Annotated in this window: 41 protein-coding genes, 1 tRNA gene and 1 pseudogene (2 of these 43 cut by a window edge); 16 read left to right on the top strand and 27 right to left on the bottom strand. The window is 61.8% G+C overall.

Going from position 1 to position 57,671, the window contains the following annotated elements; translation table 11 throughout:
• The 5 genes from HU806_RS00690 to HU806_RS00670 all read right to left on the bottom strand — a co-directional run.
• Positions 1–405 carry the beginning of an ABC transporter permease gene (locus HU806_RS00690; RefSeq protein WP_186609087.1) on the bottom strand. It extends 618 nt beyond the left edge of the window, so 405 of the gene's 1,023 nt are visible here — the first part of the coding sequence; the start codon lies at positions 403–405; its stop codon lies off the left edge, out of view.
• Positions 405–1,463, bottom strand: a complete 1,059-nt coding sequence (locus HU806_RS00685; RefSeq protein WP_186609085.1) for a microcin C ABC transporter permease YejB — start codon at positions 1,461–1,463, stop codon at positions 405–407. The genes HU806_RS00690 and HU806_RS00685 overlap by 1 nt, the downstream gene beginning before the upstream one ends.
• Complete coding sequence (locus tag HU806_RS00680) at positions 1,463–3,331, bottom strand: extracellular solute-binding protein (protein WP_186609619.1); 1,869 nt, start codon at positions 3,329–3,331, stop codon at positions 1,463–1,465. The genes HU806_RS00685 and HU806_RS00680 overlap by 1 nt, the downstream gene beginning before the upstream one ends.
• A 127-nt stretch (positions 3,332–3,458) precedes the next feature.
• Positions 3,459–3,776, bottom strand: a complete 318-nt coding sequence (locus HU806_RS00675; RefSeq protein ID WP_527251129.1) for a peptidylprolyl isomerase — start codon at positions 3,774–3,776, stop codon at positions 3,459–3,461.
• A gap of 38 nt (positions 3,777–3,814) precedes the next feature.
• Positions 3,815–4,699, bottom strand: a complete 885-nt coding sequence (locus tag HU806_RS00670) for an esterase/lipase family protein (RefSeq protein ID WP_186609081.1) — start codon at positions 4,697–4,699, stop codon at positions 3,815–3,817.
• A gap of 326 nt (positions 4,700–5,025) precedes the next feature.
• On the opposite strand from HU806_RS00670, the gene HU806_RS00665 reads away from it, so the two are divergent.
• On the top strand, positions 5,026–6,069 hold the full coding sequence (locus HU806_RS00665; RefSeq protein WP_238350091.1) for a hypothetical protein: 1,044 nt from the start codon (positions 5,026–5,028) through the stop codon (positions 6,067–6,069).
• A gap of 39 nt (positions 6,070–6,108) precedes the next feature.
• On the opposite strand, the gene HU806_RS00660 is transcribed toward HU806_RS00665, so the two are convergent.
• Complete coding sequence (locus tag HU806_RS00660; protein WP_186609079.1) at positions 6,109–7,179, bottom strand: 3-deoxy-7-phosphoheptulonate synthase; 1,071 nt, start codon at positions 7,177–7,179, stop codon at positions 6,109–6,111.
• 611 nt (positions 7,180–7,790) lie between these two features.
• Between HU806_RS00660 and HU806_RS00655 the strand changes: the two genes are divergently transcribed.
• From HU806_RS00655 to HU806_RS00625, 7 genes and pseudogenes are all read left to right on the top strand, one after another.
• Complete coding sequence (locus HU806_RS00655; protein WP_186609077.1) at positions 7,791–8,549, top strand: carbon-nitrogen hydrolase family protein; 759 nt, start codon at positions 7,791–7,793, stop codon at positions 8,547–8,549.
• A gap of 10 nt (positions 8,550–8,559) precedes the next feature.
• The gene (locus HU806_RS00650; RefSeq protein ID WP_186609075.1) at positions 8,560–8,994 is read left to right on the top strand and encodes a GNAT family N-acetyltransferase; all 435 of its coding nucleotides are present in this window, start codon (positions 8,560–8,562) and stop codon (positions 8,992–8,994) included.
• A 125-nt stretch (positions 8,995–9,119) separates the two neighbouring features.
• Positions 9,120–9,761 (top strand): response regulator transcription factor GacA, encoded by a 642-nt coding sequence (gacA, locus tag HU806_RS00645; RefSeq protein WP_003200277.1) that lies wholly within the window; start codon positions 9,120–9,122, stop codon positions 9,759–9,761.
• A 2-nt stretch (positions 9,762–9,763) separates the two neighbouring features.
• Positions 9,764–11,587 carry an excinuclease ABC subunit UvrC gene (gene uvrC / locus HU806_RS00640; protein ID WP_186609074.1) on the top strand — a complete coding sequence of 608 codons (1,824 nt, stop codon included), beginning with the start codon at positions 9,764–9,766 and terminating at the stop codon, positions 11,585–11,587.
• A 32-nt stretch (positions 11,588–11,619) separates the two neighbouring features.
• Positions 11,620–12,180, top strand: a complete 561-nt coding sequence (pgsA, locus tag HU806_RS00635; RefSeq protein ID WP_039589536.1) for a CDP-diacylglycerol--glycerol-3-phosphate 3-phosphatidyltransferase — start codon at positions 11,620–11,622, stop codon at positions 12,178–12,180.
• Positions 12,181–12,243: 63 nt separating this feature from the next.
• Positions 12,244–12,319: transfer RNA gene (locus tag HU806_RS00630), tRNA-Gly, on the top strand.
• A gap of 224 nt (positions 12,320–12,543) precedes the next feature.
• Positions 12,544–12,777 (top strand): annotated as a pseudogene (locus HU806_RS00625) (integrase arm-type DNA-binding domain-containing protein); the annotation flags it as partial.
• A gap of 226 nt (positions 12,778–13,003) precedes the next feature.
• Here HU806_RS00625 and HU806_RS00620 read toward each other — a convergent pair.
• The 3 genes from HU806_RS00620 to HU806_RS00610 all read right to left on the bottom strand — a co-directional run bounded on the left by HU806_RS00620 (position 13,004) and on the right by HU806_RS00610 (position 15,197).
• Complete coding sequence (locus tag HU806_RS00620; protein WP_186609070.1) at positions 13,004–13,360, bottom strand: type II toxin-antitoxin system RelE/ParE family toxin; 357 nt, start codon at positions 13,358–13,360, stop codon at positions 13,004–13,006.
• Between the two features lie 2 nt (positions 13,361–13,362).
• Positions 13,363–13,653: a type II toxin-antitoxin system ParD family antitoxin gene (locus HU806_RS00615; protein ID WP_186609068.1), complete on the bottom strand. Its 291-nt coding sequence runs from the start codon at positions 13,651–13,653 to the stop codon at positions 13,363–13,365.
• Positions 13,654–14,369: 716 nt separating this feature from the next.
• Positions 14,370–15,197 carry a DUF6216 family protein gene (locus HU806_RS00610; RefSeq protein ID WP_186609066.1) on the bottom strand — a complete coding sequence of 276 codons (828 nt, stop codon included), beginning with the start codon at positions 15,195–15,197 and terminating at the stop codon, positions 14,370–14,372.
• A 363-nt stretch (positions 15,198–15,560) separates the two neighbouring features.
• Here HU806_RS00610 and proA point away from each other — a divergent pair, with 363 nt between their 5' ends.
• Both proA and HU806_RS26410 read left to right on the top strand, forming a co-directional pair.
• The gene (gene proA, locus HU806_RS00605; protein ID WP_186609064.1) at positions 15,561–21,398 is read left to right on the top strand and encodes an anti-phage protein ProA; all 5,838 of its coding nucleotides are present in this window, start codon (positions 15,561–15,563) and stop codon (positions 21,396–21,398) included.
• Between the two features lie 143 nt (positions 21,399–21,541).
• Positions 21,542–22,015 carry a hypothetical protein gene (locus HU806_RS26410; protein WP_238350090.1) on the top strand — a complete coding sequence of 158 codons (474 nt, stop codon included), beginning with the start codon at positions 21,542–21,544 and terminating at the stop codon, positions 22,013–22,015.
• Between the two features lie 128 nt (positions 22,016–22,143).
• Here the strand turns inward: HU806_RS26410 and HU806_RS00595 are convergent, their stop codons facing one another.
• Positions 22,144–22,755, bottom strand: coding sequence for an LbetaH domain-containing protein (locus HU806_RS00595; RefSeq protein WP_186609063.1), 612 nt, complete (start codon positions 22,753–22,755; stop codon positions 22,144–22,146).
• Between the two features lie 128 nt (positions 22,756–22,883).
• Positions 22,884–23,786: a bestrophin family protein gene (locus HU806_RS00590; RefSeq protein WP_186609061.1), complete on the bottom strand. Its 903-nt coding sequence runs from the start codon at positions 23,784–23,786 to the stop codon at positions 22,884–22,886.
• 355 nt (positions 23,787–24,141) lie between these two features.
• Here HU806_RS00590 and HU806_RS26755 point away from each other — a divergent pair, with 355 nt between their 5' ends.
• Positions 24,142–24,360, top strand: coding sequence for a hypothetical protein (locus HU806_RS26755; protein WP_527251128.1), 219 nt, complete (start codon positions 24,142–24,144; stop codon positions 24,358–24,360).
• Positions 24,361–24,390: 30 nt separating this feature from the next.
• Positions 24,391–24,579 (top strand): polysaccharide lyase family 7 protein, encoded by a 189-nt coding sequence (locus HU806_RS26750; protein WP_527251127.1) that lies wholly within the window; start codon positions 24,391–24,393, stop codon positions 24,577–24,579.
• Between the two features lie 577 nt (positions 24,580–25,156).
• Here the strand turns inward: HU806_RS26750 and HU806_RS00580 are convergent.
• From HU806_RS00580 to HU806_RS00570, 3 genes are read right to left on the bottom strand one after another with little or no spacing between them, the layout of a single operon-like run.
• Entirely contained in the window at positions 25,157–25,795 is a 639-nt protein-coding gene (locus tag HU806_RS00580) for a transmembrane anchor protein (protein ID WP_186609059.1), read from the bottom strand.
• 12 nt (positions 25,796–25,807) lie between these two features.
• Complete coding sequence (locus HU806_RS00575; protein WP_186609057.1) at positions 25,808–26,545, bottom strand: HupE/UreJ family protein; 738 nt, start codon at positions 26,543–26,545, stop codon at positions 25,808–25,810.
• 47 nt (positions 26,546–26,592) lie between these two features.
• Positions 26,593–26,904 carry a hypothetical protein gene (locus tag HU806_RS00570; RefSeq protein WP_238350089.1) on the bottom strand — a complete coding sequence of 104 codons (312 nt, stop codon included), beginning with the start codon at positions 26,902–26,904 and terminating at the stop codon, positions 26,593–26,595.
• Between the two features lie 147 nt (positions 26,905–27,051).
• On the opposite strand from HU806_RS00570, the gene HU806_RS00565 reads away from it, so the two are divergent.
• Together HU806_RS00565 and HU806_RS00560 are read left to right on the top strand one after the other, a co-directional pair.
• Entirely contained in the window at positions 27,052–27,354 is a 303-nt protein-coding gene (locus HU806_RS00565; RefSeq protein ID WP_186609053.1) for a metal-sensing transcriptional repressor, read from the top strand.
• Positions 27,355–27,361: 7 nt separating this feature from the next.
• On the top strand, positions 27,362–28,498 hold the full coding sequence (locus HU806_RS00560; protein ID WP_186609044.1) for a nickel/cobalt efflux transporter: 1,137 nt from the start codon (positions 27,362–27,364) through the stop codon (positions 28,496–28,498).
• Positions 28,499–28,732: 234 nt separating this feature from the next.
• Here HU806_RS00560 and HU806_RS00555 read toward each other — a convergent pair whose 3' ends face one another.
• Genes HU806_RS00555 through HU806_RS00495 form a run of 13 tightly spaced genes read right to left on the bottom strand, consistent with a single transcriptional unit; the run spans position 28,733 to position 53,874 of the window.
• Positions 28,733–30,094, bottom strand: a complete 1,362-nt coding sequence (locus HU806_RS00555) for an isochorismate synthase (protein WP_186609042.1) — start codon at positions 30,092–30,094, stop codon at positions 28,733–28,735.
• Complete coding sequence (locus tag HU806_RS00550; protein ID WP_186609040.1) at positions 30,091–30,399, bottom strand: isochorismate lyase; 309 nt, start codon at positions 30,397–30,399, stop codon at positions 30,091–30,093. Before HU806_RS00550 ends, HU806_RS00555 begins: the two co-directional genes overlap by 4 nt.
• Positions 30,396–31,154, bottom strand: a complete 759-nt coding sequence (locus tag HU806_RS00545; RefSeq protein ID WP_186609038.1) for a thioesterase II family protein — start codon at positions 31,152–31,154, stop codon at positions 30,396–30,398. Before HU806_RS00545 ends, HU806_RS00550 begins: the two co-directional genes overlap by 4 nt.
• Complete coding sequence (locus HU806_RS00540) at positions 31,151–32,749, bottom strand: (2,3-dihydroxybenzoyl)adenylate synthase (protein ID WP_186609036.1); 1,599 nt, start codon at positions 32,747–32,749, stop codon at positions 31,151–31,153. The genes HU806_RS00545 and HU806_RS00540 overlap by 4 nt, the downstream gene beginning before the upstream one ends.
• Positions 32,742–33,461 (bottom strand): VOC family protein, encoded by a 720-nt coding sequence (locus HU806_RS00535; protein WP_186609034.1) that lies wholly within the window; start codon positions 33,459–33,461, stop codon positions 32,742–32,744. The genes HU806_RS00540 and HU806_RS00535 overlap by 8 nt, the downstream gene beginning before the upstream one ends.
• Complete coding sequence (locus tag HU806_RS00530; protein ID WP_186609032.1) at positions 33,458–34,603, bottom strand: Gfo/Idh/MocA family oxidoreductase; 1,146 nt, start codon at positions 34,601–34,603, stop codon at positions 33,458–33,460. The genes HU806_RS00535 and HU806_RS00530 overlap by 4 nt, the downstream gene beginning before the upstream one ends.
• A complete protein-coding gene (locus HU806_RS00525; RefSeq protein WP_238350088.1) occupies positions 34,600–36,312 on the bottom strand; it encodes a methyltransferase in 1,713 nt (570 codons plus the stop codon). Before HU806_RS00525 ends, HU806_RS00530 begins: the two co-directional genes overlap by 4 nt.
• Complete coding sequence (locus HU806_RS00520) at positions 36,312–37,343, bottom strand: class I SAM-dependent methyltransferase (RefSeq protein ID WP_186609030.1); 1,032 nt, start codon at positions 37,341–37,343, stop codon at positions 36,312–36,314. Before HU806_RS00520 ends, HU806_RS00525 begins: the two co-directional genes overlap by 1 nt.
• Positions 37,340–38,443, bottom strand: a complete 1,104-nt coding sequence (locus HU806_RS00515; protein ID WP_186609028.1) for a saccharopine dehydrogenase NADP-binding domain-containing protein — start codon at positions 38,441–38,443, stop codon at positions 37,340–37,342. The genes HU806_RS00520 and HU806_RS00515 overlap by 4 nt, the downstream gene beginning before the upstream one ends.
• Positions 38,437–40,182 (bottom strand): ATP-binding cassette domain-containing protein, encoded by a 1,746-nt coding sequence (locus HU806_RS00510; RefSeq protein WP_186609019.1) that lies wholly within the window; start codon positions 40,180–40,182, stop codon positions 38,437–38,439. Before HU806_RS00510 ends, HU806_RS00515 begins: the two co-directional genes overlap by 7 nt.
• Entirely contained in the window at positions 40,179–41,918 is a 1,740-nt protein-coding gene (locus HU806_RS00505; RefSeq protein WP_186609017.1) for an ABC transporter ATP-binding protein, read from the bottom strand. Before HU806_RS00505 ends, HU806_RS00510 begins: the two co-directional genes overlap by 4 nt.
• Positions 41,915–47,398, bottom strand: a complete 5,484-nt coding sequence (locus HU806_RS00500) for a non-ribosomal peptide synthetase (RefSeq protein WP_186609015.1) — start codon at positions 47,396–47,398, stop codon at positions 41,915–41,917. Before HU806_RS00500 ends, HU806_RS00505 begins: the two co-directional genes overlap by 4 nt.
• Positions 47,399–47,436: 38 nt before the next feature.
• Entirely contained in the window at positions 47,437–53,874 is a 6,438-nt protein-coding gene (locus tag HU806_RS00495; RefSeq protein WP_186609006.1) for a non-ribosomal peptide synthetase, read from the bottom strand.
• A gap of 304 nt (positions 53,875–54,178) precedes the next feature.
• Here HU806_RS00495 and HU806_RS00490 point away from each other — a divergent pair, with 304 nt between their 5' ends.
• Complete coding sequence (locus tag HU806_RS00490; RefSeq protein ID WP_186609004.1) at positions 54,179–55,063, top strand: ABC transporter ATP-binding protein; 885 nt, start codon at positions 54,179–54,181, stop codon at positions 55,061–55,063.
• Positions 55,060–57,671, top strand: the 5' portion of a protein-coding gene (locus HU806_RS00485; protein WP_186609002.1) for a hypothetical protein. The gene runs 484 nt beyond the window's last position; 2,612 of the gene's 3,096 nt are visible here — the first part of the coding sequence; the start codon lies at positions 55,060–55,062; its stop codon lies beyond the right edge, outside the window. Before HU806_RS00490 ends, HU806_RS00485 begins: the two co-directional genes overlap by 4 nt.

Raw genomic sequence — 57,671 nt, 5'->3', positions numbered from 1 at the left:
CGCCAGTACGTCCCGGGCCTGGTCATCGGTGCCCAGCCAGTTGACGGTCGAAGGCGGGCTGGGGGCCGGTTGATTGAGATCGTAGTTGGGCGTGTCATCGCTGAACGGGATGGGCGGGAAGAGCAGCCAGCCGCCGTCCTTGTGAATCAGCTCCTGCACGTAGTTGCTGCGGTAGTCGGCCTGGAACGGCAACTGGCCGCCGAATTGCTGTTCGGTGTAACGCTTGAACACCGGGAAATACAGCGAGCCCTGGTGGCTCACCACCAGCGGCCTGTCGTTGGCGATCAGTTCACCGCCCAGGGTCAGGACAAACAAACCGATGAACAGCCACAGCGACCGCCAGCCGCGACGGTTTTTCTTGAAACGCTCGAAACGCCGCCGGCCCAACGGGGAAAGCTTGAACATCAGGCGTTCCTCGCAGCGAAGTCGATGCGTGGGTCCACCAGGGTGTAGCAGAGGTCGCCGATGAGTTTGATCAGCAAGCCGAACAACGTGAAGATGAACAGCGAGCCGAACACCACCGGATAGTCCCTTGACACGGCCGCCTCGTAGCTCATGCGCCCTAGGCCGTCGAGGGAGAAGATCACCTCGATCAGCAACGAGCCGGCGAAGAACACGCTGATGAACGCCTGGGGAATTCCCGACACCACCAGCAACATCGCATTGCGGAACACGTGGCCGTATAGCACCCGGCGTTCGCTCATGCCCTTGGCCCGCGCGGTGACCACGTACTGGCGGGTAATTTCGTTGAGAAAGGAGTTTTTGGTCAGGATGGTCAGGGTGGCAAAGCCGCCGATGACCAGCGACGTGACCGGCAATACCAGATGCCAGAAGTAATCGGCGATCTTGCCCAAGGTCGACAGCGATTCAAAGTTGTCCGACACCAGCCCGCGCACCGGGAACCAGTTGAGCGAGGTGCCGCCGGCGAACATGACGATCAGGAACATGGCGAAGAGGAACGCTGGCATGGCGTAGCCGATGATGATCGCGGTGCTGCTCCAGACATCGAATGCCGAGCCGTGGCGCACGGCCTTGCGAATGCCCAGGGGAATCGACACCAGGTAAGTGATCAGTGTCGCCCAGAGCCCGAGGGAGATGGTCACGGGCATTTTTTCCAGGATCAGGTCGGTGACCGAGGCACCGCGAAAAAAGCTCTTGCCGAAGTCCAGGCGGGCGTAATTGGTGAGCATCAGCCACAGGCGTTCGTGGGCCGGCTTGTCGAAACCGTATTGTTTTTCGATGTCCTTGATCAGTTGTGGGTCCAGGCCACGGCTGGCGCGGGAGCTGCCGGTCATGGCGCTGCCCGAGCTGCCGACACTGGCGCCACCGACGCCTTGCAGGTGGGCGATAGCCTGTTCCACCGGCCCGCCCGGTGCGGCCTGGACGATGACGAAGTTCACCAGCAGGATGATCACCAGCGTAGGGATGATCAGCAGCAGGCGCCGCGCAATATAACCCCACATCAATGATGCCCTCCCGGTGTGCCACGCTTGATCCGTTCGGCGGTCATCTGCTCGTTGGTCAGCGGTGTGGTGCTGACTTCCCACCAGCTTTCGATGGCCTCGTCATTGCTCGCCTGGATTTTCGGCATGCCAAAGCGGTTCCACCACACGGTCGAACTGCCCGGCGGATAATAGTTGGGGATCCAGTAGTAATTCCATTGCAGCACCCGGTCCAGGGCGTGGGCATGGCGGAGCATATCGCTTTGGGTGGTGGCCTTGACCAGGCCGTCAATCAGGGCGTCGACGGCGGGGTTCTGCAGCACCATGTAGTTGTTCGCGCCCGGGTCGTTGGCCGCCGCCGAGCCAAAGTAATTGTAGAGCTCCATACCCGGCGAAGTGCTCACGGGGTAGCCGGTGATGATCATGTCGTAGTCGCGGCTCATCAGGCGATTGACGTACTGGGACGAGTCGATGCGTCGGATGCTCATGTCGATGCCGATCTGCGCCAGGGTTCGCTTGTACGGCAGCAGCAAGCGATCGATACCGTTCTGAGTGACCAGGAAGGTGAAGCTCAGGGCCTCGCCTTCAGCATTCACCAAGCGGTCGCCGTCGGGTTTCCAACCCGCCTGCTCCAGCAGCGTCAAGGCTTGCAGTTGCTTGTCACGGATGACGCCGCTGCCGTCGGTCTTCGGTGCCTGGAATACCTGGCTAAACACCTCATCGGGTATTTTGCCGCGCAACGGTTCGAGGATCGCCAGCTCACCCGCATCGGGCAGTTGCCGGGCGGCGAGGTCGGTGTTGGAAAAGTAGCTTTGTTGACGCACGTAGAGGTTGCGCATCATCTGGCGGTTGCTCCACTCGAAATCCCAGAGCATCGCCAGCGCCTGGCGTACGCGACGGTCCTGGAATTGTGGACGCTGCAGATTGAACACGAAGCCTTGGGCCGGCTGGGGCGCTTGGGTGGCGAGGTGGCCTTTCTGCAAGCGGCCGTCGTGCAAGGCCGGGCCGTCATAACCGATGGAGAAACCGGTGGCGGAAAACTCACGGTTATAGTCGTAGGCGCCGCCGCGCAGGACCTGCCGGGCGACATCGGTGTCGCCGAAGTATTCAATACTGAAGCGGTCGAAATTGTAGAGCCCGCGGCTGACCGGCAGGTCCTTGCCCCACCAGTCGGCATTGCGCTCGAAGGTAATGCTGCGCCCTGAGTCGACTTTGCTTACGCGGTACGGGCCGCTGCCCAAAGGCGCTTCGTAGCCGCCTCCGTTGGCAAAATCACGGGTCTTCCACCAATGTTCGGGAAAGACCGGCAGGGTGGCGATGTCCAGGGGCAGGGTGCGATTTTCGTTGTTCTTGAAGTCGAAGCGAACGGTGCGTTCGGACTCAACTTCAACGCCTTTGACGGCGGCAAATTGTGTGCGATAGCGCAGGCTGCCCTGGGTCATCAGCAGCTCGAAGCTGTAGCGCACGTCTTGCGCAGTGATGGGCTTGCCATCGGCAAAACGGGCCTTGCTATTGAGGTAGAAGCGCAGGGACAGACCATCCTCGGCGCGTTCCATCTTCTCGGCGACCAGCCCGTAGACGGTGTAGGGCTCGTCCAATGAGCGCTGGGCCAGCGGCGAATAAAGCATTCCGTCGACCTGGCTGACACCGATACCTTTGTCGATATACGGCAGCACATGGTCGAAGTGGCCGATTTCCATGGCTGAGCGGCGCATCGTGCCGCCCTTGGGCGCCTGGGGGTTGGCATAGGCGAAGTGGCTGAAGCCTTCGGCGTACTTGGCCGGCTCGCCATAAACCGTCAGGGCATGTTCGGGGGCGGCATTCACGCTGGCAGCGCCTGTCAGCAGGACCACCGCAGTGAATAGCCAGGAGGGAAACGCCAGTCGCATTGTCAGCCTTAAAGCCGGGTGATCGATGACCACGATTTGTACGCGAGCGGCGTGCTGATCGCCAGCCCCTCGAGCCATAAACATAACGGCCCACCGTAAGGCGGGCCGTTATGTAGATCAATCGGGATCAGTCCTGGCGGCTGGTTACTTCCAGCAAGTGGTAGCCGAACTGAGTCTTGACCGGGCCCTGGACCACGTTGATCGGGGCGCTGAACACCACGGTGTCGAATTCCTTGACCATCTGGCCAGGACCGAACGAACCCAGGTCGCCGCCCTGACGGCTGGACGGGCACGAGGAGTTGGCCTTGGCAACTTCGGCGAAATCAGCGCCGTCTTCGATCTGAGCCTTGAGTTCGTTGCACTTTTCTTCGGTGGAAACCAGGATGTGGCGGGCAGTGGCTTTGGCCATGGGAAACTTCCTTTCAGTGTCTTTAAAAGTGCTCAGCCTACCGGAATCAGTACGGGCTTGTTGTCAAAATTGCGTCAAAGCCCGACGATTCGCAGGCGTTCGGCGTGCTTGATGTAGAGCTCCGTGGAGTTGGTTAGCTGTTGCCGGCCCGCGCTGGCCGTCTGGTTGATGGCGCCTAGGTGGTCCATTGGATAGTCGGAGCGAATGACCTTGCCCAAATGCGAGCTGAACCGTCCGACGATGCCGTCGTTCTGCCCGGCCTCAGTGATGAAGTATTCGGAAAAGGCCCGGCAGAAAGCATGCAAGGTGTCTGGCGCGTCAGCGCAGGTTGGGTCAGCAGCGTCCTGCACCGTGCCGCTCCAGGAATAATAGCGAACGCCGTTGACCAACTGCGGTCCATTGCCCCCCCAAGTCTTGGGCAGACCCTGTGGGTATTTATCATTGAAGGCGCCTACGCCTTCGGTGGTGAGCGCTGCCAGTGCCGCGATGGCGTTCAGCGGGAGCTGCGCCTGGCCGCCGATCAATGAGATGAAATCGGCGAAAAGGGTGGCGACCCGATTAGCCACATGCTCCGGCAGGCGCCCAGGCGTGAGGGCCTTGCGCAAGTAATCCGCCAGTTCGGATCCGTGGTTGGGCCCGCTGACCGAGGTCACCGAGGCGACGCTTTCAGGCGCTAGCGCGGCAGCATAGCGGGCGGCCAGCGCACCCTGGCCGTGGCCGATCAGGTTGACCCTGGCCGCGCCGGTTCCGTCCAGGACCCGCTCAATCTGTGCGAGCAGCTGTGCGCCGCGTGCCTCATTGGAATGGGTGGCCGACAGGTACGGGATGAACACTCGGGCGCCGGCGGTAAGCAATGCCTGTCTGATGTCGTGGAAGAGTTCGGACGTACCGATCCTGTCGAACCCGAACAAACCATGTACCAATAGGATGGGAAAGCGGGTGGTTGCATTCCGTTGCATGTTCGTACCTTTTTCGAAGAGGTTCACGTGGAGTTACCGCGCCACTCTAATCCAGGCCATCACTGGGCGGTGTAGGACGAAACCGCTGCTAGCTGCGGAAAGTGGAGTAAATAACGCGGGATATTTTCCTTAGAAGTCGGACCTCTCCTACGATCGCTAGATACTTCCGATGGCCTTTGCCCTTTGAGGCGACAGGTACTGGCGCAGGAGGCCACGCCCGGTGTCGTCTTGTCTGACTGTATGTTTGGGCACAAGAGTTCTTAATGGTCCTTCCGGTGCTGTCCCAGGAGACGGCGCCTTTATCCAAAGGACTGGAGTCTGGAAAAATGACCATTGAATTGCCTGTTGGCAAAAGCAGGCCTCCATCGCGCCGGCTATCGGCGCCCGTATTTGCGAAGGCCAGAGAAGGCGTGATAGATCCCGCCTGGCGCAAGGCTGTCATCACGGTCAAGGCGTACCCGATGATGACGTGTGGCGATGAGCTGCTGCTGTATTGGCATGGGCTCAATAACGAAGGTGAGCCTTACCAGCACCAGGTTCGCCGGTTTGTCACGGAACGACAGGTTGGACACGACATCGTTTTTGTAGTGCGGGGACGCCATATCGCTGAGTTGGAAGGAGGCTCGCTGGAAATTTCCTATCAGGTAACCGGCAGACAAATTCCTGCTGCATGGGTGTCACAGTCTCTTCAATTGGAAATTGGCGATGTGTCACCGCACTTGTTGCCACCCATCGCGGATGATGCGGTCGGCGGCAGTCTTGACCCAGGACGGGTACCGGAGGGGACGTCGTTGACAGTGCGGCCCTATTCGAAGATGGCGGCAGGAGATCGGTTGATCCTCATTGCCAGTCGGGATTCCAAGCCGTTATGGCGGGATGTGCTGGATATCGAGGCCCATGCGGTGGGCCGTACGGTATCGTTCTGGATCGATCGCTCGCTGATTGCTCCTCACCTAGGGCACTCGCTGACCCTGAGCTATGTCGTCAGGCACGGGCATTCGGTGCGCCGTGCCGAACCGTTGTCTATCCGGATAGGTCCTCTGGTGCGACCCGCCTTGCAAGCGCCCCGTGTACAGGAGCTAGGCGAGGGCTGGCTGGATGTCGACGCGCTCCCGGACGTGGCGACGGTCGTCCTCGATGGTGTTGGGCTGGAGGCGGGCGAATGGGTCTGGTTTCAGTGTAACGGAGCCGGTTTCACTGTCTACGAGCGGGAAATCACCGAGGCGACAGCAGGCCAGCCGGTGGTCTTTACTGTACCGATTGCCTTTTGGCAGGCGCAACGCAACAGATCAGTGAGCGTGTTCTATCAGGTTGAGCGTCTGGATGATGTCAGTCAGCGATCCCCGGATCTTACTTTTCAGGTTCGTTGAGCAAAGCCCTGCCTTTCAGGGAGGGCTTGCCACGCAAGATCAGATCGCCAGTCGCAATCTGCGATGCGCCTGGCGCAGCAGTTGCTCGGTGGACTCCCAGCCCAGGCACCCGTCGGTTACCGATACGCCGTAGCGCATCGCCGGGCCTAGTGGCTGGCAACCTTCGAACAGGTGGCTCTCCAGCATCATGCCGATCAGGGCGCGGTTGCCTTGCAGTCGTTGTTCCAGCACATCATCAAACACCTGGGGTTGGCGCAACGGATTCTTGCCGCTGTTGGCGTGGCTGCAATCGACCATGATGCGAGCCGGGATCATGAGGCGCGTGAGGTCCTTGTGTATTTGGGCCACGCTCTGGTGATCGTAGTTGGGACCGCTATGGCCGCCGCGCAGTACCAAGTGGGTGTCGGGATTGCCTTGGGTCTGGATGACTGCCGGATGTCCCTGGCTGTCGACGCCGAAATGCCGGTGGGGATGGGCAGCCGAACGCATGGCGTCGCAGGCGATGCCGACCCCGCCGTCCGTGCCGTTCTTGAAACCGACCGGCATGCCCAGGCCGCTGGCCATTTCCCGGTGAATCTGTGATTCGGTGGTGCGGGCGCCGATGGCGACCCAACTGAGCAAATCGTCGAAGTAGCCGGCGGCCATGGGTTGCAACAGTTCGGTGGCGACGGACAAGCCCAACTGCAGCATTTCGCGCATCAGTTCTCGGGACACGGCCAGGCCGGTGGCCATGTCGTCGCTGCCATCCAGGCCAGGATCGTAGGCCAGGCCTTTCCAGCCCACGGTGGTGCGGGGCTTTTCCACGTAGGCGCGCATGACCAGCAGCATGCTGTCGCTCACTTCGCGGGCCAGGCGGGCCAGGTTGGCGGCGTATTCAAGGGCGGATTTCGGGTCGTGGATCGAGCAGGGGCCGACGATGACCAGCAAGCGGGAGTCCTCACCGTCGAGGATCGCGCGGATGGCCTGGCGATGGACGCTCACTTGATGGCTCAACGCGGCACTGAGCGGTAATTGGTGCTTGAGTTGCAACGAGCTTGGCAGACGCAGCGTCAGGGCTTCGTTGGCAGGGTTGAGCGTAGACAGCGGCAAAGCGGCGATGGACGAATTCATGATCTGGCTTCCTGGGCGAGCAGCGGGTTCGTTCCCGCGCCGGCCCTATTGGGGTGTTCGACAATTGGCCGTAATGGCCGGCAATGTTGGTTTGCCACCGGTAGGTGACCGATCGGAGGCGGCAGGCTGTCCCGAGCGGTGGCTGGTAAATCGCCAGGCGGAAAAACTGTCGTAACGGTAATAAGTGGCGTAGTTCATGGCTCGATCCTCAAGTTGTCTGGTGTCGCAAATGTCAGGGGCCGGAAAAACAAAACCCCCGGTCGGGAGGCCGACCGGGGGTTTGGAAAACTCTGGTAGGCGACCCGTTTAAAATGGCCGCCGGTTGGGTATCAGGCGCGCCAGTGGCTAAACCAATACCCAAAATAAAAGCTGACTGGAGTCTGCACGCTGTTCACCCAGGCAGCCGCAACCGAGCGCGGGGCGCTGGCGGTTTGAAGCGGTGCAAGGGCGTTGGACATGATTTGTCTCCGATGAATGGACCTGAGCTTACCCGAGCGTGGTGCGGGCGTTCAATAACAAAGTTCTATCGACTGGCGAAAGCTTTCGCCACGCTTGAGTCCGACTGGCTTTATGACAGACTCCATCTTCGCGCTGACATTTTCGGACCCGCCATGAACACCTCAGTCTTTGCTGTTGCCCAATCGACCTCTATTGCAGGAGACGTTAGCGCCAACCTCATGCGCCATCAGCGCTTCATGCAAGCTGCCGCTGAACAGCGCGTGCAATTGCTGATATTCCCTGAGCTGTCGCTGACCGGTTACGAGCGTGGCCTAGCGGCGGATTTGGCGATACTGCCGAAGGATGCCGTGCTGCAACCGCTGCGTGACTTGGCGCAAACGCTGGGCCTGACCGCCGTGGTGGGCATGCCCATTCGTTTATCGGCCACCGATCCGGTGATGATCGGCGCGTTGGTATTGGGCGCGGACGGTTCCCTTGGTGTGTACAGCAAGCAGCATCTGCATCCAGGGGAAGAAGTTGCCTTCGCCCCGGGTCGAGGCGGTTCGACGCTGACGATGGGGCAAGACTGCATCGCGTTGGCGGTGTGTGCCGATTTCTCCCATGCCAGCCATGCGGCCGCGGCAGCCGGGCGAGGCGCTACGCTGTATGCCGCAGGGGTGTTGATTACCGAAGGTGGCTACGTGTCCGATACGAGGTTGTTGCAAGGATATGCCAGGCAGCATGGGATGGCCGTGTTGATGGCCAATCACGGCGGCGCCACCGGAGGCTGGGAATCCGCTGGTCGCAGTGCCATTTGGGGGCCGGACGGTTCGCTGATCACAGCAGCGCCGGGCCCGGGCGAATTATTAGTGATTGCGCGCCGCGACGCTACCGGCTGGGCGGGGCAAGTCCTGCCAGTGCCAGCACTGTGACGAGGTTTCCATGAGCTTTGAATGGCGTGCGGCCGAGGTCAGTGACATCGAATACGCCCGGCAACTGACTTGCGACAATATGCTTCCCTATTATCTGCGCCATGATTTGCTGTGGCAGGACGAAGCGTTCGATCTGGCCTGGGTCATTCGCCAGAACTGGATTATCCAGCGTGACGGCCAGGCGCTGGGTTTCGTCAGCCTCAGCCGTGACGCTCGTGCCCTGTATATCCGGGAGCTGCAGATCGATAAGGCGTTTCGTCGGCAGGGTGCCGGAACCTGGGCGATCGGACAGGTTTGGGACCTGGTGGAGCTAGAGCGGCGACCGGCGTTGCGCCTGACGGTTTTCAATGACAATCCAGCCAGGGCTCTCTATGAGCGCATGAAACTGCGCGTTGTCGGTGAGGATGAGTGTTTCCTGAGAATGCAGCGAGACGTCGATGCTTGAATCTACGGCAATCACGCCAGCGAAGATGTGTTGTAACTTTTATCTGCCTGTTTGCGCTAGGTCTGCCGAACGCTTTTTGCTAAGGTGTGGGCAACCCATATAAGACCAAATCGTGAGGTGTCTGCTTGATTAGGGTGTTAGTGGTCGACGACCATGATCTCGTCCGTACGGGCATTACACGAATGCTGGCTGACATCGATGGCCTGCAGGTAGTTGGCCAAGCCGAATCCGGGGAAGAATCCCTGATCAAGGCACGTGAATTGAAACCCGACGTGGTGCTGATGGACGTCAAGATGCCGGGCATCGGCGGTCTCGAGGCCACGCGTAAACTGCTGCGCAGCCATCCGGATATCAAGGTCGTTGCGGTGACCGTCTGCGAAGAAGATCCGTTCCCTACCCGGTTGTTGCAGGCGGGCGCCGCAGGTTATCTCACCAAGGGCGCCGGTTTGAACGAGATGGTCCAGGCCATCCGACTGGTATTTGCCGGGCAGCGCTACATCAGCCCGCAGATCGCCCAGCAGTTGGCAATCAAGTCTTTCCAGCCGACCAACGATTCGCCCTTTGATGCGTTGTCCGAACGAGAAATCCAGATTGCGCTGATGATCGTCGGCTGCCAAAAGGTCCAAATCATCTCCGACAAGCTGTGCCTGTCGCCCAAGACCGTCAATACCTACCGTTACCGTATCTTCGAGAAGCTTTCGATCAGCAGTGACGTCGAGTTGACGCTGCTGGCGGTGCGCCATGGCATGGTCGACGCCAGCGCCTGAAAATGACTGAACTGTTTGATCCAAGTGCCTTCCTGTCCACCTGCAGCGGCCGTCCCGGCGTGTACCGCATGTTCGACAGCGAGGCGCGCCTGCTTTACGTCGGCAAGGCCAAGAACCTCAAGAAGCGCCTGGCCAGTTATTTCCGCAAGACCGGCCTGGCGCCGAAGACTGCCGCCCTGGTAGGGCGTATCGCGCAAATCGAAACCACCATCACCGCCAATGAAACCGAGGCGTTGCTGCTGGAACAGACGCTGATCAAGGAATGGCGTCCGCCGTACAACATCCTGCTGCGCGATGACAAATCCTACCCGTACGTGTTCCTGTCCGACGGGGCGTTTCCGCGCCTGAGCATTCATCGTGGTGCCAAGAAGGCCAAGGGACGCTATTTCGGTCCTTATCCCAGCGCCGGGGCGATTCGCGAAAGCCTGAGCCTGCTGCAGAAAACCTTCTTCGTCCGCCAGTGCGAGGACAGCTATTACAAGAACCGCACCCGGCCGTGCCTGCAATACCAGATCAAGCGCTGCAAGGCACCTTGTGTCGGGCTGGTCGAACCCGACGTCTACGCCGAAGACGTGCGCCATTCGGTCATGTTCCTGGAAGGTCGCAGCAATGCGCTGACCGACGAACTGTCGGCGGCCATGGAGGAGGCTTCGGTCAACCTCGAGTTCGAGCGCGCCGCGGAACTGCGTGACCAGATCGGCCTGCTGCGCCGCGTGCAGGATCAGCAAAGCATGGAAGGCGGCAGCGGCGATGTCGATGTCGTAGCCGCATTCATCAACCCGGGCGGCGCCTGCGTCCACCTGATCAGCGTGCGGGGCGGCCGAGTGCTGGGCAGCAAGAACTTCTTTCCCCAGGTGGGGATCGAGGAAGACGTGTCCGAGGTGATGGCGGCGTTCCTGGGCCAGTACTACATCAGCAGCCCGGAGCGCGACTTGCCCAGCGAGTTGATCGTCAACGTCGTCCACGAAGATTTCCCCGCGCTGATCGAAGGCATTGATAAGCTCCGTGGTCGCGAGCTGACCATCAGTCATCGCGTACGTGGTACTCGTGCGCGCTGGCAACAACTGGCCGTGACCAATGCCGAACAAGCCCTCGGCGCGCGGTTGGCTAATCGCCAGCACGTTGCCGCGCGATTCGAGGCGTTGGCTGACGTTCTCAATCTGGATGAACCGCCACAGCGACTGGAGTGCTACGACATCAGCCACTCCAGCGGCGAGGCGACCGTCGCCTCCTGCGTGGTGTTCGGTCCCGAAGGCCCAATCAAGTCGGATTACCGCCGCTATAACATCGAGGGCGTTACTCCGGGAGATGACTACGCGGCCATGCACCAGGCGCTGATGCGGCGCTTCGGCAAGCTGAAGGACGGGGAGGGCAAGCTGCCGGACATCCTGTTGGTGGACGGTGGCAAAGGGCAACTGTCCATGGCCCGCGACGTGCTCAATGAGTTGTCGGTCCCGGACCTGATCTTGCTCGGCGTGGCCAAGGGTGCGACGCGCAAGGCCGGATTCGAGACGCTGTACCTGAACGACGCGGCCCATGAGTTCACCCTGAAAGGGGATTCGCCGGCGCTGCACCTCATTCAGCAGATCCGCGACGAAGCTCACCGCTTCGCCATTACCGGACACCGCGCACGTCGTGGCAAAACCCGTCGTACCTCAACGCTGGAGGGCGTGGCAGGGGTTGGCCCGACGCGCCGACGCGATTTGTTGAAACATTTTGGTGGATTGCAGGAACTGTCTCGTGCCAGCATCGAGGAGATAGCCAAAGCACCCGGTATCAGTAAAAAGCTCGCTGAGTCGATTTATGCAAACCTGCATAGCGAGTAGAATGCCCGTCAACCTCGTAGCCAGTTGTGCCGATGAATATCCCAAACCTGATTACCGTTCTACGCGTCCTGCTCATCCCGATCTTCATATTGCTGTTCTATTTACCGTATCACTGGAGCTACGTGGCCTCCGCCTCGGTCTTCGCCTTTGCAGCCGCGACCGACTGGCTCGACGGCTACCTGGCCCGACGCCTGGAACAGAGCACGCCATTCGGCGCGTTCCTCGACCCGGTGGCGGACAAGCTGATGGTCGCGGTGGCCCTGGTGCTGCTGGTGCAGGAACACGGCAACCTCTGGCTGACCCTGCCGGCGGCAGTGATCATCGGGCGGGAAATCGTCGTATCGGCCCTGCGCGAATGGATGGCCGAGCTGGGCGCACGCGCCCAGGTCGCGGTGTCGAACCTCGGCAAGTGGAAAACCGCCGCACAGATGCTGGCCCTGGTGATCCTGCTGGCCAACCCGTCTGACTTCACCTTCTGGGTGCTGTTGGGTTACGGATTGCTGCTGGTGTCCGCTGGCCTGACGCTGTGGTCGATGGTCCAATACCTGCGCGCCGCCTGGCCGCACCTGCGGACTGACGTCGATCCGAAATAAACTTTTTTTGAATCAAAGGGTTGACGGCGTGTTTCGATTCTATAGAATGCGCCACACCAAGACGCGGGAATAGCTCAGTTGGTAGAGCACGACCTTGCCAAGGTCGGGGTCGCGAGTTCGAGTCTCGTTTCCCGCTCCAATTATTTTTCTATAGGCTTCCATTGAAGTATGTAGAAACCAAAAAAAGAGGCTTAGGCCTCTTTTTTCGTTCCAGTAAAATCCATTCTGATACATCAACATCCACGATTTTTCAGTATATTTTTTAGTACATCAATTCGACGCTTGGTAAGTCAGTTTTTAGAGCTGCTTGGGACTCTGAATACTTTACAACACTCCTTCATTCATATGAGTGGAGTTAGTACGATGGTCCTTACCGTTACGGCGGTCCGACACGCCAAGCCTCGCGCCAAAAACTACACCCTTCCTGACTTTGATGGCCTTGCGCTTTTCGTGAATACGAAAGGCACCAAGAGCTGGCACTTCCGCTTTTCTTGGGCGAATAAGCAGCCTCGTATTTCTCCCGGTACCTATACTGAAGTTAGCCTACGAGATGCTCGCGTTCTACGTGATGTTGCGAGGGCACTGGTCGCTAGGGGCCACGGAAAACGCCTAAGAAACGGTTGTTCAGCACTGAAAAGGGGACGCAACGTTGAGCATCGTGTTTCTGGTTGTGGGTCTCGATAGTCCGGTCGGGTCCAGAAAACCCGCCGCTTCAATTGGTCACCGAGTCGGCTGACAGCGAGGGCGCTCAGGTTGCGATGTAGAGGGGGCCGTCTTACCTTCGCTGTTCATGGCCAGTTAAGCCTTTGGGCCAGGTCGGTGATCAGTCATTAGGCAAGTGCAACTGCACTTCCATGGAGTCATGCAGGAGTCGGACGACCTCGATCACGTCGTCGTTTGCCAAGCGATAGAACACGACATGGCGCGGGCTTTTGACCGTTCCATGGGGGTGTTTAGCCTGCTGGCGTGAATAGATGAGGTGATAGCTGCGAAGGCCCGGTGCAAGCTCATCGCGGTCGTGGCTGCCAATGCGATAAGGCGTGTCGGCAAGCGCTTGCAGCGCCGCGAGGATCAGCGCCTGGTAGCGCTGGCGTGCTTGCTCGCCGAACTGCGTCTGGGAGAGCCTAAGGATGTCGACAATGTCGGCGCGCGCCGCGTTGGAAATCCGATACGGCGGCATACTCAGTGTTTCTCGCTCGCGGGAATAGTTGCCTCCTGGCTCAAGCCCTCGAGGTAGTGCTCCAGCTCCCCTTCGTTCAACTGAGTGAAGCGCCCGTGCTCAAGATCCATAATGCCGATCGAGGTAGCCTGACGCAGAGCCTCAATTTTGGCAGCGTCTTCGGCGACGCGCTGTTCTAATAGGCGCAAACCTTCTCGCATCACTTCGCTGGCATTCTGATAACGGCCGGACTGCACCAGGTCCTGGATAACCTGTTCCTGGTGAGGGGTGAGCACAACGTTTCGCGTTGCCATAATTAGCTCCAGCTTTGGGCAAACAGGTTTTTCGACCATTGGCATAATATGCCATTTTTACCGAGGAGCACATATCTTAAGAGCTGTATCTGATGAACTGAGTCGTACAGGTTCACCCGCCGCGCACTGATGTGTGGCAGGCTTGTTCAGGATTTGGCCAAAGCCAAGCGTATTCCAAAGCTAACCTGAAAGACATAAACGGAGCCGCTGCACTTGGTCGATCTGTCCACTGTCCCCCCTCCGTAAATGGGGAATCACACTGAGAAGGATCAATACCCCCGCAACGCACAAATGGGCTGAGGCGATCCACCGCCAATGCCCAGATGCGCGAGGGCTGTCTTGGGTGTCGTGACAAGACGATTCGGCACGTGCGGTGGTGCTCTTCGGTGACCGGATTCCTGACGGTGCGCTCCGCCCGCAGGGGGGGCGCTACGCAGCTTGACCAAGGATTCGAGTATATTCGACACGGTGCTATTTCTGGCAGACCGGATTGGTGTTGCCATTATTGCCGAGAAAAGGTTTATCAAATGACCGAGCAGCGCCTTGAAGTTACCCTCCTTGCGCGCCTCAAGAGGGAATTATTTTCATGCTTCGTTTTGTGAGTGACTGCATTTGGATTTATCATTAGGCCATAATCAAGTCTGTTATTAGCTTCTAGTAAATGGGTTGTCCATAGTTAATGAGTCCGGTTGCTGTCTTTCGTAAAATATATACGACTAAAGTGTAGGCTCTGTATTGTTTTTGTCCACCTTTTGCAGCAGTGCTTTAGCGTTGCGCTCACGGTCAACGATGAATAGCAAGAATATAAACCAAGCCGCTCCCAGAATGCCGGCACTTACAGCGATAAATCTTTGAGACTTAATGGCTTCTTCTATTTGTGGATTTTGGTTTCCCAACACTAGATCGCAGATAACCTCTTTGTCCCATTCATTGGCGAGCGGGGCGGTATCTGTGGAAAATAGGCAATATTCTGTATCGATTATCCAAGATTCTGAGAGCCAATCCAAAGCTTTTCCGGTAGAACTCCTGGCTTGGTTCTCTTCAACCCAGAAACTAGTCTTGGTTTTGTTCACGGTGTAAAAAGCCAGTCTGGCATCGACAAATACCGCCCAGACCGCAGTCAGTATTGCGATACCTGCCAAGATGCTGGCGCGCATCGTCCACCGGTGCCACGGTGTAGGAATCGCAAATTCGAGTTTGTTTGCGTTGAAGTAGCGTCGCGCACGGCAGAGTTCCTCGATAGTTAATTCATGGTGATCTAACCAAGACAAGAATTTTGTCATATTACGTGAGGTTCGGAGGTTCATGCCGAACCACAGGTTAAATCGTTGGAAATCTTCATGCGCTTTCCAATGACGTTGGGCGGACTTGCTATGAAAGTCTTTTGCTCCCCCTAAAATTTGATGGCCACGGTATACGATATAGAAAAGCGCATTCGTTCTTCCTAGAACGTATATCGCCAAGATGAGCGCTCCGAAGTATGGAGATATTTTAATTCCAGCATCGATTAGTTGAAATGGAGAAATTGCGAGCGGTTCTGACAATGCGCTGCTTCCTGTATGGCAATGTAGGTTTGTCGAAAAGCATAAACTATTTTTTTGGTGCTTGGACATGCCGGCGTTGAAATCTATATCAACAACAAAATGATAAGGCCAGTAGTCACTGCTACGGCAGCCCCAAGGATCATTGTTGCGTTGGAATTACCGTGCGACGTGATCCTGGGGTAGTGTCTTGCCGATATTGTAACGTGCATGCAGGTCGTTGCCTCCAGTACCAGCCGCTCCCGCTTCAAATCCGGTTTGCGTTCGCTTTCGGTGCGAATGCTTTTCAGGCAATGTATCCTCGGCGCTATATCCAGCCGCCCTCCCTTTGCCAGGAATGCAGGCGTATCGCTCAAGGAGACGTTGATGAGCATGAAGATCGAGGCGGTTGTCGCCCGAAAAGTCGGCTTTGCCTCGCACCAGAACGCTGTTCCACTGCTGCGTGAGCTTAGTATCAGCAACGAAGGAGACGTGCCTGAGCAGGGCTTAGTACTTACGCTCACCACTGATCCTGAGTTTGTTGAAACCCGTACTTGGCACATCGACCGGGTCAGTCCTGGTGATCGACTCACCGTTAGCGATCGCGATATCAGGCTAAATGCGAATTACCTGGCTGGTTTGAGCGAAAGCTTGGCCGCAGAAGTAATATTGCGATTATTCCAGGGCGATGAGCTGCTTGCTGATGAACGCTTGCCGACTGAGCTCTTGGCGCGGGCAGAGTGGGGTGGCCTCAATGCTATGCCAGAGCTACTGCCGGCCTTCTGTATGCCTAACGATCCAGCCGTCGATCGGTTGTTGAAGGCGGCGTCAGACGTACTACGCGGTGCAGGAAAAAAAGATGGCATTGATGGCTATGAAGGAAAATCTCGCACGCGGACCTGGGAGCTTGCGTCTGCTATCTGGTCAGGTGTGTGCAGCTTTAAGCTGAGCTATGCGCTGCCTCCGGCGAGTTTTGAGCAGCAGGGGCAGAAAATCCGCACGCCCAGTCAGGTTCTGGAAAACGGTGTTGCCACGTGCTTGGACAGCGCACTGTTGTTTGCCGCGGCATTAGAGCAAGCCGGGCTTAACCCTCTAGTAATCATGACCAAGGGGCACGCATTCACCGGAGTCTGGCTACAGCCTCAGGAATTCTCACAATTGTTGACCGATGAAGCGTCGGCCGTTCGTAAACGTCTCGATCTTAAGGAACTCGTGGTTTTTGAAACCACATTAGCTACGCAATCTCCGTTTCCGAGTTTTAGCCATGCCGTTTCTGCTGCCGAGCGCCAACTGAGCGATGACGACTTCGTCATGGCAATTGATGTACATCGCGCGCGCATGCAAAAGATCCGTCCACTTTCGGCGAGCGTAGCGGCTTACGATGTTCCCGTAGAATCGGGACAACAGCCACAGCAACGTGAAGTGTTAGAAGAGGCTCCGTCGTTGCCAGGCTTCGACGTTGAGATCGTTGTGGAGACCAATGGTGCCGCAGGTAAGCTCATCTTGTGGCAGCGTAAGTTGCTGGATCTCACTACGCGCAATCGCTTGTTACACCTTCCGGACAGCGCGAAAGGTGTTCGTTTGATGTGCCCGGACCCTGCGGGGCTTGAGGATTTACTAGCTAGCGGCAAGCGTATCCGGGTAGTCCCGGTGCCTGACCTCAGGAGTGGCGGTCGTGACCCAGCGTTGTATGAGCAGCAAAACAGAGAAAACCTCTTGGAAGAGGTGGCCCGGCAAGCGCTGGATCGTGGTGAGGTACTAGCGAACCTGGAAAAGACTAAGTTGGATGCCATCTTGGTCGAGCTCTATCGAAAGGCGCGGACTGATCTCGAGGAAGGTGGTGCGAATACGCTGTTTTTGGCTATTGGGTTTCTGAAGTGGAAGAAAAGCGCGGATGATCCCAAAACCTACTCCGCGCCATTGGTCCTGTTGCCAATAAAACTTGAACGCAAAAGCGCATTGTCGGGGGTGACTCTGAGCATGCTCGACGAAGAGCCTCGTTTCAACCTGACGTTACTTGAGTTGTTGCGCCATGACTTCGAATTGGTGATCCCAGGATTGGATGGAGAGCTGCCCGCAGATGAAAGTGGGATCGACGTCGCTAGCATCTGGAACATGGTGCGCCGCGCCGTGCGTGATATACCGGGTTTTGAGGTGGTCCCCGATGTGGTGATGGGAACGTTCTCATTTGCCAAGTACTTGATGTGGAAGGACCTAGCGACTCACTCCGCTCAGCTTATGCAAAGCACGATGGTCAAACATTTGCTAGAGCGAAGCCCTGGGGGCGAAGGCTTGATCGGTAGCGATGAGTTTCCTCGCCCCGAGCAGTTGGATATGGTCGTGACACCGGCGCAGTTGTTTACTCCGCTGCCGGCCGATTCGTCGCAGTTGTCGGCGGTGGTCGCTTCAGCAGGCAACCACAGTTTTGTGCTCGATGGACCACCCGGTACCGGCAAGTCTCAGACCATTGCCAACATGATTGCGCAAAACCTGGCAATGGGTCGCAGGGTGTTGTTTGTCGCAGAAAAACGCGCTGCGCTAGAGGTGGTATATCGACGACTGGCGGAAAAGGGCTTGGGGGAGTTCTGCCTTGAACTTCACTCTAGCAAAGCATCGAAGGTGGAGGTTCTAAAACAGCTGGATCGTGCCTGGGATGTTCGCGATGCTCTGACAGCAGAAGATTGGGAGCGCGAAGCAGGCCGGTTGCAGGTTTTGCGCTCACGTTTGAATCAATTGGTTGAAGTGCTGCATCGACGTCATGCAAACGGACTTTCGCTACACCTAGCCATCGGCCGGGTGATACGTGATCACACCAGTGCGACGCCAAAACTTCAGTGGTCGGAGGCGGCCGAACACGATGCAACTCAATACGATGAGTTCCAGGATCTTGCTCGTCGACTCGGGTTGAATGGCGCGGCAGCCAGAGATCTTTCTCCTGCGTTTAGCAGTTTGGCGCAGACGCAGTGGTCCAATGCCTGGCAGTCCCAGATTGCGGCCTGCGCACGCGAATTACCGTTGGCGCTAGATGCCTTGAACAACGCCTGTGATCGGCTCCTGGGACTGATGAACGCGTCTATTCCGAAGACTGAGGCCATTCATTATCAGCACATCTCGGAATTAGCATCGCTGCTCGGTAAGTGTCACGGAGTAAACCTTTCCTTTGCCTTTGCTCCGGATGCACAGGTACGTATCGAGTCCGCGCACCGAGCGGTTGGTTGGGTCGATCGCTATCAGGTACTTCAGCAAAGCCTTTCGGTAAATTACGCCGACGAAGCATGCCGTCGTGTTCCAGCTGAGGAGCTTCGTGCGGCATGGCATGGGGCCGCGGGTAAGTTCTGGTTTTTCGCATCGCTCGCAAAAAAGAAAGTCGCCAAGCGGTTGGCGGTTCTCGGCGGTGCAACGGAACTGCCGGATACGATCAACGACTTGGAACTCCTGGAGCAGCAACAGGCCCTTCTGCTGCAGCTGGACGGTTTGGCGGTGGACTTGCAGTCTGTTCCCGGCTGGCAGGGTACCAACAGCGACCGGGCCCGACTCGCGCAAGCGACTGAGCTGGCCGAGCAGTTGCGCCGCAAAATCAGTGCACTAGCTGAATCACCCGACGCACTGATCTCGTTGCGCGCTGCGATCCAGCGCGTAGTTGTGGACGCTAATGAGATGCTTGGTCCCGATACTCATATCGGTATCGCGATCGCTGAGCTGCAACGTACTTATTCCAAGTATGAGGAAATATCGAACCAGTTCAGTGCGCTAGCTGCTACACGGGGCAACGTCATTTCGTCTATCGCGGGGTTGCGCGATATCTCCACTCAGATCGTTAGCCAAGAGGGGCAGCTTAAAGCTTGGTGCGATTGGTGCCGGGTGAAAGAGCAGGCCGATGAAGCAGGCCTGGCGCCTATCGCCAATGCGCTGGAGCGGGGTAGCCTGCTGCCTGAGGCCGCTATTAATGCGTTCCAGACTGGATATGCATATTGGTTCGCAAGAAAGGGCATCGACGAAGAGCCACTGCTGCGCACCTTCGTGGCCGCAGAACACATGAGTGACATTGCGGCGTTCAGTAAACTTGACGACGAACTGGCAAAACTGACCGTGCGCTACATCCGTGCCAAACTGTGCGGGCAGATTCCGTCCAAGAATGATGTCTCCAAAAGCAGCGGTTTCGGCACACTCAAGCATGAGTTGCAAAAATCTCGTCGGCACAAGCCCGTTCGCCAATTGGCGATTGAGATGGGCGATGCGTTGAACCGTTTAGCACCGTGCATGCTTATGAGCCCGTTGTCGATCGCTCAATTTCTTCCGGCTGATCTGCCGCCTTTCGATTTGGTGATTTTTGACGAAGCCTCGCAAATCGCCCCCTGGGATGCCATTGGTTCAATTGCCCGGGGCAAGCAGGTAGTCATTGCAGGTGACCCTCGGCAGATGCCGCCCACCAATTTCTTCAACCGCGGCGCTAGCGCTGCCGATGACGATACCGAAGAAGACATGGAAAGCATCCTGGATGAATGTCTGGGGGCTGGCGTACCGAGCCACAGCCTTAGCTGGCACTACCGCAGCCGGCATGAAAGCCTGATTGCCTTTTCGAACCATCATTATTACGACAGCAATCTCATAACCTTCCCTGCGTCAGAGACGCGCGCCAGTGCCGTTGAGTGGCGCCGAGTGGAGGGCACCTACGCCAAAGGAAAGGGCAGATATAACCAGGCCGAGGCAGAGGCTATCGTCACGGAAACGGTTAAACGGCTGATGGACCCTGCGTTTATTGCGGCGGGCCATACCATAGGAATCATCACCCTTAACTCCGATCAGCAAAAGCTAATCAACGATCTACTCGACGTGGCTCGGGCTCAACATCCCCAAATCGAGCCGTTCTTCCAGGAAACTCAGACTGAGCCAGTGGTGGTGAAAAATCTTGAAACCATGCAGGGGGATGAACGCGATCTGATCATATTGAGTATCGGTTACGGCCCCACCGAGGCGGGAGCTCAGAGCATGTCGATGAACTTTGGTCCGCTTAATAAGGACGGCGGTTGGCGTCGTCTGAACGTAGCCATTACCCGCTCGCGCCGCGAGATGCTGGTGTTCTCATCGTTCGATCCTTTCATGATCGACCTTAACCGTACCAATGCACGAGCCGTTCGGGATCTGAAGCATTTCATCGAGTTCGCTCAACGCGGGCCAAAAGCGCTTGCGGAGGCAGTACACGGCTCTGTGGGCAGCTACGATTCGCCTTTCGAAGAAGCCGTGGCGAAGGGCTTGCGTCGACTGGGCTGGGAAGTGGTACCGCAAATAGGCGTTTCGCGTTTTCGCATTGATCTCGGCATCGTCCATCCTGATCGTCCAGGTGATTATCTGGCAGGAGTGGAGTGCGACGGCGCCACTTATCACAGCGCAGCTACCGCGCGAGACCGGGATAAGGTGCGGGGCGCCATCCTGCGCGGACTCGGGTGGAGCTTGCTCCGCCTGTGGTCTACCGAATGGTGGGTAGACAAGGAGGGGGCCCTTCAGCGGTTGCATGCGGCGCTGAACAGTCTGTTGGATGAGTCACGGGCCAATCGTGAGACTTCTATGGCTCCTGATTCGCCAACTGTCGCGGCGATCATCGAGTTTCCTGTAGGACGGGAGTTAGAAGAAGAGAATGTCGAGTCGCTAGTTTCTGAGCCTGTTGCCCCGGTTACGACTGCGTCGGAGGCTCGCATCGCCCGTTTAGCTACGGTGGGGTCGATGGTGATTCCGCAACGTGGTGAATATCGCATCGCGGATCTCTCTGGCATCAAGCCCTTGATCGATGCGGCCCAGTTTTACCAGCCGGATTATGTGGCTGTTCTGAGCGAGGTCATTGCTGAGGTGTTGCGCCAGGAGGCTCCCATGCTCGATGCTGTACTGGTTCAACGCGTAGCTCGTGCCCACGGCTTTCAGCGATCGGGGCGACTCATCCGAGATCGTGTGCTTGACCTCGCAGAGCAATATCACCACGTGCAAGTTACGGCGGCAGACGAGGCGTTTGTCTGGCATTCCGAATCGGACATTGCGAATTGGTCGACTTATAGAGTGCCTGCGTCGGATTCGGATAGTCGTTCCATCGAGGAAATCGCGGCTGAAGAGCTTCGTATCGCTGCGGAAGTGGTCGGCATTGGTGACCGTGCGCTTGAGATTGCTCGACTGATGAGAGTTAAAAGGTTGACGACTACGGCACGGGAACGGCTGGAGCGCATCCTAGGGGCATGATTGGAAATGCGGCATGGCGAAGGTTTAATCCTACGGTTCTGTTGAATATATAGCTGCCTGCCGGGCCTGCGGCAAATCTCCGGCGTTGGCCATCAGGTGGGAAGAGCGTGATGGGTGGTTATCGTATGAGCAGGGACTGTCCGATGAAAGCCAAGCGCTCGGACACTCAGGATGTGGGTTGGCGCGTAGCGTCGTCAACGCTTAGGTTTGGATGTCCCTTCTTGCCCGTTGATGTGCTTTTAAAACAAGTCCAGAATCAAGTCTTTTCCTGCTCCAGCAAGAAAAGAAACCCCTTGGATTTCAACGAGTCGGATGCCAGATACGAGTCTCGTTTCCCGCTCCAAGATTCAAAAAAAAGCCACTCAGATGAGTGGCTTTTTTTTGTCTGGGATCTCCTAATATCAACGGTTGTATTGCGATCGTCTGTTTTGTTTCTGCACTTACCCTACTGCTTGTGCCTCGAAAGAGTCGGTACGTTCTGCATCGCCCAATCAGGCAATGGAAAATTCCATCCAGTGTTCGATCACGAGAGCTTGGGCAGCTATCACGGCATTATGCATGCCGTTGATGATTTGCTTAACGACGCAGCCAGCTCTACTCCATCCAGAAACGTTTGAGCTGCTGGACATCACCATCCTTGGATTGCCGGATGATCCTCGAGATTGGGAACGGGCCTAGGTTTATATGCGGTGGGCTTGGGCCGGTGGGAAGGGCATTTTTCTGACCGTACCAACGGTTAAGAATGTTAATCGTAGGCGAACTGGTCGATCAATCCAAGACGAGGAACATATGTTTTTGGCCGCAATAAAGCGCCTGGAGCGATCACTGCGTTTGCGCCAATCTTGCAGCCATCACCCACCAGCGCTCCGAATTTGCTGACTCCTGTCTCGATCACATAATCTTCGTGGCGGATTTTTATATCAGCCCCGTCCAGTTCGTTACGATAGTTTGCGATGATCGCACCGGCTTCAATATTTACCGACTCGCCAATCAATGAATCGCCAACGAAATTGAAGTGTGCGAGCTTACTGCGATCCAGCATGAAGGTGCTTTTCAGCTCACAGCTGGGGCCAACAATGCAGTTTCTCCCGAGATACACACCTCCACGAAGGTAAGCGCCCGTAGCTACGAAACAGCCCTCGCCGATGATCACTGCGCCCTTCAGTACGGCTCCTTGCTCAATGACGGCTGTTTCATGAACAGCAATATTGCCTTGACGCCGGTATCCCGCGCCAAGCGCTTCAAGCAATGCCAGGATCCGATTCTCGCAATCCTGAGTCACCGCCCAAGGGGCAGCAGAGCCCATGCCCAGCAATGGCCATTGCGCGATGTAATCATCGACTTTTGGTGATTTCATAAAAGATCTTCCGAAAAAGTGAGCTTGGTTATGCCTGCCTTGCGCCCATTGAGCGTTATCACGCAGATGTTGCGCCGGCGTTTTGATTCATTCGGGAGCCTTCACAAGCACTGCCGGTTCCCGATTGCTCAAGCGTTCTCTTTAAGCCCGCGCACATCACCCAAGGAATCGCGCTGCATCGACTGCAGGTTCTTTTCGATGGTTTCGCACAGCGCTTCCATCTGAATCTGATGTTCGCTGTGGCGAAACGGGCTCTGCAGATCGGTGCCGATGCGCTCGATGGCCAGCAGCATAAACCCAACCACGGTCGAAGCCAGCGGCGTGAACCAGCCCAGGGATTCCACCAGTCCAACCGGCACAATCAGGCAGAACAGCGAGATAAACAGCCGTGGAAAATACACATAAGGGTAGGGCAGCGGCGTATTCGCAATCCGCTCCATGCCGCCCTGACTGTTGGACAGGTCCACCAGCGTCGACTCCAGACGCGCCAGGCGAATACTGTCCAGGTGCCCGGTCTGGTATTCCCGCGCGAGCAAAGTCGCCGAGCCGGTGAGGATATCGTTGGCAAAGTTATTGGTCGTGCCACTGCGGGCAAACTCTTCGGTCGGAATAAACGCCCGCACCTCTTCGGGACAAGGCTGGCCTTGCAGATGCGCGGCGAGGCAATTCACATAAGCGACGTGGCGGCGCAACAGGGTCGACTTGACCGGATTCACCTCGCTGTCGGCATCGTCCAGCAGTGTCAGCACCTGACGGGCGAAGCTGCGTGAATTGTTGATCATCGTCCCCCATAGCGTCCGCGCTTCCCACCAGCGGTTGTAAGCACTGCTGTTGCGGAAACTGATCAACACCACCAACGCCGAGCCGAGCAAGGTCAGCGGCATCAGCGGCAGGTTCAGCTTGGCGTTGAGAAATAGCATGAAGTCCACCGTGACGGCGATGTCCCAGAGCAACAACCAGAACAACGCCCAGCCCACATAGCCCATGGTCTTGACGAACAGACGGTAATTTTTAACGATGGCAGCTTTCAAACGGAACCTCGTGGCGAGCAGTTAGCTAAAACGCTTAAGCTCGGACGATGCTTGGGGGCAAAGGTTCGGTTGGCACTGGAGGGATGACATTACCTTGTTGGTCGAAGCCCCTTGGGGCGGCAGACCAAAGCAACCCTAAGGGTTACACCGCTGGCCTGGTTTTAGCTGGGTCTGGTTGATCATTTTCATGTTAAACATGGGGCAATGTTAGCGTTTTGGTGTTCATAACCATTCTAGGGAAGCCCATCAGAGTTGGCGCTGCCCAGCAAAAGCCCTGTCGATAAGGGCTTTTTCTATACCTGCAAATGAAACCACGACCTATTCAAGGAGCCCATGCCATGATTGATCTAAGCACTTGGAACCTGACCATCCCGGCCGGCACGCCTGCCCGAGTCATCGAGACGCCGCGCCTGGTGGACGGTTACCGCAGATTCATATCTACCAGGGCAAGGGCCCGCTGCTGAAGGTCGAGTATGTCTATGATAAGGCTAGGAAGACCGGCAGCGTGATTGCCAACTATCGCCTCAAGCCGGGCAGCGCGGACACCAAGGTGGTAATTGCCGAGGATGTCTAGCTGAACAAGCGGTTCACCTACGAGGTCCGCTTGAGCTCGGCGGGCTACCTGCATGTGATTTCGCAAGGATATCGGTGGGGCACGCAGCTCAGCAAAAGCTGGCAGGGCAAACAGCTGTATTTCAAGGCTGGGGCATACACCTTGGATAACACCGGCTACAAGGCCGAAGGCGGGCAGGTGACGTTCAACAAGCTGGAGGCCAAACACAGCAAGGGTTGATTTGGCATGCTCGACTTCCTCACTGGACAAGCAGTAATTCGAAATCATGATGATCGGCAACTCGGACCAGCGCTCAGCTAGAAGCTTAAGCAGGCCGTAGAGCTCCGCGGGCATCCTATTAGCTGAACTCTGGAGATCTACAGGGTTCGACCATTGTGGAAAGACACAGCGCTATTTTGCAGCGGAGAAGCCGCTTCGAGAGCCAGTTGAAAAGCTGGTTGGCTGGCCGCTCGGACACGCTGTAAAGAGAACCCGCTGAATGAGGTCATTTTTTGTTTGCCTTGGTGGGTTCTGGTGCCTCTCAAGCTTGACTTGATTGCAGGCGCCGACGGCAGATCACAGTGAGAGCGGCGCGTCGTATCTGCGACGGGCAAGAGGCCGCATTTTCGGCCTCTTGCCCTATGGCATTACTCGTGCGAGTGCCCATGACCCGCGCTTTCGGATTCGGCAGGCTTTTCGCCGCCTCCACAGGCGGTCATCAGACCGATAAAGCAAATCAGAAGCACGGAGCGGAACAGCGTGGTTGAGGCGTTCATTGAGTTTTCCGTAAGCATTAAAAAATGTATTTCGACTGGAATCAGCGTTTTACGCTCAGGTAATCACCTGTCGTCTTCAACGAAATGGTCACGTCATTATTCGTGCGATTACGCCAGAACCAGCCATGGGTGCCGTCGAACAAAGCGGTGAATTCGCCCTTGTCGCCTTTGACCTGCTTGGCTTTGGAGTAGCTATGGAAATAGCCTTTTTCGCCGTTGTAGGGTTCGCCATGGGTGTCATGGTTCACCGGCCCGCCGGATGCCGTCCATTCATAGCTGACAGTTTTGTCCTTGAGCATTTCCAGTTTGATTTCTGTCGCTTCGCCCGGTTTTAGCGTGACGGTCATTTCATCTGTCTTCAGGGCCGGGCTGGGCGGGACCGCGGGTGAAGGCGCAGGTTGAGCTGCAGGGGTTGCAGCTGCAATCTGCGGAGCCGGAGCCTCTTGCACCGGCTGCGGCGCTGCATCCGCAAACGCCTCTTGGGCGAGCGTAATTTTCATTTCGCCCATTTGCGTCAGGCCCAGTACACGGCCCACGCCTGTGGGATCAATCGCATATTCCGAAGGCATGACGACGGTGACCAACAAGCCGACCGCAGTCAGCAAGGCGATGACGGTCGAGCGCACCAGTTGGCGGCTGCTGGGCAGTTCATTAACAGTAGGGAGTGGCGTATTGAACATGGTTGAAATTCCTTAGGCTGAGGCAAACAGGCCGGTAATCTGGTAACCCATCAAAAGGAAACCGGCACTCATCATGGCGACGTTGGCGGTGTAGGCATGGCGCCAGAAACTGCTGGTGCGCCGCCAATACCCCATCAGAATGAGAATCGCGCTGAGGGCCAGCAATTGGCCGATCTCGACACCAACGTTAAAGGCGATCAGGTTGGGGATCAGACCGTCGGGAGAGATTTCGTATTCCTGGATTTTCGTTGCCAGGCCAAACCCGTGGAGCAGGCCGAAGAACAGCGTAGCGACCTTGATGTTGGGCTGGAAACCGAACCAGCGCTGGAAGGCGCCCAGGTTATCGAGCGCCTTGTACACCACCGAGAAACCGATAATGGCGTCGATAATGTACGAGCTGATACTGACCTCGGTCAGCACGCCGAGCAGCAGGGTGACCGAGTGTCCGACCGCGAACAGCGTGACGTAGAGCCCTACGTCCTTAAGGCGATACAGGAAGAAAATCACCCCGAACAGAAACAGCAGGTGATCGTAGCCGGTCATCATGTGCTTGGCGCCCATGTAGACAAAGGGCAGCAACATGACGCCGGCGCTTTCCTGGATGAAACCTTTATCGCCTTCAGCGACGGCATGGGCGAGGGCATCGGGCATTCCGACAAGAAATGACGCGAGCAATAGAAACAACAGCAGGAGTGGGCGATGCGAAGGCGCAGTGAACGCGCCGACGCCTCTAATTGAGTGTGAATGCATGGATAAAATCCTTCGTTGCAGTGATCAAGGGCCGCAGGGTGACCATGTCAGGAGGCAAGCGAAGGACGAGGTGGACGCTCGATCAGAAAAATGGGCGCACGAGGAACGGCGTAACCAAGGACCTCGCCTTGTGGAGAGAGCTGTGGCTGGGCCGCCAGGATCAGCACGGAGGTGAGTTGCGGCGTCTCGTGCTGATGATCGGGCGTCAGCGGGGAGTGATAGTGATCCGCGCAGTTTGAACATGACACGTCAGCTTGCTCATCATGAGAATGATGATGAGCGTCTTGCGCGACATCCCAAGAGGGCTGGTCCGACAACATCGACAGCGTACGGGTATGCCCGGCCCAGGCCATGAACATGGCGAAAGCCAGCGCGAATACCACTGCTGTTGTCAGTGTCCTGCTGAACATAATGATCGTGTTTCGACTCGTTATTCTGGGTTTGCCTTATCCCCCCTGGGGGGATAGGATTGCCAGCGTAATTCATTGAAGTCCGAGACTCAAGTCATGAGTGACCAACACGAACACAGCCATCCCCACACCCATACCCACCAAAGCCATGAAGCGATCATCAAGCGCCTCAAACGCGCGGACGGTCACCTGCGCAGCATCATCCTCATGATCGAAGAGGGGCGTGAGTGCGTGGACATCGCCCAGCAGTTGCACGCGGTGGAGAAAGCCGTGTGCCAGGCCAAGAGGACGTTGATCCAGGATCACATCGATCATTGCCTGGAAGACACCGTTTCGGCGTTGGACAGGGGCGAGCGCGCGCCGCTGGAAGCCTTCAAGCAAATCACCAAGTACCTCTAGGTCCCACATGCCGAATTTTGCTGAATTGTTGCAACAAGGTGGCGTTCACGCCTGGCTGTATTTCCCCAGCGCTATCTTGTTGGGTGCCTTGCATGGGCTGGAGCCGGGTCATTCGAAAACCATGATGGCGGCGTTTATCGTTGCCATCCGAGGCTCGGTCAAACAGGCGGTGTTGCTCGGCCTGGCGGCTACGCTGTCCCACACTGCCGTGGTGTGGCTGGTCGCGATCGGTGGCATGTACCTGGGCCAGGGGCTGGATGCCGAGACCACGGAGCCGTACTTCCAACTCGCATCTGCGGCCCTGATCATTGCCATCGCGTTGTGGATGCTCTGGCGTACGTGGCGTGGCGAACAGATGTTCAAGTTCGAGCAAGGTGATGCGCATCATCAGGGCGAGCATGACCATGGGCATTATGATGAAACCCATCGCATCGATACCGGCCATGGCCATGTCGAGCTGTCGATCTTCGAGCAGGGCATGCCCCCTCACTGGCGCCTGAAAACGTTGACCGGGCATGTCTGGGCCGCCGCGGATGTTCGCCTAACGACTACGCGCGCCGATGGAAGCGTCCAAGCGTTCTCATTTACCGAACGCGATGGATGCCTGGAGTCGACGGTCGATATTCCCGAGCCACACGAGTTCAGCGCCCGCCTGAGCCTGGGGCATGCCGGGCACTCCCACGATTATGACCTTGAGTTTCACGAGCATGATCATGGGCATGAACACGCCGAACTGGAAGGCTTGGAGCTGTCTCTGGAAGGTTACCAGGACGCCCACGAACGGGCGCACGCCAACGATATCCGCAAGCGTTTCACCAACCGTGAAGTCACCACGGGCCAGATCATTGTGTTCGGCCTGACGGGTGGGCTGATTCCTTGTCCGGCTGCCATCACGGTTCTGTTGCTCTGCCTTCAAGTTAAAGAAGTCGCGCTGGGCGGCATGCTGGTCTTGTGTTTCAGCATTGGCTTGGCGATCACCTTGGTTACCGTGGGAGCGGCGGCTGCCATCGGCGCACGGCAGGCCTCCAACCGCTGGCCGTGGCTGGGCACCGTTGCGCGACGGGCGCCTTATTTGTCCAGCGTGTTGATCATTGGGGTTGGTCTGTACGTGGGCGTTCACGGCTGGAACGGTTTGAACGCATAAGGCTTATGACTGGACTCAGCTCCGCTGATCGGGCTCTGGCTGCTGCGCCAGAGGTTAAGGTTCGACCTCTGGCCGGTGGGGCGATGGGGGTATTGGTTCTAGGTAAGTCAGCGGCAAGGTGCATGCGTGAAATCAGCGTTGAGGAATTGGGGGGGCATCGAAAAGTGACCTCTCATAGTCACTGGGCGGAGTCGGCGCAATGATGCGCCCTCCGTTGAACGGCCCGAGTGTCGCTTAGCAAGATGAGAGGTGTAATGCATCCTCCATGCTAGCCAGCTTGATTTGCGTCTCCTCGTACTCATCCTCCGGCTGGGAACCACGAACGATCCCGCATCCTGCGAACAAGTGGCAATGTCCAGGTGTCATCAGCGCCGAACGTAGGGCCACGAGAAAATCGCCATTACCTCGTGAGTCCAGCCAGCCCACGGGCGCTGCGTACCAGCCCCGGTCAAAACCTTCGTTATGCCGAATGAAGCTCATGGCTGTCGGGCCAGGCAAACCTCCGACCGCTGGGGTGGGGTGCAAGGCCTGAATGCCGTCCAGCAAGCTGCGTCCCGCTTCAAGTCGGGCGGTGATTGGGGTACTCAGATGCTGCACCGTGGCCAGTTTCAGCAGTTCGGGTCGGGTTGCTGCCCGCAGGTCGCTGACGATGTCAGTCAATCCTTGCAAAATGGTCTGCACCACCAATTGATGTTCGTGCAGCTCCTTGGGGTCCGCCGACAGATCCGCGCCCACTTTCAGGTCTTCTTCGGGCGTCACGGCGCGACGAGCGCTACCCGCGAGGGCGTGGGTGCTCAGGTAGCCTTCCTGGCAGCTGAGCAGCCGCTCCGGGGTCGCGCCGATGAAACAGCTGTCTCCCCGGTGCAGGGCGAACAGGTGGGCGTGGCTGCGCCGCTCGTGCAGCCGGCGCATGACGGCGCCGCTGTCGAGCGTGGCATTGAGCTGATATTCGACATGGCGGGCGAGCACCACTTTGCTCAGCTCGCCGCTGTCGATGGCCTGCAAGGCGTTGGCGACCTTGGCCTGCCATTGTGGTGCTGGCAATGCGTTGCGTTCGATGGCCTCGGGGCACGATGGGCGCGCGCGTGGCGACGCGAAAAGCTGTTGGTACGCCGCCAGGCTGGCGTGCGCCAAGGCGGCCGGATCGCTGCCGGGTTCCACCACGCACTGGCAACGCAGCCAGCGGCCGTCGCCGTCCTCGCTGAGCAGCCATTGGGCCAGGTGAAAACTGGCATCGGCAAACGGTGCCCAATGCGGTGCACAGGGTTGCTGCGTGTCGAAACGCATGCCGCCCAGCAGCAGCGGTGGATGAGGGCCGTCGATCACCGCGTCGGCGCACAGTGCGAACCATTGACGATTCACCTCGGCCAAGCGCTGGGGCCCCGTGGCTTCGATCTGCCAGGTACTGCCCAGGCCGAACAGTGTCAGGCTCGGTGAGTGAGCACACCAGAAGAAGCCCTGCCGGTGCGTTTCGTAGAGCACCAAGGGATCCAGGGTCGGTGCGGAGTGCGAACTCACGGCGACAACGGGACGCTGATGCTTCAGCGCGCGCTGGTGCGCAGCTTCGAACACGTTCAACAAGGCGGCTTCGTTCATACGGCGGTGCTCTTCTTCTGCAGCCAGAACGCCGTCTGTTCCGCGATGTACCAGTGGATGACCTGATTGAACAGGCCCTCGATGAATTCACCGTCCAGTCCGGCCTCCTGTGCCCATTGCCGGCGCTGCGGCAGCATCGCCGCGACGCGGTCCGGTGCGGCGATACTGGCCTGGTCGGGCTTGAACGCCGAGGCCGCCTTGACGTACTGCATGCGCAGCCCCAGGGCATCGATGATCTGCTGGTCCAGGGTGTCGATGGCGTGGCGAATGTCCGGCAGGCCGGTGCAGTGTTCCGGGGTTTTCATACCGAGTTTCCTTGAAGATAGGCAGCGCGTTGCAGCAGGTGATGGATCACGGGGCGCGGTTGTTGCTTGAGATAAAAATGATCGCCGTCGAACTGGCGGATATCCGGGGTGTGCTCGCTCAGGTCCGCCCAGGCCCGGGCCTGGTCCAGGCTGACATCCGTGTCGGCCCGGGCCAGCAATACGTCGATGGGCGCGGTCAAGCGGTCAAGCTGCACCGGTCGCCAGGTCTCGATGGCCTGGTAGTCGCTGCGCAGGGTCGGCAGGAACAGCGCGCGTAGCTGCGGGTTGTCCCACAGGCCTGTGGCCTCGGCGTCCTGACGCAGAATGTCGGCGATCAGCGCGGCGTCGTCCTGGCGGTGCAGGTCACTGGGCGGTTGCCGGTGCGGTGGCGGGTGGGCCGAGACAAACACATGTTCGGCACCGAGGCCGGCCGCCTCCAGATGCACACCGACGGCGTAGGCCAGCGCCGCGCCCATGCTGTGGCCAAACAGCCACAGCGGGCGGGTGGGCAAACTCAACAGGGCCTGGCTGATGTGTTCGGCCAGACTGGCCAGGCAGGCAATATGCGTCTCGTTGAATCGCTCTTCACGGCCGGGATATTGCACGGCCAGCAAGTCGATATCCCCCGGCAGGTGCGCCAGCCACGGACGGAAGAAACTCGCGCTGCCCCCGGCGTGGGGTAGGCACACCAGCCGGGCCCGCGATTGGTCGCCCTCACGCAGCACGCGCAACCATGGGGACATTTCGCTGTTCATAACGCTTGCACCTGTTCCGCCAGGGCCTTGCGGTTGACCTTGCCCAGCCGTGTCAACGGGAACTCACGCAGCACCTGCAAGCGATCCGGCAATTTGTAGGCGGCCAGTCCACGCTCGCGCAGCCAGGCGTTGATCGTGCCCAGTTCGAGCTGCTCTGCGTGGGCCAGCACACAGGCGCAACTGCGCTCGCCCAGCAGTTCATCGGCCAAGGCCACCAGTGCCACATCGCGAATCAACGGATGGCCCAGCAGCAGGTTCTCGATTTCTTCCACCGGGATTTTTTCGCCGCCGCGGTTGATCACATCCTTGGTTCGTCCTTCTACGATCAAATGGCCTTCGGGCAAGCGCCGCACCAGGTCGCCGCTGCGGTAGAAACCATCGGCGGTGAAGGCGCGCAGATTCTGTTCGCCGGCGTTGTAGTAACCGCGAATGGTGTAGGGACCGCGCACCAGCAGTTCGCCGACGGCGCCTGGCGCGACCGGCACGTCATCGGCGTCGACGATGCGGATCTCGTCGTCGGCGGTGAGCGGCAGGCCCTGGGTTTCGAAGATGCGTGCTTGCGGGTCATTCAGCGGCGTGAAGCACAGCAACCCTTCGGCCATGCCGTAGACCTGTTGCAGGCCACAGCCCAGGGCCGGGCCGATACGCGCGGCGATCTCGGCCTTGAGTCGTGCGCCACCGACCTGCAGCCATTGCAGGCTGCTCAGGTCGTGGTCGGACCATTGCGCCATCTCCAGCCAAAGCAGCACCAGCGGCGGGATCAATGCCGTGTGGGTGATGCGTTCGCCCTCGATCAGTTCGAAGGTGGTGTCCGGGCTGGGCTCCGGCGCCAGCACGAGGGTGGCGCCGACACTGAACACCCCGAACGCGCCGGGTGAGGCCAAGGGGAAGTTATGAGCCACGGGCAACGCCGCGAGGTAGCGGGTGTGGCTGTCGAAGCCGCAGGCCCGGGCGGCGAGGCGCGCATTGCAGGCGTAATCGTCATGGGTGCGCGGGATCAGCTTGGGCAGGCCGGTGGTGCCGCCGGACAGCAGCAACACAGCGACTTCCCTTGAGTCTGGCGCGGGCAGTGGACGAGGCTGAGCGACGCAGTCGCCCAGGGCGACGAACTCTTCGGCCGCCCCGACCACAACGACCTGTTGCAGGCTCGGCGCCCGTTCACGCAGGACGCGCGCCAGCGGCCGATAGTCGAAGCCCAGGTGCCGGTCGACAATCACATAGGCCACGGCCTGGCTCAGTTGGGCCAAGTGGACCAGTTCATGTTCGCGATGGGCCGGCAGGGCGAACGCCGGAATCACGCCCAGGCGCAACAGGGCGAAGGTCAGGCTGAAAAACTCGGCGATGTTCGGCAGTTGCACCAGCACTCGTTGGCCGGCGCGCAAGCCTTGGTCGGCAAGGCCGGCGGCCAAGCGGTCGGCTTGCAGGTCGAGCTCGGCGTAACTCCAGCGCCGATGACCGTCCACCAGCGCCTCTTTGTGCGGCGTGCGCTGCGCCTGCTCGCGCAACAGCTGGCCCAGCGGCACGCCTTGCCAGTAACCGTGCTCGCGATAACGGCGGATAAAGTCCTCGGGCCAGTCGGTGCATCCATCAAGCATGGCAATCTCCTTGAGCGGTCGGGCATCCCAGCAAACGGGCGCCGTGCAGAATCAGCGGATGCGCCAGGCCGGCGATCTGCACCGCCCGTACGCCGGTGTAATCAGCCGCTTGGATACGCAGCAACGGGTCGTCGCCGGTCAGCAGGCTGAGGGCGGTGTGGTCGGCGGGGTGTACGCCCAGGTGGATTGCCGCCAGGCCCGTTGCGCCGTTGGGGTGAATCATTTGGGGCGGATGCTGGGCCGGCTCATAGGGCGTGACCAGGAAGGGCAGGCGGTCGTGGCGCGGGTAGACGAAACGAAAGCGCGTCTGGCGGCCATCCGCGCAGGTCCGCCGCCAGTTCACTGTGCGGCCCATGGCCACGCCGCATCCCGCCAATCCCTTGAGGCGCGGCGCCAGGGCCGGGGTATCGCACAGCAGCGCCAGGTCGCAGAAACCTTCGCCCTGTGTGGCCCAGCGCAACATCCGCCGCCCGGCGCCACGGCCGGCCAGGCAGTCGATGGGCCACTTGAACAGCCAGGCGTGACGCGGTGTGGTGAGCAATTCGATGATCGGCCCCTGGCTGAACCAGATGTGCGCGTGTTGCGCGCGGGCCTCGGCGGTGGCGTAGGTCACGTCGAAACCGGCGGCGCGAAAATTCGCCACGGCCTGGTGCAAGTCGCGCACCCACAGCAACACATGGCTGCAATTGGACAAAGGTTGGGCAGTGTTCAAAACGGCAGCGCTCCGAGCAGTTGGGCGGTGTCGTCACCGCGAGGGGGTTGCACGGCGTCGGCAAGGGCTTGGAGTTCGGCCAGCGGTAGCGCGCGGGGCACGGGCGGCTCAATCAAGGCGGGCATGCCGATCAGGTTGTTCATTTCGCGCCAGGCCAGGGACACCTCGGTGGCCCAGACGCCACCGCGCAGGCGTCGCGACGGTTCATCGATGTCGCGGCATAACGCGTCCAGGGCGATGCTGACCGCGTCGGGCCAGACCTGGTTGAATACTTGCTGGTAGCTCTTGGGCACCTGCGGATCGAGCGCCACCATCGTCGGTCCGGCGAGTCGTTCGCTGCCGGGGCCGGCCATGATCAGCCGGTCGGTGCTGTCCCTTGAAGCGTGCAGGCGCGGGTTCCACAGCACCGGGCCGTGGGTGTCGCCCAGGCTCAGCACACCGGCTTCACAGCCGACTTCGAGGCGATGCAGCAAGAACGAGTGGTTGTCCGGATCCTTGGGGTGCACCTGGTTCTGTATTCGCAAGCTGATGGGTACGCCATTAAAACGGGCATCGAGCCGCGTGAAGGGTTGCCCGGCGAACGCGGGGGCGGATGCCGTGAACGTCCAAGGCCGCAGACCGCCGGCCAGGCGCCCGAGAATATCCAGCAACGGATAGGCGACCTGACTGTTGCAGGCGGCCTCGATGTACGCCAACCCCTGCTGATCGCGCAGGTAAGCGGCCACGGCAAGAAAACGGCGGATCGCCAGGATATTCGGGTACAGCGTGTTCACCGCATAGGCGGCCTGGCCCTGGCGCGCCGCCTGCATGCAAGTCGCGATTTCGCGGTGGTGTACCGGGTGCTCCTGCAACACGTGGATGCCACGGCGCAAAAACTGTTGCGCCAGGTCACCACCAGCGCCACCGGTTGCGCCGGAGCGCACCACCACGCAGGCGATATCGACGTCATCCGGCACCTGTTCGACGGTCTCGTACAGCGCCACTCCATAATGCTCGGCGCAGGCCCGTGAGTAGGCATTGCCACGGGACAAGACGCCCACCAGTTGGTAGCGATCATGGGCGCGGGCCAGGGCTTGCAAGTAGATGCGACCGAACGCGGTGCCGGCCACGATCACGCGTTTGCGCGCCGGGGTGCAGTTCATGGGCGAGTCTCCGGCAGACGAGCCCATTGGGCCAGCGTGTGGTCGTCGGGTAACTGGTCGGGCAGCTCAAGGATCAAGGCGGGTTCTTCGAGGTACGCAGCCAACGCCTCGCGACTCAGGCGCTGGGCGGGCACCTGGGCGACGAAGACCCGATGGCCCAAGGGCGCCAGCGGATGGTTAGCGGCGGGCAGGCTGCGGTTGCCCTGGAATCCGCTCCTGGCCAGTGCGGCTTGCCATTGCGCGAGGTTGAGGAAGGTGGCGCTGCTGAGCTGTCGTTCATCGTCGGCCTGGTTGAGCATGAAGGCCTGGGAAGCCATCACCCAGAACTCCTCTTGCGTCGGTTCGCTGAACACCAGCCAGCCGCCCGGCTTGAGCAAGGCGAGCAGGTTCGCCAGGGAGCGTTCGGTATCGCGAGCGGCATTGAGCACGCCACCGGCGATGATCAGGTCCCAAGCCTGGCTGCGGTAACCCTGGGCCAGGGCAGGGCGGTCGATGTCGAATACGCCATGGCGAACCCACGACCAGTCCTGCAGACGTGCGGCGGCCTGCTCGCTGAAATAGCGCGACACGTCGGTGCATAGGTAGTCCACCGGAGCGTCGGCCAAGGCCGGCAACACCGCCTGGGTGGTCGAGCCGGTGCCGGCACCGACTTCGAGCACGCGCAACGTTGCATCGGCCGGCTGGCGCGCGGTCCAGGCCCCCACCCAATGGGCGACGGCACGATGCTGGTACTGAGCCGCCAGGCTTTCGCGGTACAACGCCGCCGCCCGTTCGGTGCGCCCCTCGGGAAACAACAGGTGCACCGCCGCACAGTCGCCGCGCATCAGCGCCGGCAATTGACGGGCATTGTCCCGCGCATAGTCGAGGGTGCCGCTACCGCCGGTGTTGCGCGCCCAGTCCAGGGTCAGTTGCGTCCAGATGTCCTCCAGAGCGGCGTCACTCCAGTCACGGGCGTCAAGGGTGGGATGCAGCTGGGTGCCTGCGCGGCGCAACAGGCCTTGTCCCTGCAACACGTCCAGCCAACGCGCGATCAATGGCCGATGACCCGGCGCGATGCCCGCAAGCGCCAGCCCCTGGCCGACATCATTCAACGGTGCGGGCAGCAGGCCGCAATGGTCCAGGCCGTTGAGCATGGACAGCAACGCGGCGTGGCCCAACCGATCGTTGAGCCGTACCGCTTCGACGAGTCGCTCGCTGGCAAACTGCTGATCGAGGGCGGCCTCCGTGGCATCGAGGTGATCCTCTACCGATGCCGTTTCGCAGGGGTGAGGCACGGCGAACAGCGCCTGGCCGTGCAGTGCGAGACTGCTCACGTCGGGATGCCCAAGGGCCCGCTCGCGCCAACGTTGATGTTCGAGCTTGACGCTGGCCAGGTCGCGCCATTCACCGAGGGCTTCCGTAAACCCCTGGACGCGGCAGTTGAGCTGCGCCGCCGCCCGCTCGGCGAGTTGCCAGTCGCCCGGTTGCGCCGTGACGAACAGCACCTGTTCCAGATAGCTAAGGTCGGTCAACGGCAGGGCGGGGAAGTCCAACAGCCGTTCCAGTTGCTCGGTGTTCATGACCGCCACGGCGGGGCGTTGGCGTTCGATCACCGCCAACAGACGTGCCGGGGAGCGTTGATGAGTGCCCAGGTCAGTCAGGGCGGGCAAATGCCATGGAAACGCGCCAACCGGCAGATCAGTCAGCAGGATGTCAACGTGCAGCATCATCATGAAACTCCTACGGCGTGAAACAAACGTTGCCCGGCGGCCGCCAGCGGGTCGGTGGCCTCTGGCCATACTTCGAGCAACTGAAAACCCTGGGCCTGCAAGGCCTGGCGCCATGTGTCGGGCGCGATGAAGACTTCATCGGTGTCGCGCAACGGCGCCCCGGCGGGCGGTGACAGCAGCAGGTGCATGAAGGTCAGCATCGCCGGGTTGTCCGCGATGGACTCACTGAACAACAAGCGCCCGCCGTCCCGCAGGCAGGCGCGAATCTGCCCGAGGCTGCGGGGCAAGTCGCGGGCGTTGTGCAGCACGTTGCCGGCGATCACCAGATCCTGGCTGCGCGCTTCGATGGCTTGCTCGGCGAAGTCTCGATCCAGGTCGAGCAAGCCGACGTGCATGCCCGGTTCCAGGCGAAACTCACGCTGGGCCGCCCCGGTGAAAAGCGAACTGATGTCGGTAAAGCGATAGTCCTTTTCGCACGCTTGCAATGCTGCCAGCACGGCGCGGGTAGTGCAGGCAGCGCCACCGCCCAGCTCCAACACCCGCAGCACATCGCCATGGGCGCGGACTTCGCTTGCTCGTGCGGCGAGGGCTTGATTGATCGCTGCGGTGAAGTGGTTGTGCTGGTAGGCCCCGAGCACCGCGACGGGGTCACCTGATTGCACCAGCATCGGTGCCAGGGCGAGTCGATCGCGCAACAAGTCGGGCAGGCACTCGATGACCTGGCGGTGCAGGGTGGCCATGCTGGCCGGGAAGCCCAGCTCGGCGTACAGCCTGGGCAGGTTTTCGACGGCGGACTGGGGCGGCGTGCCCTGCCAGGCGAGGCGTCCGGCGTCTTCGCGCAGCGCACCGGTGCGGGTCAGCGCCGCCAGCCAGCGCCGCACAATCCAGGCATGGCGGGGAGCCGTGCCCAAGGCTTGGTTGATTTGCCCGGCGCTGCGCCAGACTTGCACCGGCAAGGCCTGAGTGTGCAGCAACACCTGGGCCATCACGCCCAGGCTCAGGTGTTCAAGTTCATTCAGTGCGCTGTTCATAGGCAACCTTCTTCAACGCTGCGCAGCTGATCGAGCGGGCCGGATAGCAGGTTCATGGCATGGATCGCCGAGGTGCGCTGCAGGCGTTCAAGGCTGGCGGCGGGTGGCAACGCCTGGGCGGCGAAATGGCAGCCGGCACTGATTTCCCCGTTCGCCACGCTGACCACCGTGGCCGCGGCCATTGCCCCGGTCAGCGCCGCATTGCCCGCGCCGCTGAGCACCAGGCTGCGGGTGCGCGCCTGGCTCTCCCACAGCCCGTCGAGTTGCAGCAGCAATGTGACGAAAGGGGCCTGGCCGCTGAGGTCCAACAGGCTGGCCTCGCACAAGCGCTGCACCGCTTCGGCGCGCGGCAGGCTGTGGGCCAGGCCCAGCGCCTTGAGCACATGCCCGTCGGTGATCACGTTGAACCATTGGCCGACCTCCAGGCGCAGGTCCATAGCCAGGCTTTCACCTTCCCGATTCAAATAGGGCAGCAGGTGAACCTGGCCGGGGAAACACGGCAGCAGCACGTCTTGGCTGCGGCGTAGCGCTCGGCTGCAGCGGCCGTTGCGCCAGGCCGCCAAGGGTTCGCTGGTGCCATCTACCGAGCCTTGGAGGAAGTCGTCGGCGGCGACGGCGGTGAATTGGTCACGCAGGCCGAAATAGCTGGTCAGTCCGAGGACCTGGGTGAAGGCTTGCTCGGCCAGCCAGCGCGGCAGCAAGCCGGTGAGCCCCGGTTGCAGACCGGCACCGAGGACGGCGCAACGGTTGCGCCATTGGTGTGGGTCAAGTGTCATCTCGCCGGCCGCATCCACGTAATGCGCATCGGTTTGCAGCGCCGCCCGTGCGGCACGGTCGGCCAATTGCCAGGAAGGCCCGGCGCAGTTGAGCAGCACGTCGCAGCCACGGGTGAACCCGTTCAGGGCAGGGGCATCATTGAAATCCACCGCTGTCCATTGCAACCGTGCGTCGGGCCATTGCTGCTGGAGCGATGCCAGGCAGCGCGCACCGTTGCGCGGATCACGCCCGCCCAGGCGCAGCGCGTTCACGCCCAGGCTCAACAACGCCCGAGCGCTGGCCAGGCCGACATCGCCACTGGCGCCCAGCACACCGATCAGCATGGCTGGGCCTGCGCATTCAGGCGCCAGCCACCGGCGCGCTGGCGGTCGCGCCAGAACCCGGCGTAACGCCCGTCGAGCGCCAGCAGTTGCGGGTGAGTCCCGGCTTCCACGAGGCGGCCGTGGTCCAGCACCAGAATCTGGTCGGAGGCCATGATGGTCGGCAGGCGATGGGCGATGACCAGTACCGTCGAGCTTTGCTTCAGGCTTTGAATGGCCGTCTGCACGAAGGCTTCGTTGTGCGAATCCAGTGCGGCAGTGGCTTCATCCAGCAGCACGATTGGCGCGCGCTTGAGCAGCGCCCTGGCCAAGGACACCCGCTGGCGTTCGCCACCGGATAGCGCCGCGCCACCTTCGCCCACCGGCGTGAGCCAGCCCTGGGGCAGGCGCGCGACAATTTCGTCGACGCCGGCGAGGCTCGCCGCCTCAGCCACCTGCTGCGCACTGGCGTCCGGCTTGCCGACGCGGATATTGGCTTCGAGGCTGTCGTCGAACAGGTAGACGTCCTGCATCACCAGCGACAGTTGCGCCATCAAGGCCTCGTTGGACAGTTCGCGCACATCGACGCCGCCGACTTTGACGCGGCCCTCGCTCGCGTCGAAGAAGCGCATGAGCAGGCGCGTGACGGTGGTCTTGCCTGAACCCGAGGCGCCGACAATCGCCATCATCGAATGGGTCGGGGCGTGGAATGTCAGGTCGCGTAGCACCGTCGGGCCACTGGCGTAGGCGAAGCTGACGTGTTCGAAGGCAAAGCTGCCGGGGTCGCTCAACGGCTGACTGACTTGGGGTTGCGGCAATGACGGCTCGCGCAGGATGCCGACCAGTTGCTCCAAGTCATTGCCGGCCATGCGCAACAGCCCGCTGCGTGCCGCCGCCTCGGCCAGTGGCCCGACAAAGCGTGCCGCCAGGGCGAGCAGGGTGATCAGCTGGATGGCGTCGATGTCGCCTCGGGCCGCCAGGGCGATGCCCACGCCCACCAGCAGCGCGAAGGCCAATTGCACGGCCAGGCCGCCGGCCAGCAGTTTCGGAAAAGTCTGGGACACCATCGAGCCGCCGGCCTGTTTCTGCGCCAGATTGGCCGCCTGCAACGGCGCGTATCCCTCTTGGGTCCGGCCAAAGGCGCGCAGCACTTGCTGGTAACGGGCGAACTCGACCACTCGGTTACCGGCGAGGGTCGCGGCGGCTTCGACCCGGGCATCGCTTTGGCCGATGGCATCGGCTGACCAGCGATGGGTGAAGTAGATCAGCGGTGCGCACAGCACGGCGGTCAGGCCCAGGCGCCAGTCGAAGATGAACAGGGTCAGCGCGACCGTGGCCGGCACCACCACGCCGCAAACCACCGGTCCCAGGTAATGCGCAAACAAGCCGGTGACCATCAGCGTGCCGCTGGTGGCGCTGCGCGACAGGCGCCCGACTTTTTCCGAATTGAACCAGCCCAGGGGCAGGCTGGCCAAGTGTTGGCCGAGGCGATCGTGCAAGGTGGTCAGCACCACCAGCGCCAGGGCAAAGCCCTTCATCGCCTGCTGGTAATGGGCGATGCAGGTCAGCGCGGTCATCGCCGCGAGACCGGCCAGCCACGCCATCGCCGTGGCCGGATCACCGGCAAACAACGCGTGCAGGATCGGCACCAGTAAAGCCACGGCCAGGCCTTGCAACACGGCGCCGGTCACCAGCCATGCGAGGTATCGGTAGAGGCGCGCGGCATGCGCCGGCCCCAGTAAAGTGACAAGACTGCGGATCACAGGGACATCTCCAGCTCGAGGACTGAACGCTTGGCGCCGGCGCGCCACAGGCGGGCATAGGCGCCGTTGGCTTGAAGCAGGGATTGGTGACGACCGCTTTCAAGCACCCGACCTTGATCGAGTACGACGATCTGGTCCACGCCGCTGATACTCGCCAGACGGTGGGCAATCACCAGCACCGTGCGACCCCGGGCCAGGGCCGATAGGGCGTCCTGGATCAGCGCTTCGGATTCGGGGTCGGCGTGGGAGGTCGCCTCGTCGAGGATCAGCACCGGCGTGTCGGCCAACAGCGTGCGGGCGATGGACAGGCGTTGCGCTTCACCGCCAGAGAAAATCGCATCCTCGCCGATCACCGACTGGTAGCCACGGGGCAGGGCCTGGATGCGTGAGTGAATCTGCGCCGAGCGGGCCGCCGCCTCCATCTCTGCGTCGCTGGCCTCGGGGCGGCCCAGCCGCAGGTTATCGGCCACGGTCCCATGCACCAGTTGCGCGTCCTGCAAGACGAAACCGACCTGCCGGTACAGCTCGCGTGGGTCGATTTCCCGCACATCGACACCGCCGACCCGTACGCAGCCGGCGTCGACGTCGTGAAAGCGCGGCACCAGTTTGGCCAGGGTCGACTTGCCCGCACCGGAGGCGCCGACCAAGGCGGTCACGCTGCCGGCCTGGCAGCGCAGATCGACGCCGTTGAGGATCGGGTGTTCGGGGTCGTAGCCGAACTGCACCTGTTCAAACGTGATCTCGCTGCCCTGGGGCTGCTTGCTGACGTTCGGCGCGGGCAGCTCTTGAACCGTTAGCAGCGCTTCGATGCGATCGGCAGCCGCCAGGGCGGTGCGTTGCGCGGTCAGGCTCTGGTTGATCACCAACAGCGACTGCGGAATCACCACCGCCACCAGGGTCTCGGCGAACAATTGCAGCGGCGTGATCCAGCCTTCGGCCAGCAACAGGCTGCCCACTCCCAGGCTCATCAGCAGAATCACCGGGACGCTCAAGGCCATCGAGGAAAACGCTTCCAGGCGCAGCAGCGGCTTGACCCAACCGGCGTATTGCTCGCTGAACTGGTTGACCGCCTGTTGATAGCTGCGATGGGCCTGGCCCACCTGGCCGAACGCCTTGACCACGGCAATGCCATGGACAAACTCGACGATGGCGGCGCTGACTCGGCTCATGCTCTTGTCCAGCAACTGCATCTTCGCGCCGAAGCCGCGCATCATCAGGGCATAGGCCAGCGCATACACCGGCAAGGTCAGCACCGCCAGCAGCGCCAGGCGCCAGTTCAGCGTGACCAGCCACACCAGCCCCGCCAGGGGCGTGACGATGGCCGCGGTGAGTTCCACCGCGTGGTGGGCGACCAAGTGATGCAGGTCTTCCAGATCGTCCTGCACCACTTTGCGCACCGCCCCCGAAGTGGTGTCGGTGAACCAGCCCAAGGGCACGCGCCCCAGCTTGCGCACCATGGCTTCGCGCAGGCTGGCTTGCAGGCGATGGTCCGCCAGATGGGTCAGCCACAGGGCCACGCCGTTGGCCATCCAGCCCAGGCTCAAGGCGATCACCACCAGCGCCGCCCAGCGCCACAAGGTTTGAGGGTCGACGCTGCCGGCCAGCAACAACCGGCCCAGCTCGGCCAGGCCGATGAAGGGCACCAGATTGACCAGCGCGCCGACCGCGGCAAACGCCACGCCGATGCGAATCAGCCGGTTGACCGGACGTTTCAGGGTATCCAAAGCGCTCGTCATGAGTTTTTCCGTAGGGCGTCCAGCAGGTGCGCGGTGACGGTGTGGACATGAGGCGGTTCGATCACGCTGAAGTGATTGCCCGGCACGTCGATCAACTCGAAGCGCCCCAGGCACGCGTCTTCCCAGAACGGCGCCGCCAGGTGGCCGACGCCGCCGGTGATGCCGAACGACTGCTGCTCCAGGCAGCGCAGATAGGTCATGTTGCCGAGGAACGGCGGCGGGTCGAACCGTGCCGCGCGCATGCTGTGACGGCAGACGCGAAACAGCGTCGGCACCAGCTCCGGGCCGATGGGCACCCCGGCTTGGCCCGACGCCAGGCGCGCGTACTCGGCCAGGCGTTCTTCCTGGCTGCGCGCCGATTGTTGTCGCACCGCCAGCGCCAGGGCCTCCAGGCCCGGGTCGCCGCTCAACGAAGCCATGGCCCCGGCCGGCACGCGGCGATTGTCACGGGCCATCAGCAGATCGATGGCGCGGTACACGTCATAGTCTTCGATGTGCGCGCCGAACACGGTCTTGACCGGATCCAGGTTCAGGTTGGGCACGAAGATCGCCTCGTAGGCCAGCTCCTCGTCGGTGTCGATGAACATCGGAATGCTGTCGATCAGACTCAAGTCCACCACATCCATGCCGCGTTCGAGCAGGCGCCGGGCGACCTCGGTGGCGAGCAGCCCGCCGAGGCAGTAACCGATCAACTGGAAGTGCTGGTGATCGTCGGCAATCAAGCGTTCGGCGTAGTCCTGGGCCACGCTTTCGATCAGGCGCTTGGGCTCCAGCGCCAGGTAGCGCTCAGTGTCGGCCACGGCAAAGCCGATCACCGGCCCGGCTTGTTGTTCGGCCAGGGCGCGACCCAGGTGTTGGAAGTAATCCAGCGTGCCAAGGGCGGCGTGGAACATCACCCGTACCGGTCCGGCATCGCCACCGCCAAACGGCACCACCAACGCATTGCTGCTGGATGAACGCTGGGCTTCGCCGCTAGCAGCAGTGGCGGCTGACGCGCTTTCGCCGTGGTTGAGCAGGCGCGCCAGGGCGGCGACATTCGGCTCGTTGAGCATCTGCCGCAGCAGTGTGTCGTAACTCAAGCCTTGGGCCTGGGGCAGCTGTTCACGCAGTTGACCGGCGACCCGGGCGAGGATCAGTGAGTCGGCGCCTTTTTCATAAAAACTGTCGTTGACGCCAATCTGCGTCAAGCCCAGGGCCTCGGCCCACAGCCGGCAAAGCTCGGCGGTAAGAGGGTCGCTCGGCGTCGCCTGGTCATTGCAAACCTGGGTATCAACGGCGGGACGCAAGCCGGCCAGGGTCTTGCGGTCGATCTTGCCGTTGGCGGTCAATGGCAAGTGGTCAAGCACTTGCAGGTGCGCCGGCAGCATGTACTCGGGCAACCGCTGGGCCAGGGCGCGGCGCAGGCTGTCGACAGTCAGGCGCTGGAACCCGGCCTTGAAACGGGCGGCGAACACCTGCATGCCGAGGGCGGCCAGCGGGTGATCGGCCTGGGGCAGGGCGGGCAGGCATTCGCCACCGAACGCCTGGATCCGTGCCTGCCAGGTTTCGGCGTCGCGCAAACCGCTGCGACCCAGGTCGTGGTCGCCGTTGACCGGGGTCATCATGAAGCCCTGGGTCAACAGGATCGGCGGCCATTCGCCGGTGGGTTCGCTGAACACCAACCAGCCACCGGGGCTGAGCAGTTCGGTGATCTGGCCGAGGGCTTTGTCGATGTCCTTGACGCTGTTGAGCATGCCGGCACACAACACGACATCGACGCTGTTGCTGGCCAACCCTTGGGGCCGGATGTCCTGGTCGATGTCGAGCACGCCGTAGCGCACCCAGGCGTGCTCGGCAAACCGTTGCTTGGCCGCCGGCAGGAAAAAAGCGGTCATGTCGGTGAACAGGTAATCGACGTCCAGGCCATCGAGCAAGCCGATCACGGGCGCGCTGGTGGCCCCGGTACCGGCGCCGATTTCGAGGATGCGCAGCGGACCGTCGCCGTCATGGTGCGTGGCGAGGCGATTGATCAGGGCCGCGATGCTGTGATTGTTGTAGCGCGAGACGGCGTCCCCGCCGTACAGCTGCAACGCCAGGTCCTGTTGGCCCTGGGGAAACAGCAGGTCGAAGGGGTTGACCTCGCCCTTGAGCAACTGTGGCAATTGCCAGACATGGTTGAGCTGGTAGTCGAACAGCGCCTGGCTGCACAGCCCCGGAGCGACCGCCTGTTCCACCCGACCCCAGGCCAGCGCCGGCTCGGGTGCCGGTTGCGCCAGGCGATAACGCGATTGTTCGAGTTGCAGCAGGCCCGCCTCGCACAGCGCGCCCAACCAGCGCCGCACCAGCCAGTGATGGCGCGGCTGTGCCTGCAAGGCGTCGAGAATGGCCGGCGCATCGGGTTCGGCCAGCTCGCCGCTGAACAAGCCGGCCTTGAGCATGACTTCCAGCATCGAGCTCAACGCCGCAACCTTGAGGTCTGCCTGATAATCGCGAACGCATTGTGCGTCGAAGGTGCCGACCTGGTTGTCGGCATAACGATTGATCGTCGTTAGTAACGACGCGTCCGGCAGCGGCTCTGGTGCTGTCTGCGCAGCGGTGACGAAAGCCATCAGGCTGCGCTCGCTACGCTCGCCGGATGCGTCACCGGTGACCAGACTGATGGCGCTGTCCACGCCAGGAGTGGCGAGCAATGCCGCGTCGATCTCGCCCAGTTCAACGCGATGCCCGCGGATTTTCACTTGGCCGTCTTCACGGCCGAGGAACTCCAGTTCGCCACCCGGCAGGTAGCGTCCACGGTCGCCGGTGCGATACAGGCGCTGGCCGTCAACGGGATGGGCGAAGAACCGCGCCTCGCTCAGCGCCCGGTCGCCGAGGTAACCCTGGGCCAGGCCGACACCGGTGATGTATAGGTCGCCAGGCACCCAGGTCGGCGCGTCGCGCCATTGGTTGTCGAGCACGCGAAAGCCCTGGTTGGCCAAGGGCAGGCCATAGGGAATGCTTCGCCATGTCGGGTCAATCGCGCCGATCGGGTGCAGGTTGGACCAGATCGAGGCTTCGGTCGCGCCACCGAGACCCACCAGGGCCAGGTCGGGCAGGAGTTGCTTGAGTTGCGGAGGCAGGTTCAGCGGGATCCAGTCACCGGACAACAACGCCAGGCGCAGGCTGTCCAGCGGTCGGGGCTCGGCATGCAGGTAGTGGGCGAGCATGTGCAGTTGTGCAGGCACCGAATTCCACAGCGTCACTTGGTGACGCTGGATCAGCTCGGCCCAGTGCGACGGGTCGGCGCCACGGGCCGGGTCGGGCAGCACCAGCGCGCCGCCCACGGCGAGGGGACCGAAGAGATCGTATACCGACAGGTCGAAACTCAGCTGCGCCAAGCCGAGCACGCGGTCCTTTGCATTGACCTGAAAGCGCCGGTTGATGTCTTGCACGGTATTGAGGGCGGCGCGATGGCTGATCATTACGCCTTTGGGATCGCCCGTGGAGCCGGAGGTGAAGATCACGTAGGCGAGGTCATCGGCGTTGCCGTCGACCGCTTTGAAATCGGCTGGAGCCGGTGTCAGTTGATCCACCGCATGCCAGCGCAGACCATCGGCCAGCGGCGCATTGGGCAAGGCGTGAGACTGGCCGAGTACATGGCGCACCTGGGCGCTGCGCAGCACGCGGTAGCGGCGGGCGGCCGGGGCATTGCTGTCGAGTGGCAGGTAGGCGGCCCCGGCAAGCAATACCCCGTAGGCCGCCACGACCTGGTCGAGGCCTTTGGGCATGAGGATCGCCACCGGTTCCTCGCCGGTGCAACCGGCCTGGCGCAGGGTGGCGGCGACGGCCAGGGCGCGTTCGACGAGTGCGGCGTAGGTCAGGCTGCCGTTGGCGTCGATCACCGCCAGCGCTTGCGGATGTTCATCGGCCATGGCCAGCAGGCCGTCGTGCAAGCGACCGGTGGGCCGCGGCGCGGCGGTGGCATTCGCCGCCAGGCGCTCGCGCTGCTGCCAGGCTGGGAGAGGCACGTGCATCGGTTGTTCCCAGGCGTCCGGGTCCTGAGCCAAGCGCTGCAGTTGGGCCAGGAACGCCTGCTGCATGTCGTTGACCAAACCGTCGGGGAACACGCCTTGGCGCACGTCCCAATGGATGTGCAAACCATGGCGGTCATCCATCACCTGGCAGTCGAGGGTGACCTGCGGGGTCTGGGTAATGCCGTGGCCCACCCGACGTTGGCTGGCCGCCGGTGGTTCGATCGCCAAACCGATGGCACTGGTGAAGACCACCGGCATGGCCGTGGCTTCACGGCCACGACGGCGACCGATTTCACGCATCACTTCAATGCCGGAAAACAGCCGGTGCTCCAGGTCGGCAAACAGTTGGCTGCCCAGTTGCCGGGCCTGCTGGGTGAAGTCCTGGTCTTGCGGATCGTTGACCTGGAGCAGGCTGACGGAGGTGAAGTCCCCCACCAATCGATCCACCTGCGGGTGCAGCGGCAAGCGGTTGAGCAATGTCAGGTTGAGGCTGAAGGCAGGGCGCTGGCTCCAGCGTTGCAAGGTTCCGACGTAGGCGGCGAGGACCGCAATGGAAGGGGTCAGGCCGCGTTCGTTGGCGGCTTTTTTCAGGGCGTTCCATTGCTGCCGGTCGAGCTGGGCCGAATGCCGCTGGAAGCGCGGCGGGGCCGTGTCTTCACCGCTCAGGGGCGTCGGCAGTTGCGGTGCGGCGGGCAAGTCGTCGACGCGCGCCAACCAATATTCGCGGTCGCGTTGATGGCGGCTGCCTTCGAGCAGGCCACGCTCGGCCAGCAGGTAGTCGCGGAAAGTGATGTCCAGGGCCGGCAGGGTGGCTTGGGGATCGTCCAGCAACTGTTCCAACTCGTTGAACAGCAACTGTGCGCTGGCCCAGTCGGCAATCAGCGAATCCATGGAAAAATGCAGGGTATCGCCACTCTCGCTGCGGCTCATGCGCAATTCGAACAGCGGCCATTGATCGGTGGGGTAGAGCTTCTGTTCCATGGCCTCGCGGATCTGTTGCACGGCGTGCCGATGCTGTTCATCCGTGGCGCCGCGCAGGTCCGTCACGACCAGCGGGTAATGGTCGACGTCGGCCAGCACGCGTTGCGAACCTTCGCTGGCGATCACCGCGCGCAGCATGTCGTGACGCTCGATCAGACGGTTCCACGCCTGTTCCACCTGCTGCGGATCAAGCGTCGGCCAGCTCAGTTCCAGGTAACCGTGGCAGGCCACGTTGCCGTAGCCAAATGAAGACTGGCGGCCCAGGAGGTAGGCGTTCTGCACGTCGGTGAGCGGGAAGGGCGCGTGCTGGTTCGCCGGGTCAGCCAGGACCTGTGGCCGTTCCTGTACTTCGAGCAGGTGCAGGATCTGTTCTTTGTGCTCGCGCAGTTGTGCCATTCGCTCGGCATTGAGCAGGCCTTGCGGGGCGCGGAATTTCAGTTGTCCGTCCTGGGGCCAGAGTTCGACGCCGAGGGACTTGAGTTCACTTAACAATTTGGCGGCGGGCATGGATACAGCTCCTGGAGAAAAGGGAGGTTGTGCGGGCATCAGATGACGCCCTCTTCAACGCTGTCCGAAGACGGCTGGCACTCAAGGATTTGCGCCACCTCGGTCAAGGTGGCGGCGCCGAACAACTGGCCCATGGGCAGTTCGACGCCCAGGCGGGTGCGCAGCATTTCGAGAAAGCGCGTGGCCAGGAGGCTGTCGCCACCGAGGCGGAAAAAGTTGTCGTGGCACGACACACTCGGCACGTTGAGCAATTGCTGCCAGAGTTCGGCGATCACCTGTTCGTCCGGGCGCAGCGGTTGCTCGCCAACCACCGGGCGCGTTTGGGCGGCGTCGGCCAGGGAGACCAGCAGCGCCCGGCGATCGACCTTGCCGTTGTTGCTCAGAGGCAAGTGTTCCAGCACCAGGATCTGCTCCGGGCGCATGTACCCCGGCAGGCATTGCTCCAGGTGTCGCGCCAAGACCTGCGCCTCGGTGCTGGCGGTGACGGCGGCCATCAGTCGGTTATCCGCGACCAGTGCCACCGCTGTGTTTACGCAGGGGTGGCGGGCGAGGGCGGCTTCGATTTCGCCCAGCTCGATTCGATGGCCGCCAATCTTCACCTGGCTGTCAGCGCGGCCGAGAAACTCCAACAAGCCGTCGGGGTGGTAGCGACCCAGGTCGCCGGTGCGGTACCAGCCATCGACGAAGCGCTCGGCGTTCAACTGTGGCGCGTGACGATAGCCGCGGGCGACGCCGGCCCCACCAATCCACAGCTCGCCGGTGACCCAATCCGGACAGTCGCGGCCGAGGGCATCGACCACCCGGTAGGCCTGGTTCGCCAGCGGCACGCCGTAGGGGATCGAGCGCCAACCCGGCAAGGGTTGTTGCACTTGGAAATGGTTAGACCAGATCGCCGCTTCGGTGGCGCCGCCCAGGGCGATAAAGCGACAATCTGGCGCCTGTTGCCGCAAGCGTTGCGGCAGGTCGAGGCCAATCCAGTCGCCCGACAGCAACGCCACTTTCAGGCCCAGTGGCTGGCGGTCGTGGGCGTTGGCTTCGAGCAGCATGTCCAGCAGGGCCGGCACGCTGTTCCATAGGGTCACGCGATGCTGTTGCAACGCCCTGAGCCAGGCCCGCGCATCGCGGCGCTGACCCTCTTCGATCAGCACCAGCGCGCCGCCCACCGACAGCAGGCCGAACAGGTCGTATACCGAAAGATCGAAGTCCAGCGCTGACAACGCCAGGGTGCGGTCGCTGGCGCCGATGCCATGGCAGCGGTTGATCTCGGCCACGGTGTTCATCGCCGCGCGGTGGGTGATTTCCACACCCTTGGGCTGGCCCGTGGAGCCTGAGGTGTAGATCACGTAGGCCAGCTCTGCGGCCGAAATGGCGAGCGGCGCCGGCAGCGGTTCCGCGTCCAGCGCGCGGAGGGGATCGAGGTGTTTGACGCTGGACAGTTGCGGGTCCTTCCCGGCCAGGATCAGCGTGACGCCGGCCTGTTGCAGGATGCGCTGGCAACGCTGTAACGGCTGGTCGACCCCGACCGGCAGGTACGCGGCACCCGCGGCCAGGATGCCCAGCACGCTGGCGATCTGTCGTGGCCCCTTGGCCAGGGACACCGCCACCAGATCGCCCGGCACCACGCCGGCATCCACCAGGCTGCGGGCGATGCGTAGCGCCTGTTCGGCCAGCTCGCCATAGCTCAGCGTGCCGTGCTCGCCCCATAACAGCGCCGGACGTTGTGGCGCTTGGCGTGCCTGTTCGAAGAAGCCTTGGTGCAAGGTCGGGTCACCCGGCACGCTTGGGCCTGGGGCATTGAGCTGGGCGCGCAACTGCGCCTGGGCTTGGGGCAGGAGGTCGGGCGGTGGATTGTCCCAGGTGTACTCGGCCAGCCAGTTCAAGCTGTACAAATAGGCGTCGAACATCGCTTCGACAAGACCTTCGGGAAACAGGCCGACCACATAGTCCCAGTTCAAGGCTATACCGCCGTTGGCTTCCACCACCTGATGGTCGAGCCAGACCTGCGGGGTCTGGGTCAGGCCAAAGACTTGCCGGGCAAACGGCCCGTCCACCGGCGCGGCGGTGCCATCCGGGACCCCGAGCGCACTGGTGAACACCACGGGCATGCGCGCCTGTTGCTCGCCATTGCCCCGGGCCAGTTGGCGCAGCAGGCTCACCGAGCCGAGGCAACGGTGTTCCAGCGCCTCGCCCAGGGTGCGCTGGGTACGCCGGGCGCGGTCGACCCAGCGTTCGCCGGGCAGCGGGACATAACCGAGCAGCGTCAGGGAGGTGAAATCGCCCATGACCTGATCGATCTGGGGATGCAGAGCCCGACGATCGAACAGCGTGAGGTTGAGGCTGAGATCGGGACGGGCACTCCAGCGACCAAGGGTTTCGGCAAACGCGCAGAGCAGCACCGCCGACGCGGTGAGGCCGTGTTGTTGGGCCTTGGCCAGGATCGCTGCCCAGGCTTGCGCGTCGATTTGCCCTTGCAGACGCTCGAAGCGCGGTTGACCCAGGCTGGCGGGGTCCACCGCCAGCGGCAGTTGCGGATGGGCTGGCAACTCGGGCAGGCGCTCCTGCCAGAAGCGTTGCGCGGCTTGCAGTTCGGCCGCGTCCACCGCGGATTGCAGTTGATAATCGCGAAACGACAGTTGCAGTGGTACCAGCGTCAATTCGGGGTTGCGGTACAAGGCATCCAGTTCTGCGTAGAAGCGCAGGATGCTCAGGGCATCGAGGATCAGGTTATCCAGGCTGATGGCCAACCGGGTGTGCCGACCCTGAGTCACTGCCTGCACATCGAACAGCGGCCACTGGCCTGGATCGAACACGCGGTGGGCACAGTGTTCGCGCAAGTCGTCGAGACTGGCGTAGCCCTGGCCGATCTCGAAGGACGGCAACTGTTGCACGGGCAGGATGCGGGCCTGGCCGCATTGATCGAACACCGCGCGGAGCATTTCGTGACGCTCGATCAAGCGATCCAATGCGTTCTGCAGGCACGGCAGGTCGAGGTCCTCGACGTCGTACTCGCGATAGAAATGGCAGCTCACGCCGCCCAGTACCAGGCTCGGATCGCGGCCCAGCCAATAGGCTTGCTGCACCTCGGTCATGGGGAAAGGCGCGTGGCGTTGCGGCAGGTCGGGCACAATTGTGTGCAGCGCTTCAGCCAGGACTTGTCGATGCAAATCGGCACAAAAGTGCGCCAGCACCGGTTTGGCAAAGACCTGGGCGATCCGCGCGCCCCCCAGCCCTTGCTCTGCAAGCAGCCGCACCAGGCGGGTGGCGCTCAGGGAGTCACCGCCAAGGGCGAAGAAATTGTGCTCGCGGCAGACTTCACCACAGTCCAGCAATTGCTGCCAGGCACGCGCCACCTGGGTTTCGATGTCACCGCTGGGAGGGGACAGGTTGGCCTGCGCGGGGGCGCTGTTGGCCGCCAGCCAGGCGGCCAGCGTTTTGCGGTCCACCTTGCCATTGCCGGTCAAGGGCAACTGTGCGCAGCCCAGGATGGTGCCGGGAATCATGTAGCCCGGCAGGCGCTCGGCGAGATGCCGGGCGAGGCCCGGCGGGTCAAACCGGGTGGGCGCTTCGGGGCCGTTCGTCAGACGCACCACCGCCGCCAGTTGCTGGCCGGCCAGCAGGGCCACCGCGTGCTCGACGCCTGGCCAGGCGAGCAATGTGCTTTCGACTTCGCCGGCTTCGATGCGATAGCCGTGCAGTTTGAGTTGGAAGTCGCTGCGCCCAAGGAACTCGACGTTGCCGTCGGGGTGATAGCGGGCATTGTCGCCGGTGCGGTACCAGCGCAAGCCTTGATAGTCGACGAAACGTTCAGCGCTGCGCACCCGGTCGCCGCGATATCCCTCGGCCACACCGGCGCCGCCGATCCACAATTCACCGGCGACCCAGTCCGGGCAGTCGTGGCCGTGCGGGTCGACGATGCGCAGGCGGACGTTATCCAGTGGCGTCCCATAAGGCAGGCAGTGCCAGGGCAACGGTTGGCCGGGCAGCACTTCGAACAGGGTCGAGTGAATCGCGGTTTCGGTGGCGCCGCCCAAGGCCATGAAGCGGCAATCGGGGGCTTGGCCCCACAGCCGTGGCGCCAGGTCCGGAGCGACTTTGTCGCCGCCCAGCAACACTGCGCGCAGGGGTAGGCTGGCGCCGGTGGGGGCGCAACCGAGCAGCATGTCGAGCAACGCCGGCACGCAGTTGAGCACGCTGGCGCGATGGTGCAGGGCCAGTTCACGCCAGCGTCCGGCATCACGTTGCGCCTCGGGCTCGATACCGATCACCGCCGCTCCCGTCGACAGCGCGGCAAACAGGTCGAACACCGAGAGGTCGAACTCCAGCGCCGAGAGCGCGAGGATTCGGTCGTCGCTGTTCAGTAGCAAGCGCCGATGCAGGTCTTCCAGGGTGTTGGCGGCGGCCAGATGGCTGATCTCCACGCCCTTGGGTTCACCCGTGGAGCCGGAGGTATAGAGGATGTAGGCCAGGTCGCTGATCGCGCCGGGCCGGGGGCCGTCCAGCGCCGTGCTGGCGGCGGGCAGTTCCGTGAGCAATAAGCATGCGCCCGACGACTCCCGGATTTTCTGGCAACGCGCCACGGGTTGATCGACGCTGATGGGCAGGTACGTGGCGCTGCACGCCAGGATGCCCAGCACCGCGATGACCTGTTCGGGGCCCTTGGGCAATTGCAACGCCACCACGTCGCCGCGCCGCACGCCTTGGCCTTCGAGGTAGGCCGCCACTTGTAGGGCACGTTCGGCGAGCTCGCCGTAGTGGATGACGAGGTGATTGCCATGCAACAACGCGGGCAATTCGGGCGTCAGGCGCGCCTGGGCAAAAAAGCCTTCGTGCAGGCGCTGTACCGGCAGGGGTGCCGCTCGGCCTTGGACGCTGTTGCGGACCGCCAGTTGGCTGGCGGGAATCAGCGCCGGAGGCGGCAAATCCCAGGCTGAAGAATCAAAGCACAGGCGCTGCAACAGACCGGTATAGGCCTCGAACAAGCCATCCAGCACGCCGTCGGCGAACAGCCCTTCGCGGGCGTCGAGATTGACCAGGATGCCGCCATCCAGCTCGGTGACCTGGGCGTCGAGCCACACCTGCGGGCCCTGGGAAATGATCCAGGCCGGCTGGCCGAAACACGCCTGCACGCCCTCGGCGAACAATTCCCCCAGCCCCAGGGCGCTGGTGTACACCACCGGCGCCAGCACTTGCTCGCCGCGTTGCCGCGACAACTCGCGCAGCACTTCCAGGCCGGAAAACGCGCTGTGCGCCGCATCGCCGTGGAAGCGTCGTTGCAGGGCCGTGGCGCGAGCGGCGAACGTGCCGGCGACGTGACCGTCCCAAGCCAGCAGGATCGATGAGGTGAAATCGCCGACCAGGCGGTCGACATCGGCATGCAGTGGCGTGCGGTTGAACAGCGGCAGGTTGAGCAGCAGTTCAGGTGTCTCGCACCAGGCGCCCAGGGCTTCGCAGAACACCGCCGCCAAGGCCATCGCCGGCGTCAGACCGTGCTCCCGGGCGTGGCGTTCGAAGGCCTGGCGCTGGGACGGTGGCAGCCAATGGTGTCGACGTCGCACCTGGCGATCGTCGCCCTGGGGCTTGATGGGCAAGCGTGGGGCGCCGGGCAACGCGTCCAGACGATGCAACCAATAGTCACGGGCTTGTTGATGACGGGCACGTTGCTCGGGGCTGGCCTGTTCGTGGCGCAGGTCGGCCAGGTAACGAGCAAAGCTGTAGTCCAGAGCGGCCAGGGGTTGTTGGCGATACAGCTGCACCAAATCACCGAGCAGGGTACGCAGGCTCAGCGCATCGGCGGCGAGCATGTCGAGGTTCAAGTGCAGGCGCGTCCCGTCGGGCAGCAGCGACAACTGGATATCCAGCACCTGACCTTGTTCAACGGCCATCTGGCGGTGGGATAACTCTGCGCGCAACGCCTCCAGTCGTTGTTGCCGTTGCTCGGCGTTGGCCTGGCGCAAGTCATGCACTTTCAATCCCGGCCAGGGGCTGCGGGCAAGGATCCGCTGGCGGCCGTCGTCGAGAAACTGCGCACGCAACATGGGGTGGCGCGCCAGCAACGCCCGCACGGCGCCTTCCAGGCGAGTCGGGTCAACGTCGCGGCCATCGAATTCGTTATAGAAGTGCGCGGCCACACCGCCCAACTGCTGGCCGGGGGCGCGCCCGATCCAATAAGCGTGTTGCATCGGCGCCAGTTCGAAAGGCTGCCCTTCGTCCATCTGTACAGTGGGCGCGGCGGGGGCGGCAGGCGCCACATCGAGCAGTGCCAGCCAGGCCGACAGGCGCGGGTCGGCGATCAGCTCGGCAAAGCGCGCGGCCAGGCCGTGGCGGCGCCATTGGCCGGCGAGGCGAATCAGGGTGACGGAATCCAGCCCCCATTCGATCAGGTTCGCCTCCAGGGGAATCTGCTCGGCGGGCAGCTCGAGGGCTTGGGAAAGGGACTGGCGCAGCAGTGTTGCGGTTGAGGTGCTGGGAGTGGCCATGGCTCAACGTCTTCTCATTACTAGGGCCCGGACCGGGGTTGGCCCAGGCGCTGGGGGCAGGCAGTTGCTTGGGGGAAGATGCTAGTCATTCTCATTTTGCCAACTACCCGGATCGAATCGTTTTAGCCCCGCATCCGCGTCTCGCTCACCGGTTGCAGTGGCGTGCTGGCTAGGCACAACGCCGGTCGGTCGCAGGATGCGGTTGGAAAATGACTTGAATCGGGTAGAGCCCGGCCCATGGCCTTGATTACCGTCGCTCGCCGCCCTCATGCAGGGCCTGTGTCCCTCTGGTCTGGAGCTGTAGATGTCTGTCGATTCGGGTTTACAAGTGCGCGGCCTGCGCAAGCGCTACAGCAACGGCGTCGAAGCGTTGCGCGGCGTGGACCTGAGCGTCGGGCCGGGGATGTATGGCTTGCTGGGACCCAATGGCGCGGGCAAAAGCAGTCTGATGCGGACCCTCGCGACCCTGCAGCAACCCGACGCCGGCAGCATTCACCTGGACGGAGTGGATGTGCTGGTCGATGCCGATCATTTGCGTCGTCGCCTGGGCTATCTGCCGCAACAACTTGGCGCGTATCCAGGCGTGAGTGCACGGGACCTGCTCGATCGTTTTGCCTGGCTCAAGGGGCGAACCGACAGTCGCCAGCGCCGCGAGGAAATCGAGGGCCTGCTGGACAAGGTCAACCTCCAACAGGCTGCCCATCGGGCGCTCGCCACTTATTCGGGCGGCATGCTGCGCCGGTTCGGCATCGCCATGGCGCTGGTGGGCTCGCCACGCCTGTTGATCGTCGATGAACCCACGGCAGGCCTCGACCCGGCCGAGCGCAACCGTTTCCATCGGGTGCTCGCCGATGTTGCCGCCGAATCGATCGTGTTGCTTTCGACCCACATCGTCGAGGACGTCGAGAACCTTTGCAGCCGACTGGCGGTGCTGGCCGGTGGGCAGATTATTGTCGAAGGGAGCCCGGCGCAGTTGTTGGGCGCCGAGCAGGGCCGATTGTGGGAAGCGTCCTTGGACCGTGGCGAGTCGCTGCCCGACGCCTTGCATGTGGCCGCCAGCCCGCAGGGCAGCCGCGTCATCGTGCACGGCGAACGTCCCGCCGACCCGCGCTTCGTGCCCCATGCACCGCGCCTGGAAGACATCTATTACCTGGCGCTGGCCCAGGCGGGTGAGGCGCTCGACGCATGAATACTTTTGCTCTGCTGATGCGCGAGGCCTGGGTTGAAGTGCGCGCCGGGCTGCGCAGCGGCATTCCGTTGCTGGTGTTCCTCGGCCTGACCGGCTATCTGCTGATGGCTCTGGCCAACGCCGACTATGTGCAGAAAATGGGCGCCAGCGAGATCGCCCGCAATGCGCCGAGCTTGATTTACCTGATGTCGTGCGGCTGTATGTTCTTCCTGTTTTTTGCCTGGGCGTGGGTGTTTGCCCAACCGGCCCTGAGGGACCGCAACGCGCAGTTGGAAGAAGTGCTGTTGGCCTTGCCACTGTCGCTGCCGGCGCTGTTGTGGGGACGTTTTATCGGTGCGGCGTTGGTGGGCGGTTTGCTCGCCAGTTCGTTGATCGTCGGCTTTCTGGTCAGCCCGGTGCTGGGCTGGCTCGACTGGGTGCCGGCAGCGAGCATCGGCGCGCCAAACTGGTCGGCGCTGGGGTTTGCCTGGGTCGCCTTGCTGTTGCCGGTGAGCACCGGGATCGGTGCGTTGTATTACCTGCTGGCCTTGCGCAGCCGAGGCCTGGCCGCACCGTTTGCCTTGGCGACGGTGCTGATGCTGTTGTGGATGTTCGCGGTGGTGGTGCTCAAGGGCGGCCATATCAACCCACTGCTGGCCGCCAGTCTTGATCCTTCGCTGTTTACGTTTGCCCAGGCCCAGGTGGAAACCTGGACCGCTGCGCAGAAATCCCAATCGCTGCTGGTACTGACCCAGGGGTTCTGGCTCAACCGGGCGCTGTGGTGTGGGTTGCCCTTGTTGCTGTTGGCCGTGGTCCTGGCTCGCACCAGCCGCCAGGACTTGATGGGCCGCCGCAGCGGCGCTGTGCTGGCCGAGCCACCGATGTTGTTGGCCCGCCACGTGCGCTTGCCTGGCCCGTTGTCCGCCAGCCGCTGGTCGCAGGCCTTGTGGCGCGAGGTTCGCTGGCAGGTGCGGCAGTTGTTTGCCCGACGCGTTTGGTGGGTCGCCCTTGGGTTGCTGCTGGCCATGGGGATACTCAGCGGGTTTGTCCACATCGTCTGGCATGCGCGCGGGCCGATGGTGCCGCGACCGGATCTGATCTTGCCGTTGCTGTCGAGCGCGTCGTTCCTGGTGATCGCCTTTATTGTCGCGGCGCTGGTGGGGTTGGTGTGCCGGCGCGATGACGTCGAAGGCCTGGGCGCGATGTTGCAGGCAATCCCCGCACCGGCGTGGCTGCGTTTGTTGGGGCGGGTGGCCTGCGTGCTGACGGCGACGTTGGCCCTGGCGCTGGTGCCGGGCTTTGCCAGCCTGGTGATCAGCGCGATTGCCGCCCCCGATAACCTGGCGCCAGGCTTTGTGCTGATCTATCAGGCGCTGGTGTTCGCGCCGCCGCTGCTGGAACTGGCGATGCTCACGGTGCTGGTGCATGCCTTGATCCGTCGCTCCGGCCTGGCCTACGCGATGTCGATGCTGCTGACGTTTTTCCTGGTACTCAACCATGAGTTGGGGCTGGTCAGTTATCCCGCCTATGCCATGGCGATTCCGGCACACGTGGCGTTGTCGCAACTCACGGGCTGGGCGCCCTGGCTGCCTTATCTCGCCACCTTGACCAGTTGGAAACTTGCCGGCTGCCTGGTGATGGTCGCGGTGGCCGCGCTGCTTTTGCCTGGTGGTCCGGAACGGCGCCGTCTCGTCGATGTGCGTCGCCGCCTGCTGGGCTTGCCCGGTGCGCTGTTGGTGTTGGGGGCCGTGGGATTGCTGGGCAGCGGCGCGCTGTTGCATTGGCGTCTGGTGGAGCAGGGCGAGTACCGGTCGGTGGCCGAGGAACGGGCCGAGCACGCCGAATGGGAACAGCGCTGGCTGGCCGGGGCGGGCGCCTGGCAGGTAGCGGACGGCCGCTTGCGCTTGCGCGTCGACAGCGTTGCGCGACGTGTCGAGGGTGAATGGACGCTAGGGACGCTGATCTCCGCCAATAAGCATTTGGACGCCGAACTGCCGTCGGGTTTGCACGTCACGGCGGTGAGCGTCATGGGCCGACCGGTCACTTTCGAACAGGCGGCCGGGCATTTGCGCGTGCCTTTGGCGGAGTGCGCGGCGAGCGGCTGCAACGTGCAACTGAACTGGACGGTGGAAGCTGCCGGCTGGCCTTCCGAGGGTGATGCATTCTGGCTGGGGCCGCGAGGAGCGTGGCTGCAAGCGCGCCGTGTGATGCCACGGCTGGGCCTGGACAGCGGACGCTTGCTGCGTGCGCCGGTACAACGTGCCGAAGCCGGTCTGCCGCCTGAAGTGCCGAGTTTGCCGGCAGGGTCCGCAGTCGCGGTAGACGCGGTGGCACCGGCGGGGGCGTGGCAGTGGCTGATCGAGGTCGATGGCCAGGCGTTCAATGGTCAAAGCGCAGGGCCGCTGGACTTCGCCTATCACATGGGCGCTACGCGAGACCTCGACGGCGTGCAAGTGCTCGCCGATGCCGGCCGCCAACAAACCGCCCGTGAGGTGCGCGAAGACCTGGAAGCCATGTCCGCTTGTGTAGCTCGGCGTCTGGGCAGTCGCCCGACCGTCGAGTCCCTGAGCCAGTGGCCGACCGGCATGGGTGCCAGCCAGTTGAGCCAGAACCATCTTTTGCTGAGCCA

It is taken from the genome of Pseudomonas sp. SWRI154, from assembly GCF_014268645.1.
Classification (GTDB): Bacteria; Pseudomonadota; Gammaproteobacteria; order Pseudomonadales; family Pseudomonadaceae; genus Aquipseudomonas; species Aquipseudomonas marvdashtae.
This window is presented reverse-complemented; position numbering and strand designations above follow the sequence as displayed.

Bases quoted from the DNA above. Each gene is read 5' to 3' on its own strand.
- HU806_RS00685 (WP_186609085.1), bottom strand. From the start codon at position 1,463: ATGTGGGGTTATATTGCGCGGCGCCTGCTGCTGATCATCCCTACGCTG.
- HU806_RS00680 (WP_186609619.1), bottom strand. From the start codon at position 3,331: ATGCGACTGGCGTTTCCCTCCTGGCTATTCACTGCGGTGGTCCTGCTG.
- HU806_RS00670 (WP_186609081.1), bottom strand. From the start codon at position 4,699: ATGCAACGGAATGCAACCACCCGCTTTCCCATCCTATTGGTACATGGT.
- HU806_RS00665 (WP_238350091.1), top strand. From the start codon at position 5,026: ATGACCATTGAATTGCCTGTTGGCAAAAGCAGGCCTCCATCGCGCCGG.
- HU806_RS00660 (WP_186609079.1), bottom strand. From the start codon at position 7,179: ATGAATTCGTCCATCGCCGCTTTGCCGCTGTCTACGCTCAACCCTGCC.
- HU806_RS00655 (WP_186609077.1), top strand. From the start codon at position 7,791: ATGAACACCTCAGTCTTTGCTGTTGCCCAATCGACCTCTATTGCAGGA.
- HU806_RS00650 (WP_186609075.1), top strand. From the start codon at position 8,560: ATGAGCTTTGAATGGCGTGCGGCCGAGGTCAGTGACATCGAATACGCC.
- uvrC (WP_186609074.1), top strand. From the start codon at position 9,764: ATGACTGAACTGTTTGATCCAAGTGCCTTCCTGTCCACCTGCAGCGGC.
- pgsA (WP_039589536.1), top strand. From the start codon at position 11,620: ATGAATATCCCAAACCTGATTACCGTTCTACGCGTCCTGCTCATCCCG.
- HU806_RS00620 (WP_186609070.1), bottom strand. From the start codon at position 13,360: ATGCCGCCGTATCGGATTTCCAACGCGGCGCGCGCCGACATTGTCGAC.
- HU806_RS00615 (WP_186609068.1), bottom strand. From the start codon at position 13,653: ATGGCAACGCGAAACGTTGTGCTCACCCCTCACCAGGAACAGGTTATC.
- proA (WP_186609064.1), top strand. From the start codon at position 15,561: ATGAGCATGAAGATCGAGGCGGTTGTCGCCCGAAAAGTCGGCTTTGCC.
- HU806_RS26410 (WP_238350090.1), top strand. From the start codon at position 21,542: ATGAAAGCCAAGCGCTCGGACACTCAGGATGTGGGTTGGCGCGTAGCG.
- HU806_RS00595 (WP_186609063.1), bottom strand. From the start codon at position 22,755: ATGAAATCACCAAAAGTCGATGATTACATCGCGCAATGGCCATTGCTG.
- HU806_RS00580 (WP_186609059.1), bottom strand. From the start codon at position 25,795: ATGTTCAATACGCCACTCCCTACTGTTAATGAACTGCCCAGCAGCCGC.
- HU806_RS00575 (WP_186609057.1), bottom strand. From the start codon at position 26,545: ATGCATTCACACTCAATTAGAGGCGTCGGCGCGTTCACTGCGCCTTCG.
- HU806_RS00570 (WP_238350089.1), bottom strand. From the start codon at position 26,904: ATGTTCATGGCCTGGGCCGGGCATACCCGTACGCTGTCGATGTTGTCG.
- HU806_RS00565 (WP_186609053.1), top strand. From the start codon at position 27,052: ATGAGTGACCAACACGAACACAGCCATCCCCACACCCATACCCACCAA.
- HU806_RS00560 (WP_186609044.1), top strand. From the start codon at position 27,362: ATGCCGAATTTTGCTGAATTGTTGCAACAAGGTGGCGTTCACGCCTGG.
- HU806_RS00555 (WP_186609042.1), bottom strand. From the start codon at position 30,094: ATGAACGAAGCCGCCTTGTTGAACGTGTTCGAAGCTGCGCACCAGCGC.
- HU806_RS00550 (WP_186609040.1), bottom strand. From the start codon at position 30,399: ATGAAAACCCCGGAACACTGCACCGGCCTGCCGGACATTCGCCACGCC.
- HU806_RS00545 (WP_186609038.1), bottom strand. From the start codon at position 31,154: ATGAACAGCGAAATGTCCCCATGGTTGCGCGTGCTGCGTGAGGGCGAC.
- HU806_RS00540 (WP_186609036.1), bottom strand. From the start codon at position 32,749: ATGCTTGATGGATGCACCGACTGGCCCGAGGACTTTATCCGCCGTTAT.
- HU806_RS00530 (WP_186609032.1), bottom strand. From the start codon at position 34,603: ATGAACTGCACCCCGGCGCGCAAACGCGTGATCGTGGCCGGCACCGCG.
- HU806_RS00525 (WP_238350088.1), bottom strand. From the start codon at position 36,312: ATGATGCTGCACGTTGACATCCTGCTGACTGATCTGCCGGTTGGCGCG.
- HU806_RS00520 (WP_186609030.1), bottom strand. From the start codon at position 37,343: ATGAACAGCGCACTGAATGAACTTGAACACCTGAGCCTGGGCGTGATG.
- HU806_RS00515 (WP_186609028.1), bottom strand. From the start codon at position 38,443: ATGCTGATCGGTGTGCTGGGCGCCAGTGGCGATGTCGGCCTGGCCAGC.
- HU806_RS00505 (WP_186609017.1), bottom strand. From the start codon at position 41,918: ATGACGAGCGCTTTGGATACCCTGAAACGTCCGGTCAACCGGCTGATT.
- HU806_RS00500 (WP_186609015.1), bottom strand. From the start codon at position 47,398: ATGCCCGCCGCCAAATTGTTAAGTGAACTCAAGTCCCTCGGCGTCGAA.
- HU806_RS00495 (WP_186609006.1), bottom strand. From the start codon at position 53,874: ATGGCCACTCCCAGCACCTCAACCGCAACACTGCTGCGCCAGTCCCTT.
- HU806_RS00490 (WP_186609004.1), top strand. From the start codon at position 54,179: ATGTCTGTCGATTCGGGTTTACAAGTGCGCGGCCTGCGCAAGCGCTAC.